This is a genomic window from Parcubacteria group bacterium (assembly GCA_016186325.1).
Classification (GTDB): Bacteria; Patescibacteriota; Minisyncoccia; order UBA10092; family UBA10092; genus JACPHB01.
Map to the genome: position 1 here is coordinate 1 of JACPLW010000004.1, position 56555 is coordinate 56555.

Sequence of the window (56555 nt, forward strand, 5' to 3'; positions counted from 1 at the left end):
GAAGTATTTAAAGTTTATGATAGCTACTTTTTATTAGATGTAGATTTTTTTGAGCTTGAGCTTACCGAAAAAGACAGACTTTCACACAGAGATGATGTTAAAAATCTCGCAGCCGTTATTAAGCATTATGCAGAGCAAACCATCGGGAAGAAATGCGACAATGTCGAATCTGCAGTTAAACTGTATAACCAGTATTTTAGTCCTCTCCCGGATAGCCGCTCTATGTGGCGTCTCCGATTATTTGTATTGAGTTTGTGCCCCGGCGCATTTAAAGAAGAGCTTAAAAAGGCATTCTTCCGATTGTTTGAGGTTGAGCGTTACTATAACGAGATTATTTCTGGCACAGAATATTTGAAGGCGCTCCGTATTGGATTTCCTGTTTTATCTGACGATGATAAGCGTAAGTATGTAAAACAGGTTATAGATTACTTTGTAAAAAAAGATCAAGAAAGAGAGAATGAAAAAGAAAATTGGCATATAGGGTATGGCTCGAGAATTCTTTCAGTAATAGCTGATCAGCTTACCGAAGAGGAAAAACAAGTAGCTGAAAAAGCTAAATTTACGATCCGCCCTGATTACGAACCGGAGCCGTCTATAAAAATGGGTGGATTTGCCGGCAGTATAAGGCCGAGAGGCCCGATTACCCAAGAAGCGTTTGGGAAACTTCCAATAGATGACATTGCGAAAAAATTAAGAACCGAATGGAAGCCAGAGAAGTTAAGAGAAGAAAACACAAGTGAAGATTTTCACAACCCTTTAAATGCCGAGGGTGCTGGTGAATTATTGCGTGTAGATATTTCTAAACGACTGCAGGAATATGTAAACAATGCCAACCTCTTTTTTGAACGAGATGTATTAGACCAGCACTATACTTATTCTTTTCTGCGAGGCGTACAGGAGGTTCTTCGTGGCAATAAAACGGAGGTCAGTGGTATAAATTGGGATAACTTGGTAGCTCTTTGCGTCACGATAAAGAAATCTGGCGAGACGAAATCTTTCGATAGCGGTAATCGCGAGCGAGATTCCTTTGACGCGTGGCTTTCTGGCTGGACAGGCGTTCATTCTGCTATGACAGATGTTGTCCAAGAGCTGTTGACCGAAGAAAGGGGTGTTAAAATCGACTTTCCTAAATATCGCGATGATCTGTTTGGGGTCATAGGATATCTCCTTTCTTATCCCGATCCAGTCCCCGCCGACGAAGAGCCGAAAACAGCAAAAATGACTACAACGCCTCCCGGCGCAAAAGAACAGATGGTAAGCGATCCCTATTCAATGGCAATCAATACGGTGCGTGGTAGAGCATTTCAGGCCTTCGCATTGTTTATGTATCAAGACGGCAAGAGATTTTCAAAGGAAGATAAAATAAAAATTTCATCCGATGTTAGGGAGCTATACGAGGCCGTTCTCAAAAAAGAAAATACCCGGGCTCTTATGTTTATGTTTGGGCATTACTTACCGTCGTTCTACTTCAGAGACAAAGAGTGGATGCAGAGCCTTTTCTCGCAGATTTTTTCTGCAGAGTCAACAAAGAAGAATCTCTATACTGCAGCATGGGAAGGATATGTTTCAGCCAATCTTTACGAAGAGATATTCTTCAATCTCGATATTCAGAAGTTATACGAACGGGGTCTTGCCCTGACAGATTCGGACTACCCACAACAAAAGCATTTCAAAGAGCCGGACGAAGGTGTTGCTGTTCATATTGCACTTGCTTTTATGCACTTCTCAAAATTTGGGTTCGATCATGATCTTTTCAAAAAATTCTGGAGTATGCCAAACCTGGAATACCATAAAGAATTCATTTCATTTATCGGTCGCCACTCTATTTCACGAGAATCGGCTGCGGAATGGATAAAATACAATAAAGTCGATATTGAAAAACTTAAGAAGTTCTGGGATTGGGCACTTGAAAATTGCAACGCGGGTGCTCTTACTGGGTTTGGGTTCTGGATCAATACAGAACGCAGTGCGCTGGATACAAAATGGCTCGCTCAGCACGCACGCCAAACGCTTGATAAAACAAAGGGATATGTTGAGTGGGAATATGGATTGATGCGCTCGCTCGCGGCATTTGCAAAAGAGGCGCCGGAAGATACACTTGCCATTTTGCGTGCCCATCTTCTTGAAGAGGTTGCTAAGCACGAGCCAGTGAGAACATGGCTTCACATGGATGCTGAAGTTTACGACACATTCAAAGAACTTTACAAAAACGAGGCGACAAAAGAGGGGGTGCGCGCACTTATTAACGATCTCTTGCCTTATCGCAACGGGATGTTTTGGGGTTTGAAATCGATATTAGACGAAACCAAATAATCTTTATGAACGAAGAAAAAGAGCAGCAAAAAGAAATAAAAGAAAAATTGGAAAGCGAAGGGCTCGACCCGAAAGAGTTTGACGAAGACGAACAGGAAGAACTCGCCGACCTTCTTTAGCCAAGGATGCTTGTTTTTGTAGCGAAATTGGTATAACAAGTTAATAATAAATACATGAACAATAAAGCCGAAAAACAAGAGTGGAGAGAAACAAGCTTAAAGGGCCGGATGGCCGAGTCGTTGGTTTATGATCTGTTAAAAGAATCGGGAAATGAAATATTCAAAATCGGATACGAAGCTATACTACCCGGCCTTGCTCGCATTGAAGAATCGTTTAAGCGCAATAGTGAGGTTGGCGAGAAGATTCGCTCTATCCCGGATTTCTTTGTGATTGATAAATCGGGGAATCCATATTTAGTCGAGGTCAAATTTAGGTGGAATCCCGCAGGCCACGAAAATGACGCAAAGAAGCTGGCGCGTATTAAAGATTCTTGGAAAGAGTGCTTTGTATTCTATGTAAACTGTTCCGAGAAGCCGTATTTCAGGGCAAGCAAATACCCGTTTACTAACGATTCAGGACACCTTATGGTCGAACCAGTACAAAATCTGAAGCTTTTCAATATCACGCAAGAGCTGTTAGATAAATTTGATGCGTTAGTAGAAAAGTATTTGACCCCAACTCTTCATAAAAAATAAATCAGTATGGTCAAAGTCATACAGAAAAACGACAAAGAACTATACCAATGCGAGGAGTGCGGTTTTCACTATATCGAGAAAGAATGGGCGGAGAAATGCGAAGCGTGGTGCCGGGAACACAAGAGTTGCAACATCGAGATCACGGCTCACGCAGAGGAAAATAAGAAGGCGTAATTCTTTGCGCGATTATTGCACATTTCACATCTGATACACTTTTGTCATATATCTGAAATGTGCCCAGCTCGTCAAATTCGTCTCAATTCGGCTTTATGGGTACAGCTGTGCCCCGGATGGCAAACTCTCGCCACGGGGGCAAACAGCTCGTAATTTGCGGCGTTTCTACCAGTGATTCACGATTTTGAATGGAGAAATGTTGCCGGGAATCTGCCAAATGGCGGTTCTAAATGCGTGAAGCGCGCGGAGCCAAGAAATACTACTTTGTAACTAACACAAGGGATTTGGCGTTTTATTAGTTAATTATGAACATTTCAAGAAAAAAATTTGTTATTTTCTTTATCATTTCTGGGTTTGTCTTTCTTTTTATCACCACATCACTTTTGGGATCAACAGGTCCCCGAGGATTCCCCAAATACCCAGACTCTTTCCTGGGAACGGCGTCACCAACAACCTGGAAGAATACCATATCAACAATTATACTACCTATAAAAATTGTTTTAATAGGACCTTTGTTGCTTTCTACCGATTTTTTGCGGGATGATCCACCACCCCCATTTATTGGTATCTATCTCATTTTCTACTGGGCGATTCTTGCCTCAATTATTCATTATTTTCTAGGTAAAATAAAACACTCCTATTTTTGATTTTTTATAAGTTTTATGCTAGTGTATTATTTGAATAAATGAAAAACTTTACGGATGAAAAATTAGTCCAGATATATTTAAGGGGCGATGAAAAAGCGCTAGAAGAGCTTGTCCGGCGTTATTTGCCGCTGATTTATAATTTTTCGCGCCGGTACAATGGCGATACCGATAATGTTTCTGATATCGCTCAAGAAGTTTTTGTTAAAGTTTGGAAAAATTTAAAGAAGTTTGATCAATCTAAAAATTTTAAATTATGGATATTTACTATCGCCAAAAATACCGCACTAGACTGGCTTAAAAAGAAAAACGCTGTGCCGTTTTCATTACTTCAAGAATACAATAATGATGAAAACTTTGAAGAAACTATTGCCGATTTGAACCAACTGCCGGTAATTGAAAAGATTTATAAAGAATCGCTTTCGCGCAACCTGACGTTGGCTGTAGGCAAACTCCAACCGAAGTACAGCCAAATTATAAATCTTTACCACAGAAAAGATCTCAATTTTCGGGAAATATCTGTCATTTTGAATGAATCTATAAATACAGTCAAAAGCCGCTACAGAAGGGGCCTGTCTCTTCTTAGAAAAATAGTGCCAAAAGACCTCCTATAAAATGGAGGTCTTTTGTTTAAAACGCACCAAAACGCATGGGCTAATCGTATTTATAGCGGAAGCCCATGTTTACGAACAAACATAATTCTCCTGAAAAGCCGCCCAAGCGGCTTTTTGGGATGATTATGGGGCGTTTAAAACTAGAAAAAAGCTTAAAAATATTTAAAGAAAAATTTTCGGTTTCTCTGACAGCGCTGATGATTTCTGCTGTGCTAATAATCGCTTCATTTATTTTATTTCACTCTGAACTCTCAGAATCAGAATCTGCCTCTTTTCTCTCACTGATATTTTCGGACACTTTTGCAGTTATCTTGTATTACCAATATTTTGCTCTCGCCGTTTTAGAATCTATGCCTATTGTGTCGATAAACGCTTCTCTTGCCGCGATTCTTTTACTCATGATCGCGCTTAGGTTGGCCATCCGATATTACAGCAAAATTTCAACGTTAAATAAATTAATTAACCCTCCTTCGCATAAAGCTACGGATGGCAAGTAAAAAAATGGATATAAAAAACATAATTCAATCAAGAACTTATAAAATCGCTGCTATATCGCTTGCAGCCGTTTTCGTGCTGTTTTTAACTTTTAGCGCGGGCATGCGCGTTGGTTTTCGCAAGGCGATATTTTCCTATAAGTGGGGTGAAAATTATCACAATAATTTTTCCGGTCCGCGCGGCGGAATGTTGCGCGGCGCGTTTAGGGATTTCGGTGGAAAAGATTTTATTGACTCGCACGGCGCGACTGGACAAATTTTAAAAATTGATCCTTCAATAGGCTCAGGACAGGCGGAAGTAGTCATCAAAGGACAGGATGGTGTGGAAAAGATAATTATCGTAAAAGAAGACACATCTATCGTGCGTTTGCGGGAAGCCATAAAGGCATCCGATCTCAAAGTTGACGAAGCCATTACCGTAATCGGCTCTCCGACCGACGATGGCAAGATTGAAGCGAAATTTATAAGAGTTTTGCCGGAACCCGGAGCGATTATGCCGTTTAAGGGAATAAAGAATAAAATAAAAATATGAATTTTATTTTTCGCGCTATAAACATGTTGAATTATTTTCCCCGGATCAATGGTTTTATTAGCCGCGTTAAGAATATGGCGATGAGGCATAAAGTTTGGGCGTTGTTTTTCGCCATGATTATTTTGGGCGGCGGCTATTACGGTTATAGAGCAATTTTTAATAGCGGCGAATCGGTCCGTTATGTAACTGCGGCGGCTGAAAAAGGCACACTTATCGTCTCCATTTCCGGAAGCGGCCAGGTTTCCGCCACCCAACAAGTAGATGTCAAAGCCAAAGTCTCAAGCGATGTGATTTACGTTAATGTCAAGGCCGGACAATACGTAGCCGCCGGAACACTTTTAGCCCAGCTTTACGCACGCGACGCGCAAAAAGCCGTAAGAGACGCGGAAACAAATCTTGAAACTGCTCAATTAAATTACGACCAGATTACCGGCTCTATAGCCGGCATAAGGGGCAACAAAGAAAAGGATTCAGAAAGTTTAGCTAAGGCATATGATGACGGATTTAACGCCGTATCCAATGCATTTGCCGATCTTCCAAATATAATGACCGGTCTCAACACCGTTTTGATAAATAAAGATTTTGACCAGGGCCAATGGAACATTGATTATTACGCCGATGCCGTCCGGCTATACGACGAAGATATTTCTATTATTCGCGATGAAACCTACGCGAAGTACAAAGCCGCCCGCGAAGCGTATGATAAAAATTTGATTGATTACAAAACGGCGTCGCGGTTTTCCAGCGTGGCAGAAATTGAAGCCCTTATAAATCAGACATATGAAACCAGCCGTTTAGTTTCCGAAGCAGTCAAAAGCGCTTCCAATTTTGTTCAGATATATAAAGATAAAATGACGGAAGCGAATCGCCAGCCGAAGGCGCTTGCCGATACTCATCTTTCAAATCTTAATAGTTTTGTTAGTAAAGCCAACAGTTCAATTCAAAGTTTATATTCTGTAAAAAACGCTATTTTAAACGGAAAAGAATCTCTCGTTAGCGTTGAGTTTGATGTTCGATCCGCAAAAATCCAGCTGGACAAAGCGAAGGACGCGCTTACAGATGCCAAGGAAAAACTTGCCGAGTATTATGTACGAGCGCCGTTTAGCGGCATAGTAGCCAAAGTGAATGTTAAGGCCGGCGATACATCCGTTTCTGCCATTGCTACTTTGATAACCAATCAGAAAGTCGCGGAAGTATCTCTTAACGAAATTGACGTCGCCAAAGTAAAAGCTGGACAAAAAGCCACACTTACTTTTGACGCAGTTCCCGACCTTACGATTACCGGACAAGTCGCGGAAGTGGACGCGGTTGGGGCTGTATCACAAGGCGTTGTCACTTACACCGTAAAAATCTCTTTTGATACTCAAGACGACCGTATTAAGCCAGGAATGAGCGTATCGGCGGCAATTATCACAGAGGCAAAACCAAATGTACTTCTTGTGCCGAATTCAGCGGTGAAATCTCAAGGCGGAGTGAGTTATGTGGAAATTATCAGTGGTGATGATAAAAATTTGGCACTCTTGGCAAGTGCGGGCGGAGCAATTATTAAAAATTCTCCAAGCCGTCAGCAGATTGAAATTGGAATGACAGGCGATGAATTTACTGAAATTTTAAGCGGCCTCAATGAAGGAGATGTGATCGTAACAAGAACGATTCAGCCAACCGCCGCTCAAACAACACAGACACAGCAAAACTCTTCTCTTAGAATCCCCGGTCTTGGTGGCGGAGGTGGCGGAGGTGGCAACATGCGAATACGTTAAAATTTTCTTAGCGTATGATTGAATGTAAAAACATTACCAAAACATACAAGAGCGGAGAAATAGAAACTCACGCCCTCAAAAACGCTTCGTTCAAAATAAACGACGGGGAGTTCGTGGCCATCATGGGGCCTTCTGGTTCCGGCAAATCAACGCTCATGCATATCATTGGATGTTTAGATACGCCAACAAGCGGCGAGTATTTGCTTGATAATAAAGATATTTCAAAGCTTACAGGTGACGAGCTTGCCGATATTCGCATTCAAAAGATTGGTTTTGTGTTTCAGGCATTCAATCTTCTGCCAAGAGCGACCGTATTAAGAAATGTGATGCTTCCGCTTGTCTATGCCGGCGTATCCAAAGAAGAAAGAGAAAGTAGGGCAAAGGAAGCTCTGCGCGGATCGGCATTTCCAGAGGATTTTTGGAATCACTATTCAAACCAGCTCTCTGGAGGAATGATGCAAAGGGTCGCCATTGCCAGAGCTCTTGTTAATAATCCGACGCTTGTACTTGCCGATGAGCCAACGGGAAATCTTGATACCAAAACTGGCGAAATGGTGCTTGAAACCTTTCAGCAGCTTCATAAAGAACAGGGCCGGACGATTGTGCTTATCACTCATGAGTCATACGTAGCCGAGCATGCCGAGCGCATCATTAATATTCGCGATGGTAATATTGTGGAAGATAATAAGGTGAAAAATCGTCGAGTAATAAATAACCTTATATGAAATTTCAAGACATTCTTCAAGAAACATATGCCGCTCTTTCGGCAAACAAAGTAAGATCCGGTCTTACGATGCTTGGTATTGTTATTGGCATTGGATCGGTTATTGCCATGGTTTCCATCGGACAGGGCGCGTCTGGACAGATTCAATCAAGCATCGAAGGGCTTGGCTCAAATCTTTTAACCGTAATGCCCGGATTTATCCAGCCTGGCAGAGGCATTGTATCCTCCGGCCGAGGATCGGCGCAGACGCTCAGCAATGACGATGTAGGAGTGCTTCGGCAAATTGCCAATGTCTCGTATGTTTCTCCAGAACTTCAAAGAAGATTTCAAATTGTCGCTTCTGGCAATAACACTAACTCTACCATAATTGGAATAGAACCAGATTACGCGCAAGTCCGTAATATCACATTATCCGATGGTTCGTTTATAAATGAAGCGCAGGTAAGAAGTTTAAGCCGAGTAGCAGTGCTTGGTCCCACTGTAGCGCTTGACCTTTTCGGAGAAGGCAACGACCCTATCGGTAAAACTATTCGTATCAACAAAATAAATTTCAAAGTTATCGGCGTCTCACAATCTAAAGGAAGCGCGGGGTTTTTTAATCCTGACGATACAGTTTTTGTGCCGCTTACCACCATGCAAAAAATACTTGCCGGTGCAGATTTTCTTTCAACTATTGCAATCAGCGTAGATAGCAAAGATTTAATGCCGCAGGTACAGGAAGAAGCTACTTTCGCGCTTGCCGAAAAACACCACATTGATCCGCAAAGTCCGGATTTCTCTATTATTTCGCAGGCGGATATTATTGGAACGCTCACGCAAGTCACGGATACTTTTACTATTTTTCTCGCCGCGGTTGCCGGCATTTCTCTTATTGTCGGCGGTATTGGAATTATGAATATGATGCTTACTACCGTTACGGAAAGAACGCGAGAGATTGGACTTCGCAAGGCAATCGGCGCGAAAAGCAGTCATATCACAATGCAGTTTCTCGCGGAAGCGGTTATGCTTACTTTCTTGGGCGGGATTATAGGTGTCGCGCTTGGCTGGGCTATTTCTTTTGCTGTTTCCAGTTTTGCCAGTATTGCAACCAGTGTTTCAATATCCTCAATTCTTCTTGCTTTTGGAGTATCTGCGGCGATTGGAATTATTTTCGGATATTATCCGGCGCGACGAGCGGCAAGTTTAAATCCTATTGAAGCGTTAAGATATGAATAATTAAAAATAATTGTAACCCTCCTTCGCATAAAGCTACGGAGGGCGAAGAAAAATATGAATAAACAAATTATTGCGATAATCGCGGTTGCGGCTATAGCTCTAGGAGGTTCTTTTTATGGCGGAATGAAGTATGTCCAAAGCAAGGGCTTATCTTCTGGTCGTGGAGCGGCGGCATTTGCCAATTTGTCACCCGAAGAACGCCAAGCCAGAATGCAGCAATTCGGAGTAGGCGCTGGCGGCGTGCGCAGCGGAACTCAAGGCGGGGGTTTTGTCAGCGGTGAGATAATTGCCAGCGATAGCAAAAGCGTCACAGTCAAACTTCGCGATGGCGGTTCAAAAATAATTTTCTTTTCCGACAGTGCCGAAATCGGTAAATTTGTCACCGGAGCCGTGAGCGATCTTGCGGTAGGCAAAACGGTAAATGTGATGGGTAAAACCAATTCCGACGGCAGTATTACCGCGCAATCAATTCAGATAAGACCGTAAAGTCTTTTTTGAGGATTTCTTTATTGGCACCATCAATGTATCATAACCTTACTACCGCTTTCATCGCCTCTCTCAACAAACAAAACTGATTCCATAAATTCATCATATATTCCTTATCGGAAAGGATGGTTATAATATTATGGTCGGGGAGCCAAATTGGATGATACTAGTTCACCGCCTCGGGGCTTTGCTCGGCGGAACACTTGGTCATGGCGGAGAGGAGAGAGAGAGGGGGGGGGGGAGGAATTCCGCCGCGTTCTTGCAAAAAAATGAAAATCTATCGAGGTTGAACCTCGATAGGCAGGATGTGGTATAATTGAATTATGAAAACGAAAACATATTTTATTACGGTCTTGACCGTGTTTGTTGTTGTGGCATCGGTGCATTTTTTGCGGATCGTTTTTGGCTGGTCCGCGCGTATCGGAGCTCGGGATGTGCCAATGTGGGTGAGCTGGTTGGCGGTGATTATCGCGGGCACTCTTGCGTATCACGGTTTCCGTTTACAAAAAAGAAGTTAGTTGCCCATGGCCTCAATTTTAATTTCAATAATAATTCTTCTTGCTTTCGCAATTTTTGCACTGGTTATTTTCGCGCGCAGGGAGGTGAAAAAGCACGAGACGAGCGCGAAAGATGAATTTGTCGGCATTTGCGCCTCGGCAATTGCAAACCAATCTATTAAAAACATTCTCTCTCTCTCTCTCTCTCTCTCTCTCTCAATGCTCTTACTGGGTAATGTTACGCTTGCCCAAAACAAAGTTCTTAATGCCCCAACGGTAAATACCGATAAAACCGAGGTAAAATACGGAAAAAATATAACAATCTTTGGCAAGAGCGTTCCTTCCGCCGAAATTCTGATTTATATAAGCACCTTGAACGAAGAAAGCGCATACGTTAAAGTTATCGCCGATAGTAATGGCAATTATTCATATGATATTGGGACAGCAATTCTTGTTTTAGGGGAAGCTACTGTCAGATCTAAGGCCTCATTAAGCGATCAACTTACGGAATTTAGTAGTCCGGTGCATTTTATAATTGGTAAAAATAATATAGCCAGAATTATAGAAGGCAAATGCCTTTTAAAAGAAGATTTCAATAACGACTGCAGAGTTAATCTTATTGATTTTTCTATTCTGGTTTATTGGTATAACAGACCTAATCCACCGGTGATTTTTGACCTAAATAAAGATGGAGTGGTTGATTTAAGAGATTTTGATATTTTACTGAACAATAGTGAGTAGAGGGGTGAATCAACTTAATAAAAAATCATGGTCAAGGTTATTCAACAAAATGACAAGGAGCTATACCAATGCCCGGAATGCGGTTTTCACTATGCCGAAATGGATTGGGCGGAGAAATGCGAGGCGTGGTGCCGGGAGCACAAAAGTTGCAATATCGAGATCACGGCTCACGCAGAGGAAAATAAAAGGCCGGCAGAGTATCCACCGGCTTCTTGAACTCTTCAAATTCGAGTCAATTCGGCTTTATGCGTACAAAGCTGTGCCCCCCGGTGGCGGCCTCTGTCGGGTTTTACTGGGCGTATTCGTTGATGCTTACGGCTGAAGTTCCGTCAACTTCTACGATCTTGTAGCGGATCGTTGCCGATAGATCGGACTTCTGAAGGTCTGGGTAATAGTCCTTTAGGCCGTTGAATGCGGCTTCCGCGTCTTCAAAGCCATCGGCTCGGGCTTCTTCATTGGTCAGTTCGCTGAAAGGTTTCTTTTCGGTATCAGCAGTGACCTGCAAAAGGATATTAAGGCCATCCTTGAACTCGCCTCGAATGACCTCACCTTTTACAAAATCGTGTGAACCGGTGCGATATTTGCGGAGCGTAATCTGCTTATCGCCCGTAAGCGTTGGTGACATAAGTCCTTCGCCGAAAATCAGTCGCTTCATTTCGGTCATTTCATGCCTCCTTTCTGGTTGAGGGTTTTGGATCGAGCCAGTTACCGACAACTTTGATGCCATTCGCTTCAAAGTAATGCCACCCTTGAAATACCTTCATTGGAATTGGCTTTATCCACTTCCAGCTATTGGCTTGCATAATAGCGTGGTAACCATCTCCCCAATCGTAACCGGTTGTTTCACACTGCATATTCCCTTCTACCACTTTAGAAATAACACCGAATCCTCTGATATATCCATATTCTACATAGAAGATGCGTGAGCCAACACCTAAATGGCGCGGTTTATTCCTGAAAGTTCGGAAATAGAAGCCGCTACCAGCTTCAATACACTGGCGGGCTTCCTCTGCGGCAATTTCCATTTTATTTTTAGGTGTCGTAACAACAATGTCTTTGGTTTGTCTTGCGAGTTCGGCCACTCTTTTTCCTCCGTTTTAATGAACAATTTTTATAAATGTAGTAATGTATCAATTTGGTGTCAAATTAAAGATATTAAGCCGCAAAATCAAACCGCTTTCATCGCTTCTTTCAACAAACAAAACCGATTCTTTTGACAGAGCTCCCTTCTAGGGCCTGAGGGCCCATCAGGGCCTCGAACGGCAGGATAAGTCCATAAATTTGTCATATATTTTTTAAGACAAATAGGGTATACTTAAGTGGTCGAACATCTTATTAAAATTTAATTAAATTTAAACATGTCAAAAAATATATTCATCGGCGCGGCGAGTATCGCGTTTCTGCTGGCCGTTTATCTCTGGTTTACGGGACAGAAAGACGCCGGTATTTTTGTCGGTCTTTGGGTTCCTTCAATTCTCGCCTTGGGAGCGATTTTGAAAAGATAAATGTCCGATTCGATTATTTTTCTTTTTGGATGCGCCATCAGTATCCTTGTTTTATTCGGAGTAGTTTTAAATTTTCGTGAAAACATGAAAATAAATAACTATCTTCAAAAATATTCAGGACAGGTTTTCAAATTAGTTATTGCTATCGGCGTTTCGCTATCGGCGGGAGTTATCGGCTCGTTCTTTACGATGCCCGCGATACAGTCGGGCTGGTACGCCGAACTTGCAAAGCCGGCGCCGAATCCTCCTGCTTGGGTTTTCGGGCCCGTGTGGACTGCGCTTTACGCGCTTATGGGCATCGCGGCATGGCTTGTATGGAAGCAATGGAGTCAAGGTAGCCCTTCGACACGGCTCAGGGTAAAAACAGCTTTGGCCGTTTTTGGCCTGCAGCTGTTTTTAAATGCCATCTGGTCAATCATATTCTTCGGTCTGCATGGTTCGACATGGCTCACCATAAACAATCTCGGCTGGGCTCTGGTTGATATCATTCTCCTCTGGCTCGCAATCGTCTGGACAATCGCAGTATTCTACAAAATCTCTAAGCCGGCGGCCTATCTCCTCGCACCGTATCTTCTTTGGGTCAGCTTCGCCTCGTATCTGAATTACTCAATCTGGATGCTGAACTAAGAACTACTAAAATGCGTGAACCCCCACACCAGATTTTGGTGTGGGGGGGTGAAGCGCGCGGAGCTTATTATAAAAATACCCCGCAACTCTGACGCCTTTAAGGGGTCGGAGCCCCGACTGTAACGTCGGGGCTGCGGGGAACACAAATGAGTTTTACTTTTTTTGTAAAGTTCTTAAAAACTTTACTAGCTCCATTGCTTCTGTTTCCGAAAATTTTCCTTTCCAAGCCGGCATTTTTTCCATTCCATTCAAAATTATTTCTTTTAATTCACCGTCAGACTTTTTAGCCGTTGTGATTTTAGTCAGGTCTAATTTGGAAAGATCCCCTCCAACAAGTACGCCTAACTTTTTATTTCCAGTTCCATCGCCAAAGTGACACGAGGCACATTTATCGGCGTAAAGCTTGTTGTCGACGGCCGAAACAGAAACGGCAGACAAAAGCAAAAAGAGCATAAAAGCAAGAAGAACGGTCGTCGTTTTCATGGCTGCCTCTTTCCGATTTTTGTTTTTTTATTAAAGATCCGCAGTAAATTACACATAATATAACACATCTTTAATTATGCCGTCAAGCGTAAAAAATACTGCACTTGAGTGCCAATATGTTATAATTTAGCTTATTATAATTAATTAAACAATATGCTATTTGAACTAAGTCAATACAGCGATATTGCATTTTTTATTTTGCGGCTGGTCATTGCGGCGATTTTCATCTATCATGCTTTGCCGAAATTAAAAAATAAAATGGGGAGCGCTTTTCTTGTTTTAGGTGCCGTGGAAGGAGCGGCAGGAGCGGCGCTTGTACTTGGATTTTTTGTCCAGCTTGCCGCGCTGCTTTTAGCTATTGTGATGGCGAGCGCTATCTGGATGAAAATAACAAAATGGCACTCGCCATTTTCGGCGATGGATAAAACCGGCTGGGAACTTGATCTGATTCTCTTAGCCGCAAACATTATCATTTTTGTAAGTGGTGGCGGCGCGATAGGAATTCAATAAACTGCAAAAATAAGCGATAATTCGGAACTTGTTATAAAAATACCCCCACAGCTGCGGGGGGGGTCTCCGGACTAGCGGCACTCTTCGCCGGGCGCGACTACTTTCAAGCAGATTGGGCAATGAATTCCCACTTTATGATATGCGCCAATCAGTTTACTTAGCGCTTCCGTGTCTCCAAATATTCGCAATACTTCGGCAAACAAACGCTGGTCCGACATTTGGCTATGATGGTACTTAACGTCTTTGGGTTTGCTGTCGCTGCGCAATATTGCGTAGAGTTTTACTCGGGGATCATTTGCGCTTTTCTCATTTTGCAACTCAATTCCGGTAAATTTCGCCATATTTTCTACCTGTTCTACCTGTTTCATTGCCGTGTCGCTTACCGTATCCGTTTCGGCTGATCTCTGAATAGCACTCTCGTAGTCCTCTCTATTTATAATACCCCCCAATTCTTGATATTGCTCATAAGGATCCTTTTTCTGTTCGGTGTCGCGCATGTCGCCACCCTCTTTATAAAAATCTTTTTCCATAATCTTAATAATATAACATTAATAATAAAAAGTTAAATACTGTGCTATACTTTAACTATTATACTTAATAAATATGAGACAAAAAGAATCGCTGACAGGGCAATCTCAAGAAATTTTTGATTTGCTTTCCGAGTACTCAAAAGCCCTTTCGCTTCTTGAGAAGTATGATTCCGGAACGCTGGCGGAACCTGAAGGTATCCCGGCCAAATTTGTTTTAAAATATGAAGATTGCCTTGAAATTATTAAAGTTATCAAAACCGAACTTACCGCAAAAAATGGGGCCGGTAGTTTATTTGGTTCCCAAAGGAGCGGAATGTTTGAAGGAGTTATAAAAAATATTTATCAAACATTCGATGGTCGGGAACTATACGACACTACTTCAAAAAAAGCGGCCCATCTTTTATATCTTGTGATTAAAGATCATCCCTTTTATGACGGCAACAAGCGCATCGGCGCGTTTTTGTTCGTTTATTTTCTTAGTAAAAACAACTATCTATATAACGAGAATGAAAAGAATAAGATAGATAACAGCGCCCTAGTCGCGTTAGCCCTGCTTGTCGCCGAAAGCAATCCCAAAGAAAAAGACGCTATTATAAAAATCATTTTAAATTTGCTATAATATAAGCCATGAAAGGTTATGTAACAAATATAGAAAAAGCTTCGCTTGAGAATGAAAATTTTCGCCAAGTTTTATATACCGCCAAAAACAGCCAATTAGTGCTTATGTCTTTAAAACCCGGTGAAGAAATCGGCGAGGAAATACACGCATTAGACCAGTTTATAAGGGTTGAAAAAGGCGCGGGTAAAGCGATTTTAGACGACATTGAATACATTATCGAAGATGGTTCGGCCATCGTTATTCCTGCCGGAACGAAACATAATATTATTAACACATCAGCAGACGCGGAACTTAAACTTTATACGATTTATTCTCCCCCCGAGCATCGCGACGGTGTTATACATAAAACCAAAACCGATGCCATGGCTGGTGAAGAACACTTTGACGGAATGACAACCGAATAAGGGCTGTTAATAAGTTTAGGAGCATTAAAACAGCAGATAGGTTATAATATATAGTAAGATGCCGCATTTAATTTGAATAATTAGATTAATTATAAGTGTGGCTCCGCAAAGGTCGAAAGTTAAATTTAAACATAAGTTTTTACGAATATGAAAATGTTACACATGGTTGCCTTTATTTTGGTAATCATTGGGGGTTTAAACTGGCTTTGGATCGGTCTTTTAGGAGGCGGCGGTGTAGGTGATTGGCTAGGCGCCGATTTAGCGCGCGCAGTTTATGTATTGGTTGGTTTGTCGGCGGTTTATTTGATAGCGTTTCACAAGAAGGATTGCAAAATGTGCGGCAGTTCAATGTAAAATATCCGTGTTAATAAAACAGCCCCGCCATGGCGGGGCTGTTTTTATGATAGAATGAGTATATATGAGGAGATCAAATATATTTTTGATTACCGCCGTAGCAGTGATTATTGCATTAATAGGCGCGTTTTTTTATTATAAAAACTTAAGAGGAGTTTGGCCGGCTATTAGTCCGCCGCCAGAAAATATAGCCGAAGTTATTGATCAAAATCAAACGCCATATCCCTTGAAACTGCCTAGTGGATTTTCCATTTCTGTTTTTGCTAAAGATTTGCCGGGAGCAAGAGTAATGGCAATTGATGGTTTTGGTAATCTATGGGTCAGCCAAACCGGTAAAGGAATAATTTCCCAGATAGAAGTAAAAGATGGTAAAGCTGTAGCTACCCATTCCATTTTTCGCGACCTTAATAATCCACATGGCTTGGTTTTTGATCCTCAAAATTCTTTTCTTTTATATTTTGCCGAAGAAGATAAAATTTCTAAAGTTAAGATTTATTCGGATGAACATTCTCAAAAAATCGCGGATCTGCCTTCGGGCGGCGGGCATTTCACCCGTACTCTTGGTTTTGGACCGGACAGTCGTCTTTATGTTTCAATCGGTTCGTCTTGCAATGTTTGCCACGAACAAGATAATCGGCGCGCCAAAATATTTTCAATGAATAAGAACGGCGGCGATTTTAAAGAATTTGCCAGAGGTCTAAGGAATGCAGTTTTTTTCACTTGGAGTTATGTTGACGGAAAGATGTGGGCAACCGAAATGGGACGCGATCTTTTGGGAGATAATATACCGCCGGATGAAATTAATATTGTTGAGGCAGGAAAAAATTACGGCTGGCCAATTTGTTATGGTAAAAACATCCACGACTCTATCTTCGACAAAAATACTTATATTAGAAACCCTTGTATGGAACCGTTTGAAATTTCAAGTCATATTGATATTCCGGCGCACTCGGCGCCGCTGGGTCTTGCCTTTGTTCCCGAGGAGGGCTGGCCGGAAGGGTATTGGTATAATCTTTTCGTTTCTTACCATGGCTCTTGGAATCGCAGCGAACCGACCGGTTATAAGGTGGTACGAATAAATCTTGATAGCAAGGGAAATTATCTTGGAACCGAAGATTTTATAACCGGCTGGCTAACTTCAAGCGGCGCGCTTGGCCGCCCCGTTGATATTCTGGTTCAGCCAGGCGGTACGATGTACATCTCCGACGATAAAGCCGGCGTTATATACAAAGTAGTGTATAAAAAATAATAGCGTACAACCCTTGATTTTTTTATTTGACAAATAATTTAAGGTATTGTACTCTTAATTCGCTGTTTAAAAACTAAAAATGAAGCAAGAGAGGAAGAAAAATGCGCCTGCTCTTCACGAAAAAAGCGGTATTTATTCTGACGTTAATTTTTTTGTTTGGTTTTTTGGCAGGCTGTTCCGTTTCGCTTTCGCCGGGGTTATACAGTTCTCTATACACCGCCCCGCATTACGTCGGTCCCGATTTTCCAATTAATGTTTATTCGGTACCTGTTATAACAAGGCCAATTATTGTTCCACATTACCATTCTTATTATCGCTATTATTCTTACTCTCATTATCACTATCATCCCCACCCTCGTTATCACCATCATCGCAGATAAATTAGGCGTACCACCGCCGGCCCAAAGCTGGCGGTTTTCATTTTTTTCAAAAATTGGTAAGGTTAGAGCAGGCCAATAAATATAGGCCTAAAGAAGGTTTTAAAAAATGTTCGATCTTAAACTTTTTTATTTATTCAATAATTTATCCGGTAAATCGGAGATTTTTGATTGGTTTGCAATTTTTTTTGCCGATTATTTTGGATATTTTTTGGCGGTATTTTTTCTCGCGATTCTTTTTTTGGCGCCGTTTTATAAAGATAAATTAAAAGTATTTTTAACAGTTGCGATTTCGGTTGTTTTGTCGCGGTTTGTGATCACCGAAATAATCCGTTTTCTATATTGCCGGCCGAGGCCGTTTGTGGCTTTTACCGCAAATCAGTTGGTGGGCGAAGCCAATTGCTCTTTTCCTTCCGGTCATGCGGCATTTTTCTTCGCATTAGCCATGGCTATTTATTTTTACAATAAAAAATGGGGTGTTTGGTTTTTTGTAGCGGCAACTTTAATCTCCGTAAGTCGCATCGTTGCCGGTGTTCACTACCCGACAGATATTCTAGTGGGAGCGGTAATTGGTATTTTCAATGCCTACATTGTTTTTCGTTATTCCAATCTTCTAGATAAATTTATAATAAAAAAATAAAGCGGCTCTAAGTACGGCCGCTTTTTGTTTTTATAGATATTTTAATAACTGTCTCTGTTAAATTTCGGAAGCATTAAGTACGGCGACCAGGTTTCAATCATCTTTTTTGTATCGTCGGTTGTCTGATATTGGCCTCCGCCCGAAGAGTAGCTTTCATCAAGCGGATCAACTTGATAGAAAGGAATTTGGGCAACCCTCATTCCCACTACTAAAACTATAGACGTATCTTTCAGGTGGTTGCTCATTTCCATGGTCCATCTATTGCAGAAGCCAACGTCGCCCCAGCCGGCGCACTTACATACGGTAATACCAATTCTCCCCATAGAGCTCCTGGCTCTCATTTCCGTTGTTACGCAATTTCTTCCGCCTATAAATTCTTGTGTATGAGCCAGAATACATTCGCCCGGGCCTAAAATGATAACCTTATCTTCCGGTTTGATATTTTTTAACGGTCCGTTTTCTGCTATCCAGTCGGCTGCCACTGTCGCTTTTTGCGGGTTACCACAGTATCTTTGAATATGTTCTTGGTCAAATGGATTTAAAACGCGCCGATGTAACGCTCGGAATGGTTGTTCCTGGAAATAATTTTCTCCCAGTCTAACGTCATAACTGGTGGTTCGCAAGTCATTAATGTTAAATGGGTCAATAAAAATATTTCCTTCCTTAATATGTTCCAGAATTATCGGTTTGCTTAATAAAGAACGCAGAGGGGCATTTCGGTTATCCAATTTTTTCTCCTTCTTTCGTTTTTTTCTCAAAAATGTTGAGAATTTCTTGCGCGATTGTCTCGATCATAACCTGTTCATCAATGTTGGTGGTGTCCATAAGGCGAAGCTGTTTGTATTCCGGAGATAGGATCTCGAAAGCTGAACGATAACGAGATACCAATGTTTCGATAGTTTTGGGATTAGTAGTGTCGCCCAATTTTTGGCTCAAGGCGATTCTTAATTCCCGCTTCATAGCCACTTCCGGATCGCATATCAAAAAGTAGGCGGCATCAATTTTATTTATCCAAAAACGTGATAAGAAAAACTTTTGAATTAAATCTCTCTCTTCTAAGCTTAGTTTTCCTTTTTCCAGCCAATACTGCATCCAGCAAATAGCATCAAAAGCACATCTTTCAAAAATGATAATATCGTATAGGTGCCCCATACTTTCATCTATGAGAATGTTCAAGGCATAAAGGCCTGTTCTTATATTATAAAGAGGCGTTGAGCGAGGAATGTGGCGAATTACTTCCGCACCTTCTTGAGGTTTTAAAACGCGAAAGCCGTGGTGTCGAAAGAAGCTATCAAGTTCTTTTATGATAGTTGTTTTACCGCTTGATGGCGGGCCGGTAAGTTCAACAAAAAATGGCCTTGGAAGAAAATTTTCATCGTAACGGACGCTGCTTTTAAGATATGCAAGAATTTGTCGTGCCTGTTGTTCAAAAACATTTTCGCGATTCATCCGGGTCTCCGCTTGTAATTTTTAAAGTGCTGAATTATTGTTATTATGAAAATAATCTATAACTCAATTTAAAGCAATGAAACCTGTGGATAACAAAAAAATCATCGGACTTGATTTGGACGGCGTTATCATTAACCACGCGCCTTTGAAAATGAAACTGGCTAAGAAGTTCGGATTCAAGCTCAAGCCGGAAGAAACTCCGTCCGAAATAATTAAATCTATTGTTGAAAGACCGGTTTTAGATAAATTGTTACAAATCTTATATCACGATCCTAGGTTTTTTAAAACTACGTCTCTGATGCCTGGCGTGAAATTGGGACTTTTGAAGTTACAAAAAAATAACTTGCCCTTTGTTTTGATATCAAGACGCCGTGAGCCGATATCAGCCATTGAAGCATTAAAACATCATGGCTTGTGGCCGAAATTTTTTAATGAAAAAAATGCTTTTTTTGTGGTGGAACCGGAAGATAAAAATATAAAAGCGCGCGAAATGGGGGTGACGCATTACGCGGACGATGATACGGGTATATTAGAAAAATTGGTTGATGTAAAAAACCGTTTTCTTTTTGACAATCTAGGCGCTTTTTCCGCCCAAGGCGAGACCTCGCCACTTCGGGGCGGGGAAAACACCATCGGCTATACCCGCGTAAAATCGTGGAAGGAATTAATTGAACATTTTCTTAAATAAAAAAATGCCACTGACATCAAGTAACTTTATTTGCTCATTATCCGCACAAAATACCTCGAGGACACTTGTGCGGATACGGATAATATAATTATGTATGAAAATATTTATAAAGGCTAAACCCAATTCAAAAAACGAGAGCATAAAGAAATTAAGTGAAACTAACTTCGAAATTTGCGTTAAAGAACCGCCGATAAAGGGCCAAGCCAACGCGGCGATTATTATGGCGCTCGCCAAACATTTTAAAGTGCCATTCTCGGCAGTAAGAATTATCTCCGGCCACACTTCAAGGCAAAAAATAGTTGAAATAAATTATTGATTTTTAGATGTTGCTTTGTTATGATGCTTTTATTATGAAATACGCGTTTGTTACATTTTTAATAATCAGCTTTGCCGGGGTGGCGGTTTTTGGCTTTCTTTCAATGATTTATGGCGATATTCACGATGGCGGCTGTATTGCTTCAAGTGGCATGAATGCGCTTTGTCCCTTAAACGACGCTTTCACCTTTGTAGTTTTTCACCTCGGTGCTTTTAAATACTTTTCAACAGCGGTTCTTGTCGCTGTTTTATTGACTCTTCTTTCCGGAATAGTTTTTTCATTATTGCCGCGGCCATTAGATAAAGATGAAGACGATAATTTTGTTTTTTCATATAATTTCGGGAAATTTCCAATACTTTCAAAAAACAAAGAAATTACCCGTTGGCTTTCGCTTCATATAAACAGTCCGGCTTTAGTTACGGTGGCGGTATAAGCCGATTTTTCGGTTTTTATCCGCGCGCCATTAATTCCTTCTTAAAAGAGGAATTTTTGTTTATTAATTTGTTTATAATATCTAAATATGGAAAATAAAAATAATATCATTATCTGGAGCGCCATCATTCTCGCCATTGTTGTCGGATTTATTTGGATTTCACGCCGCTCGTCTGAAAATCAGACTCCGAAAGCATCCTTAACCGGATCAAGCGCGCTTGCGGCTGCCGAAAGTTTCTTTGACTTTGGTAAAATCTCTATGGCCAAAGGCAATGTCAGCCATGATTTTAGCGTTAAAAATACCGGCTCAAAACCCGTAAATATCACCAAAATTTATACTTCCTGCATGTGTACCACAGCGATTTTACAAATGTCTTCCGGCAAGGAACTCGGCCCTTACGGCATGCCCGGGCACGGCGGTTTTGCGCCGGCAATCAATCAAATTGTAATGCCGGGCGAAGAAATAACAATTAAAACGATATTTGATCCGGCGGCTCACGGTCCGGCCGGCGTTGGGCCAATTGAACGAGCGGTTTATGTTGAAAATGATTCCGGCAAACCTTTTGAAATTCAATTTAAAGCAGTTGTGACCCCGTAGGTTATGAACCCCGTTAGATATCTATAAGATATTTTATAAGAAATATTTAACGAGGCTGGAAGTAAAAACAAAATTATGGAAAAAAATAATAATCAAATATCTAACGGGGTGAACAAAAAATTTATTACCCTTGTCGTTTTTGGTGTCGCTTTGGCTACTTTTGCGCTGGTATTGCAGTGGGGGAATTTCGGTACGGCAATGCTTTGGCGCTTAAGCAATGAGGGTTCTTGGCTTTTACCGCTTATTGGCACGGCCGCGGTTTTAGACAGCATCAATCCGTGTTCATTTTCGGTTTTGCTTTTAACCATCGCTTTTCTTTTCAGCATCGGTTCTTTCCGTTCAAAAATTATCAGGATAGGCGGTTTTTATATCTTCGGAATTTTTACGGTTTACATGCTTATTGGGCTCGGTATTTTACAGACACTGCATATCTTCGACACTCCTCATTTTATGGCCAAGCTCGGTGCAGTGCTTCTTATAGCACTTGGGTCAATCAATCTTATTAATGAATTTTTTCCTGCTTTTCCCATTAAACTTCGCATCCCTGCAGTCGCGCATCGTAAAATGGCCGGTCTTATGGAAAAAGCGTCGGTGCCGACCGCTTTTGCTTTGGGCGGACTTACCGGACTTTGCGAATTTCCCTGCACCGGCGGACCATACTTAATGGCTTTGGGACTTCTTCACGATAAAGCGACATACGTAAACGGCTTGGGTTACTTACTTATTTATAATCTGATTTTTATTTTGCCTCTTGTAATCATTCTTGCCATCGCAAGCGACAGCTCGCTTCTGTCAAAAGTTTCAAATTGGCAAAAACGGGAAAGCAAGCCGATGCGTTTTTGGGGCGGAATTGCTATGATAGTACTGGGAGTATTTATATTCTTATTTTAAATTGCAAAAATGCAAAAATTAAAAGTTAAAATATGTTCGGTCTGCGCTATAGTAAGTTTAACTTGGCTTTTAATTTCGGCCGGCATAGTTATGGGACTGCTGGAAGCCGATAGCTGGGAATTGATTATCGCGATAGCTATGGGCGGCACAGTAACAGGTATCGCATTTCAGGCGGAAAAGAGATTTGACTGGCATAGCCCAATGATGAAACTCATAATAATTATTATCGGCTTTATTCTTTCTTATTTTGCAATCGGCAATATCGGTTTATGGGTTTTGATATCCGAAGCGGCGATTATTCTGGTTTTAGGTTATTTGTTTTTTATTTTTAAAGTCGGCGGGGATATTAACGCCGCGGATCCAAAAAAATTAAAAGAGTTGGAAGAAAAAATGAAAGATTGTTGTTAATAAATTATGAATCCCGTTAGAGATCCAAACCTTATGTTTTACACTTATGTAATTGAAAGTCAAAAAAGCGGCTATTGGTATACTGGAAGCGCCGATAATTTACGGAAACGTTTTAATCAACATAACTCAGGAAAGTCAACTTGGACAAAATACAGAGGTCCATGAAAATTAATATATTATGAAGCATGTCTCAATGAAGAAGATTCAAGGTCGAGAGAAAAATATTTAAAAAGCGGTATGGGGAAATGTTATCTTAAAAACAGATTAAAACGTTTCCTATCTCTAACGGGATGAAATTCACTAAAATAGAACTTTTCAGTGTTGCGGCTGTTTTAGGCCTTTCGGTTTTGTTTTTCAGTCAAGCGCGGGTTTTTAATCAAAAAATATCAACGCCGTTTGCCACGCCTGCGCAAAATAATTTTGAGAATATTGTTTTGCCGCCAGGGGGCATAGAAATTCCGGTAAGGTGGAACGATTTGGGCTCTAAACTTGTTGATGTAGGAGTGATTGATAAGAATAAGTTTGAAGCGATTTATTCACAGCGGGGCGGTTTGATTGAAGAAGAAAAACAAATTCTTTACGGAAAAAATAATGGAAATATAAAAATCACGCCGGAAAACGCAGGATTTTGGCTGAACATGCTTTGGGCATTTGGGCTTTCAAACAAAAATAAAATTTTAGAAAACGGGCCGATGACCGATTTAAAATACGGCGGAGATGCAAGCAGATTTGCTTCTACCGGTGGCTGGACTTTAGCTAAAGGCGATCCTTCGACAGGCTCAAGACAAGGCGCGATGGAGCATTACTCAAAACACTCATTTATTATTCTGACATCGGAACAGCAAAAATTGGCGGAAGAAGTTTCCAAAAATATCTATCGCCCGTGTTGCGGCAATCCAACTTACTTTCCCGACTGTAATCACGGAATGGCGATGCTGGGGCTTTTAGAACTTATGGCTTCACAAGGCATTTCCGAAAAAGAAATGTATAAAATCGCGCTCCAAATAAATTCATATTGGTTCCCCGACACGTATTTGACAATTGAAAAATATTTAAAGGAAAAGAAAAATACTGATTGGGCCAACGCTGACCCGAAAGAAATTTTGGGTTATAATTATTCCAGCGCCTCCGGCTATCAAAATATTTTAAGCGAAGTCGCGCCCCCTGTTAATAACAGGGGCCAGGGTTGCGGCATATAATGAGTATAAAGGTCGATAATTAGTAATTAACATTAAATAAAATTATGGAACTTGATAAAAATAAATTTGCGTTAGCGGCCAGTGCGGTAATGGGAGTCTGGTATGTTATTTGCGCTGCCTTTGTTGCTTTGGTGCCGGATTTGGCGATGAAACTTTTTAGCTACATGGTTCACCTTGTGAACTTAGAGGCAGGCGTGGTGGGCTTCCCTCAAGCGGTATACGGATTTGTTGAAGTAGTTGTTTTTACCTACATAACCGCGTATGTTTTTGCCTGGCTGCACAATCGGTTTATGAAAGCCGCTTAAGTGTTTAAAAAGTTTTTTGTTTTAACTTTATATGCCGTTGCCATGGCGCTCGTTGAAGCCGCGGTGGTTATTTATCTTCGGGAACTTTATTATCCTTTGGAATTTTTTATTAATTCTGTTCAGGATTTGGCCGTTATGCCCGAGCGAATTCTGCGCGTGGAATTATGGCGCGAAGTCGCTACAATTATAATGCTTGCGGCCGTTGGTTTTTTATTTTCCAGTCGCTTAAAGAAGAAAATTTTGGGATTTATCTGGGCTTTTTCCATTTGGGACCTCTTTTATTATTTTTTTCTATACTTATTTCTTAAATGGCCGCCCTCGCTTTTAACAGCGGACGTATACTTTTTAATTCCTTGGCCGTGGATTGGCCCGGTATGGTTTCCTTTAATACTTTTTAGTACGCTCGCGGTTGTTTCATTTTGGCTTATCGTAAAATCAAAATATGAATCATAATCATCACAAAACAGTTTACACTTGTCCAATGCATCCAGAAGTAGTTAAAAACGAACCGGGACTTTGTCCGGGCTGCGGAATGGCGCTTATTCCCAAAGAAGTTGACGGCGGAATAACGGAATTTGATGTTTCGGAGTTGAGCCATAAAGATCACGAAATGGCGATGGCCAGCCCGCAGATGGCAAAAAAAATGGAAGCTGACATGCGCCGCCGGTTTTTAGTTTCTTTTCTGCTTTCCATCCCGATTTTTCTATATTCACCCGTCGGCATTAATTTTTTCAAACTAAATCTTCCGACTCCCATTCCCGTCAATTGGTTGCTCCTGATTCTTACCACCCCAATTGTATTCTGGACAGGTTCAATTTTTATTACGGGCACCTATTACTCGCTTAAGGCGCGTAAGCTCAATATGTCGGTTTTAATTGCCACCGGCGTTTTGGCGGCCTATCTTTTCAGCGTTCTCTTGACGGTGGCGCGGCCGGGATCGGAAACTTTCTATGAAGCGGCGGCGCTTCTTGTAACTTTCGTGCTTTTCGGTCACTGGATGGAAATGAAGTCCCGGCGCGGCACTTCCGACGCGCTCCGCGCGCTTTTTGATTTGGTGCCGCCGCAGGCAAAAGTGGTTCGCGATGGAAAAGAGATCACGATTCCAAGCGCCGAAATTATTCATAATGATATTGTGGTTCTGCGGCCCGGCGACAAGGTGCCGGTTGATGGCGTCATTGTTGATGGAGAGTCATCAATTGATGAGTCTCTTGTTACCGGCGAATCAATTCCGGTTTCGAAAACGGTCAGCGATAAGGTGGTGGGCGGTTCGGTAAACCAAACCGGCGCGGTTAAATTCAAGGCGACGCAAGTCGGTTCGGAAACTGTCCTAGCTCAAATCATAAAACTTGTTGAAACTGCCCAAAACTCTAAAGCTCCGGGCCAGCGCATTGCCGACAAGGCTGCCGGCTGGCTGGTGATAGTTGCTATTAGTTCGGGACTCGCCGCGTTTATGGGGTGGTATTTTGGCGCTGATGCCGGACTTCTTATTGCGCTTACTTTCGCGATTTCCGCGGTAGTAATTGCCTGCCCGGATGCTTTGGGTTTGGCAACGCCAACTGCAGTCGCGGTCGGAACGGGAATCGGCGCCAAGCACAACATTCTTATTAAAGACGCGGCGACTCTTGAAAACACCTCGCGAATCAGCGCGATTATTTTGGATAAAACCGGAACACTTACGGAAGGAAAACCAAAAGTTACTGATGTTATGGCATTTAATGATTTTACCGAAGATGATTTGCTCAAATACGAAGCCAGCTTGGAAGCCGGGTCTAATCATCCGCTGGCCAAGGCCATATTTGAAGAAACCGAAAGGCGCAATGCCTTACCGCTTAAGCCAATGGAAAATTTTGAGTCTATTGCCGGCTACGGACTTAAAGCGAAAATTGCCGGCAAGATTGTTTTGGCCGGAAAAGAAAAGTTGCTTAATGATAACGGCGTTGCGACCGAACCGATGAAAGACATTCTTGATCGGTTGGCAAAAGAGGGGAAAACGCTAAGCCTGCTTTCGATTGATGGAGTTTTTGCCGGCGTTATTGCCGCGGCGGACCCGCCTCGGGCAAATTCTAAAAAAACTATTATGGCGCTAAAGAATCTGGGGTTAGAGGTGGCGATGATCACCGGCGATCACCCAAAAGTGGCGGAAGGCATTGGGCATGAGCTTGGTATTGATAGGGTATTTGCCGAAGTGCTTCCTGGCGATAAAGCAAAATATGTTAAAAAATTGCAGGATGAAGGAAAGTTTGTGGCGATGGTTGGCGACGGCATCAATGACGCGCCGGCACTCGCGCAGTCGGATATCGGTATTGCTATCGGCGCCGGAACGGATGTTGCCATAGAAACCGGCAATATCGTTCTTATGAAATCGGACCCGTACGACATTGTCGCGGCTTTGCGCTTAAGCAAGGCCACGGTTACTAAAATGAAGCAGAATCTTTTCTGGGCGGCTATTTATAATATTTTAGCGATACCGGTTGCGGCCGGAATATTTTACAGCTCGCTTGGCTGGTCTTTGCGGCCGGAAATTTCTGCGCTTTTAATGTCGGCCTCATCAATCATCGTTGCTACTAATGCAGTATTATTAAAAAGAGTTGAACCAAAGCTAAAAATTTAAATAATTATTAAAAACATCCTCCTTCGCGTAAAGCTACGGAGGACAAGAAAAATATGAACACAAAATTTATTAACCCCGAAGAAAATTTGCTTCGCAAATTTAACGGGGCAAGCTGGGTTTTGCGCATCTCTGTTGCCGGTGAATTTATTGGACATGGAGTTTTCGCTATTCAAGGTAAAAAAGACTGGGTGAACTGGTTTTCCACTTTTGGCATTTCCGATATCGGATTAGCAACTCAACTTTTATTTCTTGTCGGCATAATGGATATCGCTTTGGCAATTTTAATTTTGATAAAACCCGTTCGCGTCGCTTTGCTATGGATGGTGTTTTGGGGATTTTGGACGGCGCTTTTGCGCCCGATTGTCGGAATGCCCGTCTGGGATTTTGTTGAAAGATGGGCGAACTGGGGCGCGCCACTTGCCTTACTTTTGGTTATCGGCTGGCCGAAAAACTGGCGCGAATGGCTTAAATAAAAAACCAAAATTAAAACGCGCTTGGCAACATTGCAAGTTTAGAACCGATCGGAAATTAACTTGCAAATTTAGTTGACAAAGGTTTTCAGGCGTATTATCATTATAACAATGATTAGACGTTGCTTTATTACTAAAGACATTACCCGAGCCCAATTTTTGGGCAAATTTTGCCGAGGCGGATTTGTAATTCCCATTAGCTAATTTTGGCTTAAGATTGGAATAAACCCGCCCCGAGCGTAGTCGAGGGGCGGGTTTAATTTTCAGAGAACATTAACAACTTAAGAAGAAGGGAGACGAGATGGAAAATTCTGAAGAAACAAGAGAAATCCCGCTTACTTGGCGCGATTATGTTAAAAGCGCTAAAGAAACCGCATCTCTATTCAAGTGGGTTGTTCGAGAGCTTTCAACCGATGCGTGCCGGTATTGGACCAAGCGGTTCATAGTAGCCTTGCTTTTCTCTACCGCTTTTACGGCGGCTTCCCCATGGTTTTTCGGTTATATTTTTAACGGTTTAACGGATCGCAAATGGCGCACCATTATAATCGGCTTTGCCGGTATTGCCTTATGTTTCATTTTTGATAGAATTGCCAGCTACTATAGAGATATCGCAAGAGAGTATATTGCCGGTATGAGCTGGGGAACTTTAGACGAGCGCATTACGGAGCTCTTCTTTGAAAAGTCAATGGGTCAGCACATACAGGAGAGCTCGTCTCTAAACGTTGCCAATATAGACAAGGGCCGCGGCAAAGTGATTCATCTTCACAATATGATGTTGTTTGACGGAATTCCCATGCTGCTGTCGCTGTTGTTTTCCTATATTATGATATGGGTTTTTAGCATAGTTGCCGGAGCGATTACAACTTTTGTCATTGCCGTTTATCTGATTTGGATGTTGTTTCTTAATCAGAAAGTGATTGAAGTTTGTTTCCCGATCGATAAAGAATTTAGAAAATTAAATCGCTATCGCCTTGAACGCTGGGAAAAAGTTGAACGAGTAAAAACATGCGGCAAGGAGTTAGAAGAACTTCCGTTTATGAGTGCATGGTTTAATAGAGCGATAAATCAAGATAGAGGTTTTTGGATTTGGGTAATAAAACAGTGCAGTTTTCGCGGTTCTTTTAACTTTCTGGGGTTCTTCATGATATTGAGTTATGGCGCTTGGCAGGTTTATAGCGGCAACTGGATAATTGGATCATTATACTCTCTTTACATTTGGAGCTTGAGAGTTCTTGAAAATATCTGGCGCGTAGGAGACATTGAGCACGAATTTAACTGGAATATGCCGGCAGTTCGCTCAATGATAAATGCCTTGTCAATAAAGCCGGATTTGGTTGAGAAAGATAATGCGCTCGGTACTTCTAATATTTCAGAGATTGGCATTGAATTTAAGGATGTTACCCACACTTATCCGTTTGGAAGCGAAGAAGATGAAGACAATAGTTCTAAAAAGAACGGAATGCCGGTTGTCAGTAAAATCAATTTTACTATTGATCCGGGCGATAAAGTTGCGTTAATTGGAGAAAGTGGCGCTGGAAAAACCACGATTATGAGGCTGCTTCTAAGATATATGGATCCTGACCACGGGAATATATTTGTTAACTCTGCAGATCTTCGCGATGTAAAATTAAAATCATGGATGAGTTGCATCGGCTACATTCCCCAGCAGTCGCAAATATACGACGGCACGGTTCGCTATAACTTAACTTACGGTCTAAGCCCGGAAAAACGGGAAAAAATTACCGATGATGAGCTGTGGAAGTTAATGAGGTCATTAAAAGTGGATTTCGGCAGCCGATTAGTCAATGGGTTGGAAACGATGGTCGGAAGAAACGGCATTAAACTGTCTGGCGGTGAAGCGCAGCGTCTTATGATAGCTGCGGCGACGATAAAGAACCCGCTTCTTTTGGTAATTGATGAAGCAACGAGCAATCTTGACTCGTCTACGGAAAAAGCGGTTCAGGCCGGTTTGGCTGCGATTCTCGAAAGCAAAATCAGCGCTTTGATTGTGGCGCACCGCTTGAGCACGATTCGCAAGCTTTGCAACAAATTTATTGTTCTTAAAAATTCCGATGAAGTTAAAAACGGCGGTTCTCAAATAGAGGCGATTGCCGGTTCTTTTGAAGAGTTGTATAAAATTTCGCCGACTTTCAAGCGATTGGCCGATGACCAGGATATAGTTATTTAGTTATTGAAAATTTTTACCCCCGCGAAGCGGGGGATTTCTTTTTTGTTGAATTATGTTAAACTAAAAAAGTTATGTTTGAGCTAAAAAACAAAATCGCGTTAATAACCGGCGCAAGAAGAGGGATGGGCAGAACCCACGCGCTCGCGTTGGCAGAGCAAGGGGCGAAAGTTGTGGTAACGGATGTTGACGCAAATGAGTGCCGGCCGGTTGCAGATGAAATAAAATCAAAAGGCGGCGAGGCAGTTTGTCTTAAAATGGATGTTTCAAATGCCGCCGAAGTTAATCAGGTTTTTGACGAAGTGATAAAACATTTTGGCCGGCTTGATATTTTGGTAAATAACGCGGGAATTTACGCGCCAAAGGCGGCCTTAGAGATGACTGAAGAAGAATGGGATAAAACTATTGATATAAATCTAAAAGGGGAATTTCTTTGCGCGCAAAGAGCCGCGAAAGAAATGGCCAAAAACAAATGGGGAAGAATCATCAACATTGCTTCTATTGCTTCAGGAGGATTAGGGATAGGTTTTGAGGGCGCGGCGCATTATGCGGCCTCTAAAGGAGGAATAATCGGCATGTCTGAAAGCATGGCCATAGAATGGGCGCCGCTGGGAATAAACGTTAATGTTATCGCTCCCGGCGCCATTGATACCCCGATGGTTCGAGAATCCGGCAAAGAATTAACCAAGGAAACGGCAGAAGAAATTATACAGAATGTTCCTCTAAAGCGGATCGGCCGGCCGGAAGAAGTGTCGGCGATGGTGGTTTTTCTGGCCTCCGAAGAATCAAGCTATGTCACCGGCGCCACATTTTATGTAGACGGCGGCTGGCTCGCTGCATAGTTTATGTTCTTGCTGTCGGCGTATTTTTTAACAACGAGATTTGACAGATAGTTAACTAAGCGTGGGGATTCCTTTTAATTATTATCTAAGTATGGTATCAAGGTAATATTGGGTTTTTATATAGAATCTTAACAAATTATCAACGAGGGGATTGACACATGAATTTTAAAAAGCTCTTATATGTCCTGCCGCTCTTTTTAGCTATCGCAGTTTCTCCAAATATTTCTTTTGCCAATCATGAAAGCCCCACAGTTTTTGTAAAGAACATGATTGACGAGTGTCTTGGTATTCTTAAATCGGATGAAAGCAAAGATATTCAAAAAGAAAAGATTTTAAATCTCATAAAAATCTCTTTTGATTTTTCAAGTATTACCGAAAACTTACTTACCGGGTTGAAAGTTAACGATAAAGATAAATCGGCGCTTGCCGATCTCTTCCCCCATCTTCTGGAGATGCGGTATGGCATTTTTATAAAATCGGCAAATAATTTGTCCGTAGAATATATTGGCCATAAACTTTTCTTTTTTAACTTTGAAGCGGTTGTTCATACTCGTATGAAGATTTCTTCTCATGATATAGCCTTAGATTATAAATTGCATCATGTTGACGGAAAGTGGAAGATACGTGATCTTGAGGCAGATAGCGTTAGCCTGGTAGGTAATTACAAAGCACAAATTAACAGAATTCTTACGCGAATGTCATTTCCGGATTTTATAAAATATCTTGAAGAAATAGTCGGCAAGAAAACAGATACTACAAACGGCCAACAATCTTAATGGCTGTTTGTATTCCGCCTTTACACTTTCACGACGGCCTATTAATCCCGCATTGCGGGATTTTATTTTTATGTTATTATTATAAAACTATGGCAAACAGGCACCTTTCACGATCAATTGCCCTTCAAACCCTTTACGAATGGGATTTTAATGGTTCTAAAGATTCTCATCTTGATGAAATTTTGGAGAGAAATATAGAAGAATTCGGGCCGGGCATTGAAGATGATAAATTTGTCAGGGATCTAATAAAGGGCGTTTTAGAAAATCGCGAAAAAATTGATGAAATTATCGTTAAAACCGCGCCGGAGTGGCCCCTTGGACAGATCGGCTTGGTTGATAGAAATGTTTTACGGCTCGGGATTTATGAGCTTTTATTCGGCAAGCGCGAAGAAGTGCCTCCCAAAGTTGCTATTAATGAAGCAATTGAATTGGCCAAAAGTTTTGGCGGCGAAACATCGGGAAAATTTATAAACGGCGTATTGGGAACTATATATAGAGCTATTGGCGAACCGGGCAAGGAAGAGGGCGGTCCGCGCCGCGGCAAAGAAAAATTAGATGAACAGAAAAATGATAAAGAATAAATTATTTTCCGGTTTTTATAAAATTTAATATTTTTGTTTTCAAAGCGGGTTATGAGCCCGAGCGGGCATGGTTGCCGCCACAGGCGGCAGAGCGAGGGCGAATCCCTGAAGCAAGCACGCTGGGCGAGCGAGGAAAGCATGAAAATAAAGATATTAAATTTTTAATAAATTATTTATTATCATTTAAATATAATGTAATCATGTCAGATGGATTTTAAAGATTTACAAAAAAATCTCGGAATAAAATTTAAAAATGAAAATCTGCTGAAGCAGGCTTTTATTCACCGTTCTTATTTAAACGAAAATCCCGCTTTTAGCTTGGGCCACAACGAAAGGCTTGAATTTTTAGGAGACGCTGTTTTAGAGCTCATTGTAACCGACTATCTTTACAAAAATTATCCGGACTTAGCGGAGGGCGAAATGACAAGTTTAAGAGCGGCTTTGGTAAATTCCCAAATGCTTTTGCAAATTTCGGATCGTTTAGGTTTTAACGATTACCTCTATCTTTCAAAGGGTGAAGCGAAAGAAATCAACCGGGGCCGGCAATATATATTAGCAAATACTTTCGAGGCTTTTATTGGCGCACTTTACTTGGATCAGGGTTACGAATCGGCAGAAAAATTCATTTTAAAAAATCTTATTCCGGAACTTAAAAACGTGATAGAAAAAAAGCTATGGCGTGACGCTAAAAGCTTGTTTCAGGAAGCGGCGCAAGAGCGAGTCGGCATTACCCCGACTTATGAAGTTTTAGAAACCACCGGCCCGGATCACGCTAAGAAATTTATAATCGGCGTATATCTTGAAAAAGAGTTGGTAGCTAGCGGTGAGGGCGCGTCTAAAAGTGAGGCCCAGCAACAAGCGGCGGAAAACGCTTTGAAAATAAAGAACTGGTAAAAGATCTTTTTGTTGAATTAAATGAAGCTCAAAAAAATAGAAATTTCTGGGTTTAAATCGTTCGCTCATAAAACTGCTCTGGAGTTTCCGTTTAACATCAGCGCTATTGTCGGGCCAAATGGGTCGGGTAAGTCCAATATTGTTGACGCGATGAGATGGGTTTTGGGTGAACAAAGTTTTAAAAATTTGCGTTCAAAATCCGGCGCCGACTTGATTTGGGCCGGGTCGGAAAAAAAATCTTCGCAAGGCAAGGCGAGTGTTAATTTATGTTTTGACAATAGCGATGGCTTTTTCCCGATTGATTTTGACGAGATAACAATCGGCCGCAAAGTATATCGGGATGGTTTAAGCGAGTATTATCTGAATGACAGTCAGGTTCGCCTCAAAGATATTGCCGAGCTTTTGGCGCGTTCAAAACTCGGACTGCGCGGCCATTCTATAGTTAATCAAGGTTCGGCGGACGAAGTTTTGAAAGCCAACTCGCAGGAACGCTGCAGTATTTTGGAAGAAGCGCTCGGGTTAAGAGAGTTTCAGCTTAAAAAATTGGAAGCAGAAACAAAACTAGGCGAAACGCATTTGAATCTTGAGCAGACCGCCAACTTGATAAATGAAATTTCGCCTCACTTAAAGTCGCTAAAGCGTCAGGTTGAAAAGTTTGAAAAACGCGAATCGCTTTTTAACGAATTGAATGGCTTAGAAGACCGCTATTTTTTGGCGAAAGTTTCTCAAATTTTTAGTGAAAGAGGAGAAAACGAAAAAGCAAAGGGAGAGTTGGCGCAAAAAATCATTTTAGCCCGGAAAAATTTTGAAGAAAAAGAAAAATTGTTTGAAGCGCAAATGGCGCAGATTTCTGGTATTGGAGACAAAACAAAGCATTTTGAGTCTGAATTAAACCGTTTAAACATTGATCGTCAGAACATTATGCGTGAATTTGGCAAGGTGGAGGGGTTTATTGAATCACACAAACGAGATAGCCAAAAAAATACAAAGACGCTAGAAGCAGTTTTGGCAATTAAGATTAAATATTGGGCGAAAAGGCTCAATGCCGTTACAAGCCTTGCCGATCTTGCGGCTGTAAAAGAAACCGTTAAAAATCTTGCCGATGAACTTCAAACATTAAGCAATTATTTTGAAAAGAACGAAATAAACCAAATTTTAGCAATGGCAGATTTGCCGGATTTTGCAGAAAAAAACGCTAGTCCTTATGAAAAGGAAAAAGAGGAGTTAAAACTTAAATTATCCCGCCTTGAAAGCGAAATGGAACAAGTAAAGACGTCAATTTCAAAAATCCGCCAAGGCGAAAACAACTTCAGGAGGACTTATCTTGATTTTCAGAAAGATCTTGAACTGGCGCGTCGAGAGTATATTGAAACAGAAGAGGCGATGAGGAAATTTGATCTTGAAGAAGAAAAAATCAAACTTAGGGAAGCGGATATCAAATCGGAAATGTGGGGTTCGGGAAAAAATTACGAAAAATTTACCGTCAATTTTGCTACAATCGAACCTGTTATGTTGGAAACCGAGCTTCCAACAGAATTGGAAAATAAAATCGTTAAATTGAGGCGGGAAATAGCCGACATCGGAAATGTTGACGGGGAAACAATAAGAGAATACGAAGAAACGAATGCGCGCCACGAATTTTTAACAACCGAAGTCGGCGATTTAAATATTGCCGTTGATTCCTTAAAATCATTGATTAAAGATTTAAGCGGCAGGATTAGTAATGATTTTAAAGTCGGCCTTGCCAAAATCAACGAAGAATTTAATCATTATTTTCGACTGATGTTTGGAGGCGGGTCGGCGCGCCTAACCGCTGATAATTTAGAAGGCGCTGAAACGGGTGTTTTTATAAATGTTAATGTTCCGCAAAAAAGAATTCGCGATTTAAATCTCCTTTCGGGAGGGGAGAGGGCGCTTGTCTCCATCGCCCTGCTTTTTGCTATTGTTGCCGCGAGCAAACCGCCGTTTTTAATTTTAGATGAAGTTGACGCGGCGTTAGATGAAAATAATGCCGTACGGTTCGCTAAAGTTCTTAAGGACTTGGCGCAAAAAACCCAATTTATTTTGATAACCCATAATCGCGCCACGATGGAAGCAGCCGAAGTACTTTATGGCATTACAATGGGCGATGACGGCGTTTCAAAAATGTTTTCGTTAAAACTCACCGACCCGATCCAGTCTTAAACTTGCTATTGACATTTTTATATTTTGAAATCTAAAATACCACTTTTTATGATATATCATAAAAAGTGGTATTTGTTAAATCAATTAAAATTTTTTTAAAAAATTAACTGGTTTAACATGATTGTTGTAAATTAAGTCTTTTTATGATAAAATGCATCAAAGGATAAATTAATAATTCCGACGTAAAGTCGGAACTCCGATCGAAGCGTCGGAGTTAAACAATACACTTATGTTTTGGAATATTATTTGGGGTTTTGTTATCATAGCGCTTATTTTAAGCGGCCTACTTAATGCGATTAATTGGCAGATAAATATCTGGCTGATTGTCGCTGTATTTATTATTTGGCTGATTACTTTGTATAACTCTCTGATTATGATGAGAAACCGGGTTCGCGAGGCATGGTCGGATATAGAGGTCCAATTAAAAAGACGATATGATTTAATCCCGAATTTAGTTGAGACGGTAAAAGGTTATATGGCTCATGAGAGCGGGGTTTTTGAAAAAGTAACCGAGGCGCGAACAAGAGCCATGGGGGCAGGTACGAAAGAAGAAAAACTTGGCGCCGAAAATATTTTATCGGGCACTTTGAAAACTCTTTTCGCGGTTTCGGAAAATTATCCCGATCTTAAAGCCAACGCTAATTTTTTGGATTTACAGCGTGAACTGGCTGATACAGAAAATAAAATCCAAGCGGCGCGCCGATTCTATAACGGTAACGTAATGGATTACAACACTAAAATTGAAGTTTTACCGACAAATTTAATTGCGAAGGCGTTCAACTTCAAAAAAGAAGAGTTTTTTGGCATCGAAAATGAATCGGAACGACAACCGGTCAATGTAAAATTTTAAATGGCGACTATTTATAATCATAGAGACTCCAATATCAGAAAGACCTGGTTGCTGGTAACACTATTTTTAGTTGTCGTTATTGGAATTGGATGGGGGTTTGCCCAAATTTACGGTAATCCCGGCATTCTTTATGTCGCGGTCATTTTCAGCATCTTGATGAATATCGCGGCTTATTGGTGGTCTGATAAAATTGTTCTTAAAATGGCCGGTGCCAAGCCGGTTACAAGAGAGAACGCGCGCGAGCTTTACAACATTGTTGAAAACTTGTCTATTACCGCGGGCTTGCCGGTTCCCAAAATCTACATCATTCCCGAAAGACAGCCAAATGCTTTTGCGACCGGAAGGAATCCGAAGCACGCAGTCGTGGCCGTAACCGAAGGATTATTGGAGCGGCTGGATAGGAGCGAGCTTGAGGGTGTATTGGCCCACGAGCTTTCGCATATCGGAAATTACGATATGCTTTTGTCTACGGCGGTCGTAGTTTTAGTCGGTTTTATTTCCATTCTTTCCGATATGTTTTTACGTTCAATGTTTTGGGGCGGAAGAGGCCGTGACGATAGAGGCAGCGGGCAGGCGCAAGCAATTATTATGATTGCCGGGGCCGCAGCTGCGGTCTTAGCGCCAATTGCCGCGACTTTGATGCATCTTGCAATTTCCCGAAAACGCGAGTTTTTAGCGGACGCTTCGGGCGCTCTTTTAACGCGATACCCCGAAGGACTAGCGAATGCGCTTCTAAAAATTTCTAAAGACCCATCGCCTTTACGGAAAGCTTCAAATACCACTGCCCATCTTTGGTTTGAAGATCCGTTTGATAAACCCGGCAAAAAAACATTATGGCTTCACAAATTGTTTATGAGCCACCCGCCGGTAGAGGATAGGTTAAGGGCATTAAGGAATTTAAAAGTATAGCTTGAAATTTTATGCAGAGAGTTTCTAAAAAAGCAGTCTGGATGTGGTTTGCCGAGTTTTTAGCAAAACCGATTGCTTTAGCGATTTTGGTTTTTTGGTTTATTTCCGGCGCCGCCTTTTTATATCTATCGCCCCAATCTCCGTTAGAGAATAAATTTCTATTGGGACAGGATTTAGATAAAATCTATAAAATCGGAGTGATTTTTGATAAATGGCTTTTTTTGGGCTTTTCTGTTGGTTTAGTATTCTTGATTCTTTCAGCCGTCAGCAATGCTTTTTATAAATATTGGTCTATAAGTTATGAACCGGAGGAGTTGGCCCTTAAAATTGTAAAAGGTGTTTATAAAAAAGAAGAGACGTTTATTCCATATAAGAATGTAGAAAGCATTGACATTAGAGTCGGTTCGGCCGAAAGATTTTTTGGGCTTTCAAGTTTATTGATTTTTACTTCCGGGGTCGGCGATAAAAATAACCCTGGATTGGCGGAAGGATATATAGAAGGATTAAATTACAACAACGCGGTAGTGCTTAAAAATAAACTTTTGGAAAAGATTAAATAAGGAATGGAGGGTTCGCATAGTGGTCTAGTGCGCCTGCTTGGAAAGCAGGTTTACCGCAAGGTATCACAGGTTCGAATCCTGTACCCTCCGCAGTGTTGAGCATCGGTTCAAGAGACTGATACTTTCAGAACTTAATGGAGATTTAAATAAAATTTATTAAAAATTATCATATTTTATGATATATCATAAAAAAGTGGTATTTTAGATTTCAAAATATAAAAATGTCAATCAGGATAATTTTAGACCCGTGCGGGTCTTTTTGTTTGGTATTATGAAGCATATGATATATAATAGTATTATATGCCGACACTTTTAGAATTTCGAAATTTTAATCGGATAAATACAAAAGATTATGAACAGTTCGATTCTAAACTGCGCGCTAAATTAATTAGCGCGGCAAAAAAAAGCAAAAATAAAAAAGTGTTACATATCAACGCCACGCCTTTTGGAGGGGGCGTAGCCGAAATGTTGCGATCCCAGATTCCTTTTGAAAGAATGCTGGGCATAAAGTCGCATTGGCTTACAATAAAGGCGCCGATTAAATTTTTCCGAATAACTAAAAAAATTCATAATTTTATTCAGGGCAAATCCGATACGCTAACAGAAAAAGAAAAATCTTTGTATATTTCGGTAAATCGGGAGCTCCAAAAATCACTGGCGTATTTTATAGAAAAATATAAGCCGACTTCAATAGTAATTCACGACCCCCAGCCGCTGCCTCTGGTAAATTTTATCCCAAAACAAATCCATAAAATTCTACGGTTACATATAGATCTCTCAACACCTAACCCCGCGATATTGGAATTTTTAAAGCAATTTATAGTTTCATACGATAAGATTGTTTTAAGCAATAAGATATACCGTTTGGCGATGCCATGGCTAAAACTATCCAAAATCGCTGTAATAATGCCCGCTATTGACCCACTATCAGTTAAAAACCGGTCAATGAACTCGGAAACTGCGCGACTTATTATAAACGAATTCGGCATAAACCACACCAAGCCATTAATTACCCAAGTCTCCAGATTTGACCCTTGGAAAGACCCGCTTGGTGTGATCAAAGCGTATTACTTGGCAAAAAACAAAATACCGGATATTCAGTTGGCAATGGCAGGATTTTTTTTCGCCCAAGATGATCCGGAAGCAAAAGAAATTTTTAAAATAGTTAAGAAAAATGATAGGGGCGATCGTGATATTTTCTTGTTTTCTAATCCCAAAAAGCTTCTGGGCATTTCAAATGACACTTTAATAAACGCACTTTACACAGCAAGCGATCTGGTGATTCAAAAAAGCATTCGTGAAGGTTTTGGCCTCACAATGACCGAAGCCATGTGGAAGGGCAGGGCGGTTGTTGCCGGTAAAACTACCGGAGCACTGGTTCAAATTAAAGACGGAAAAAATGGAATTTTGGTAAATTCGTCAGAAGAAGCGGCCGAGGCCATAGTCCGATTGATGAAAAACGAAAAATCGCGGGAAAAATTGGGGAAAGCGGCCCATCAATCGGTTAAACGCCGATTTCTATTGCCTCACTACGTATTGAACAACATAAAATTATATAATTAAAAATCTCTTGTTTAAAAACAAGAGATTTTTAATTATCTGTGATCATAAGGTTAGGCGGTAGCTTCCTCTTTTTCTTCAGTCATTTCAACATTACATGTAGGACAGTTCCCTGGCTGGTCTGAAGTATGACCACATTTGGGGCATTTATAAGCCATGGTTTTTTGCTGATTATATTTTTAAAATTGGCGTGACGACTTGCGACTATTGCCGTCCATAAAAGCATAAACGATAATGCAACCTTGGTCAAGCCGCAGTAATGTAGAGGTAGAGAATATAAATTGCATAAAGAAAAAACAAAGTAAGTCCCTGCCATCTTTTTAACACATATAACTTGCCGATAAACATAAAACTGTAAAGCAATATGGAGGCCAAAAATGTCATGGCGATATCTATTGAGAATCCTGGAGATATAAAAACAGGGCGTATTATTGCTGCTACGCCAAGAATCATAAGAAAATCAAAAATGTTTGAACCTATGATGTTGCCTATGGCAATACCCGGGCGGCCGCGATACGCCGCAGTAAAGGTAACTGCAAGTTCCGGTAGCGAGGTGCCGATTCCGATAATAGTGAGTCCGATGAGCGATTCGCCGACACCGAACGCCTGCGCCATTACCATTGCGCCATCAATAACCCACTTTCCGCCCAAAACCGTTCCCGCGATACCTGCGAGTATGAGACCTAGCGCCAACGGAAACGCAACAATTCTGGCCGGTTTTTCATCTTCGGCAGCATGATTCGTTTTTTTAATTATTACAAAAAGCCACCAAAGAAAAAGGCCGATTAGAGCGCCTCCTTCAAATCGCGAAATCTCGCCTTTACCGAGAAAAAACGCAAAAAAAGCCGCTGTCGCAATCGCGGTCATGTTCCACCTAAGGTCGCGCTTGACCCATTCCTGTTTGAAAGGGAGTGTAAAGGCAAGCGCGGTGATGCCAAGAATAAAAAGGATATTAAACGTATTGCTTCCAATAATGGTTCCAAGACCGATATTGCCCGCGCCGGTAATATGATCAACTAAGGTAATCGCGAACTCGGGAATTGAAGTCCCGATGCCGACTATAACAAGTCCAATAACAAAACTTGGAACACTGAAAAATTTCGCGATAGATGAAGCGCCGTTCACTAAAAAGTTTGCCCCTTTAATGAGGATATAAAATCCGATGAAAAAGAGAAAAATGGTAAAAGCCATGTTAAATGAGTTTCTTTACTTCAACTTAAATTTGCCCGCTTTACAAAAAATCGTTCCATAAGCTGGCTTACGACAATCGCTACGCTAAGAATAATAAGATATATTAAAAGCAGAGACGAAAATTCAATCGGCAATTTGCGAAGCACTCCCAAGATAAAAGCGGAATACCAAGAAACTATAGAAATCGCTCCAAGCGCAAAAGCAATTTTTCGCTCATGATGAAGTTCGCCGGGCTGGTGTTCGTGTTTTTCTCCAAAGGAAATTTTAACCAATTTTGGAGCAATCAGAAGATTTAAGAACGCCCCATTCACAATAATAACGGCGATCGCAATCATCTTCACTAAAAACTTGGCCGATTGATTTAATTCTTGGGCTTCCGGCAAATAAAGCCCAAGGCCGGTAAGAATTAGAAGCGCGAGCGCAAACCATATTACCTGTGAGAGTGTGCGCATCACATCGGCTTCCCACTCGGATATTCGAAAATCCTTTAAGAATTTAAAAAAGAAGATATCGGTAATCGTAGCGCCGCCAAGTCCAAGCGCAACCCCCAAGATATGCCCAACGACAATGAGTTCGTGATAGCGGCCAAGAAGAACAATAAACGAAAATTTGGAAACCGAAAGCGCGATCGCAAAAATAATAGCGCAGAGCCCGGCGGACATAAGGCACCAGGTGCACCATTGCTTGAGCGCGAATGCCTGGATAAAAGTAAGGTAGAGCGTAAATAAAAAAGCCGCGGTGGTGAGCGCAAGAATGCCAAATACTATAAGCGGCAAAGCAAGCGCCGGAATCACCAAAAACAACACATAACTCGTCATTACCAACCCGTAGTACAAAAGGCCTAAAATTTCAACGGGAATTCCAAAAAAACGAGAATACTCGCTGTAGATTACCGCGTCGCAGTCGGAATTAAGCGGACAAGTCATTTTTTCGTGCGAACCCTTTTTGTGGCGAATATAAAAAGCAAGAAGAAACCCTCCAAAAGCCGCGAAAATTAAAATAATGTACCAGATGTTGTTCATTTAAATAAACTTAATAATTTTTTTGCGAAAAAGCCATTTGCCGAATTCAACCGCTGAAATATTGAGAAGTCCTACGCCGGCAACTCCCAATAACCAAACGGGCGGAAGCGGACTTGTGTTGAAAATTTGCTGGAGCCATGGAATATATATTGCCGCGATAATTGAGAGAAGGCCAATACTAACGCCGATTGTTAGCGGCCTATTAGAAAGAGGATTATAACTCAAAATACTTTTTCCCAAACTGCGAAGCGAAAAAGCCAAAAGAAGCGCGTAGCTCGCGAAAGAAGCAAAAATAAAAGTCCGCGTTAATTCTTCGGCGAATCCTATTTTCAGCAAAACAAGATACAAAATAAAAAGGAAGGCGCTGCTTAAAACTCCGATAATCAAAATGAAAAATTTCATTTCTCTGTCAAATAAATTTTTATGTAATTTATGAGGACGATTTCCTGGGTCATCAACGCTGTCTTCAAAAGCAAACGCGATAGCGGGAAAACTATCGGAAAAAAGATTAACAAAAAGAATTTGTAAGGCATTAATCGGCAAGGCTATTCCCAAAATTATTGCGCCCCCAATTAAGAATAACTCATCAAAAGAATTTGAAAGAAGGTAAATGATAACCTTTCGGATATTGCGTAAAATTCTTCTTCCTTCTTTGATGGCGGCTACAATCGTTTCAAAATTATCGTCTAAAATAATAAGATCGGCCGCGCTTTTAGCCACATCGGTGCCCGAACCGACGGCAACGCCAATGTCGGCCGTGTGAAGCGCCGGCGCGTCGTTTATGCCATCGCCGGTTACGGCGACTACCTCTCCTCTTTCTTGGTAGAGTTTGGCAATCATTACTTTTTGTTCCGGAGTTACGCGAGCGTATAAAGTCGCTTCGCGAGAACGCGCCTCAAGCTCTTCTTTGGTAAGATGCATAAGGTCGTCGCCCGTAAGCACCGCTCCTTTACCGTCAACCAAACCAAGCTCTCGCGCGACTGCTTCAGCCGTTCCGCGATGGTCTCCGGTTACAATAATGGTTTTAACGCCCGCCGCGGCAATTTCGTTAACGGCTTGAGATACGTGAGGACGTAACGGATCGCGAAAAGTTATTAAGCCGTCAAAGTTGAGGCCATTAAAATTTTTTTGGCGTAAAACATTCTCATGACCTTCGCTGACGAGCCGAGACGCTACTCCCAACACGCGTTCCCCGGCAAAAGCTCTTTTTTCAATTTCTGTAATCATCTTTTCCTGTTCTTTTTGCGTGAGAACAGTAAGGCGTAAAATAATTTCCGGAGCTCCGAAAAGAGCAAGATGAGTCACAGAATCAGTTTTAAAAACCGCCGCGGAAAATTTATGCTTTGAGTCAAACGGCAAGCGGTCTAAAATTTTTGTTTGTTCTAAAACTTTAGTCAGTAACACGCCGTTTAAAGCGGCGCCCTTAACTAAGGAAACCTCAAGCGCCCGGCCCGACATTATCCATTTTTCGGAAACATCTTGGGGATTTTCTATAACCACGTCGGTATTAACCAACGCATAACTAAGAAGGTCTTTTTTATCTTCCGTATCGTTATCATTATTTTTATAAGGCATTATTCCGGTAAGCTCCATTTTGGCTTGGGTGAGCGTACCTGTTTTATCAGTAAGAATAATACTTGTTGACCCAAGCGTCTCAACAGCTAAAAGCTTTTTTACAATTCCATTGCGAGCCGCAAGGCGTTGTACCCCAATAGCCATAATTACGGTAAGCGCTATCGGCAATCCTTCCGGTATTGCCGAAACCGCCACGGCAACGGAAATTATAAACATGTCGTGGATACCTTTACCGAAATAAAGACCGAGGCCGAAAAGCAACAACGTGAAAATTAAAAGCGCGACTCCGACATATGCCGAAAAATATACAACAGAGCGTTGAAGGGGAGTTGATTTTCGGTCTTTTTCCGCGACTAATCCGGCGATCTTGCCAAATTCGGTTTCACTTCCCGTAGCGGTGACTACGGCATCGGCGAAACCAGACATTACCAAGGTGCCGCTGAATATCATTGATTTTCTTTCACCGAGCACCATCGCCGGAGGCAGTGGAGAAACGTTTTTTTCCACCGGCAAAGATTCTCCCGTAAGAATTGATTCGTCTATTTCCAGGTTATTTACAAATAAAAGACGCGCGTCGACAGGAATGCGATCGCCCTGCGTAACGCGAATAATATCGCCCGGCACTAGCTCGGAAGCATCAATCCCGCGCTCCTGGCCGCCGCGGCGCACGCGAGCGCGAACGCGGATATACGTTTTAAGAAGTTCCAGGATAGTTTCAGATTTATTTTCTTGCCAAAAGCCAAAAATTACGTTCACCATAACGGCGGCAAGAATCACGCCCGTCTCTATCCATTCGCCAAGAAAAACGGTAACGATGCCGGCTAAAAGCAAGATTGCAACCAACAAACTTCGAAATTGGCGTAAGGCAATTTCTATTTTTGACAGCCGGCGGCGTTCTTTTATAACATTCGGACCGAATATTTTTAAGCGCGCCGCGACTTCTTCACTACTCAAACCGGAAAGATTGGTTTTTAGCGCGCTAAAAATCTCGCTCTCATCCATAGACCAAAAAGGCTCTTTTATCGATTCTCGGTTAATTGCCATATATTTTTAGGATACTATATTTCTGTCTGCCATGCCACACAATTTATTTTTTTGACTCGCTGGTTTGAAAGTGGTAACCTCTTAGAAAGTTAGATAATAGTTCTTTACAAAAAATGGGGAAAAATGACAATCCGGGAACGTCTGGCTAAGATTAGGTTTTTTAAGGTAACTCCCGATCTATCCGGCCTAAAGTATACTGAACTGCAGGCGCTTTCACATTGCGTACAAGCGGCTCGGGTTACAACCGATATTTACTTAGAGCAAGTGGCTCATGGGAATCTTGAAATGTATAGGGCGCTTCAAGCGCGCAGTGACGAGGAAGGCATTGACTTGCTCCGGTATTTCAATCTCCAAGGTTCTCCGTGGGACGAATACGATCATAGTAAGCCTTTTGTTTCGGGAGTTGGAGAGAGGCCCAAGTTTGGTTCTTTTTATCCGATCGGTTTTACGAAAGAGGAATGGGACGCCTGGATTAGTGCGCATCCCGGAGATCGTGAACAATTTGAGAGCAACTATACTGTAATTCGTCGAGCCCCAGTTTATTCTATGCCTTCAATGACTCAAGTTGGATTGATTGCGGCGCCCTATTCAGAAGAATACACCATCTACTTAAATTTAATGGCAGAAGAGTTGCGAGTGGCGGCGGAATGGTTGCCAACAAATAGCGACCTTGGTTCGTTCTTACGAATGCGTGCTAAAGCTTTTAAATCAAACGACTATTTTGATAGCGATATGGCTTGGGTGGATACCGACGGAAATCCGTTTGAAGTAACCATTGGGCCATACGAGGTATATTTTGACGGTTTACTTGGCTTGAAAGCTTCTTTTGAGGCATTTGTCGCCATACCAGATAAGGAAGCTACTGCTGCGTTAAAGAAATTCACTCCGCTTGTTCCCGATTTCGACGCAATGTTAAGCAAAGAGTTTAATTTCAGCCCAAAGGGTTCTGCTATTCCGCTCGAAGTTGTTTCAGATGTTATACGCGGAGGCGAAGCTGCTTTTGGATATATGTTTGTTGCTTATAATTTGCCAAACGATCGCAGGGTCCATGACTTAAAGGGTTCTAAGAAGGTGTTCTCGCGAACCATGATGCAGGCGAAGTTTGACACGCTAGCGTTGCCGATTGCCGAAAGAATATTATCAAGCAAAGATTTTGAGCATTTCAAATTTGACAACCGATTGTTATTTGTCCTCGGACATGAACTGGCTCACGGCCTTGGTCCGAGCAAGGTGAAAGTCGGAGATCGAGAAATTCCGTTTGAAACCGCATTGCGGGATTTACATTCCTGCCTTGAGGAAGCAAAGGCGGATATGTTGGGCATCCGATTACTGGATTATTTCCGTGAACGCGGTCATTTAGATGATCAAACATTGTTTGGCGCCGTAGTAACGGAAGTAGTGGCATATATGCAAGGATGGGTACATGGATTTACCGAAGCACATTCGCGCGGCAGCCTCATAGAATACAACTGGTTACGCTATCACAATACGATGCGTTACGACTCGGTAAATAAAGTTTTTGACATTGATCCAGAACGCACGCTTGAAGCTATGAAACTCTTAAGCACCGAATTTTTGAGATTGCAGATAGCGGGCGACTATGATAAAGCAAAAGCATTTATGGAACACTGGGGTACGATTCCTTCCGAACTTCCTCCGATTATTGAAAGTTTATCCGATCTTCCTACCGCTGTTTCCCCGATTTACGAATTGCATCTGTAATAAATTAAATATAACAATTTGAGGACCCGAATACGGGTCTTTTTTTTGATGCGAACTTATTGACTAGCTTCATTTGCTTTGATAATATTATTTATAATATGACTAAATTAAATTTAAAAAATATCGTCTGGAAAGAAGGAAAACATTATGTGGCCCAATGTCTTAACGTTGATATTTCCAGTTTTGGCAAGACTAGAAAAGAGGCTCTAAAAAATTTAGACGAGGCGCTTGAACTTTATTTTGAAGATATTAAAACTCCGCGCATTACCAAGGTGGAAAGACCGGAGGTGGTCGAGCTTTCGCTCATCCATGCCTAAATTATATTCTTCCGATCACATCATAAAAGTTCTTCAGCATAAGAACTTTGTTTATATCTCACAAAAAGGCAGTCATACAAAGTTTCGTAAAATTGGCAAATCAACTCTCACCGTTATTGTTCCAGCCGGCAGAAAGGAAATTCCTGTCGGCACTTTTCGATCAATTTTGCGGCAAGCTCATATATCCGAAAAAGATTTTATATCTAAATAAGTTTTTAAAAATAAGGAGGGGTCGGATAGCGGTTTATTCCACCGCACTTGAAATGCGGCGTCCCGCAAGGGACACGTGGGTTCGAATCCCACCCCCTCCGCAGACGATTTTCGCTATCGAGAACCGACTCACTGATGACGTTAGTGAGACCAGGACGCTCGATGCGAAATAAAATAATACAGCAGATGTTCTCAGCTGTTTTATTTTTATCAGTAATTACTTTTTCTCTATCGCGAAAACCAAAATTCGTTCGAGCTATACTCAATTCAATATATCCCTAACTCTGGACTCTTGTTGAAGCAATTGATATATTAAAAGTAATGAGGTTTGTGCCTAAAAAAATTGCAATATTGATTGCGGGGCTGGTGTTTACTGCCGGACTTGCGGCGAGTTTTGTCGTTCCCGCCTTTGCCGGTGACCCGGTTGGCGGGCTTGATATAACCATTGAGCAGATTCCCGGAGGGCGGGTTTCCGGCAAAAATTATAATTCTTCATTGTCAAATAAATCAGCGGGGCTAATAAGGATGGAGATTGGCAATATTCTTTTGCGTTATGGCGTTGGCGGCGCGGACATCAACAAAGTAACAGACGCGCTTGAAGGCAAGGGTGTTTACGAAGCTGAACTCAAATCATTTCTAATCGCGATCGGAGTCAATGAAAAAGGCGTTCAGGAAGTCATTGCCAAACTTGAAGAACTTCATAGACCGCCCACATCGCTAAAAGAACTGGACACTAGCGAAAACGCGAAAGTGCTTCGTGATAATTTCCGAGAAAATGTAAGAACACTGTTTAAAGGCGATGGAACTCCGGTGCGCCGCATTGCCCTCGCTCACGGCAGAGGACTGCGCATGCTCAATCGTTTTCGCTCGGCAACGGCCCGGTTTGACCATATTTTAGGCCGGTTGGAATCGCGGATTGAAAAAATGAGAATTGAATTTGAAGTTGAAGGTGAAGATTGCGAGGTAAAGAGTATATTCCACACGTCGGATGATAATGGTGGCATTGAGATAGCCACCCTTAAGGCAAAAAATATGCAGGTCGAAAACGAGGCAAAGATAGAAGAACTTAAAGCAAAATACGAATCATTGCTTCTCGGTGAAAACGCGGGAGGAATCGCAAAAGAAGCCCGCGCCATAGCAGAAGAGCTTAAAGCAGATATAGAAAACCTCCGCGCCATAATTATTGAGATATATACGCAAGCTGATGATTATAATAGCTGCAGATCAAATACCAGCATATAATCATGACTACAGGCAAAAACAAACTTATCATTGCAATCATTGTTCTCGTTGTTATCGCGGGAGGAGTATTATTTTTCTTGAATCGCGGCCCATCGTATCAAAAAGAATTCGTTACGATTGAGCAGGATTTGACTCCGATTGAACTCACCCCGGAGGAAAAGCAGGCGCTTCAAGCCGAAGGACTCGTTATGCCGTCCGGAGAAGACGCGGCCGCGAAAAAATTGCAAACCGTGCGAACTTCCGACGAGCTCGGAGCCATTGAGGCCGACCTCAACGAAACAAATCTTTTAGGACTTGATGCAGAACTTAACGCAATCGATAACGACCTTCAAGGATTGTAGTTATTAGTAAACTAACCTGCGTTCTTGTATGGATATCCAAATCGAACATCTAAAACTAGATCTTTTGGATGAACAAACATTTGCGGCTACACAAAACAAAAGACCTCAAGATTGGGATGATACATTTGCGAGAGATTTATATACGAAGCTCGCCAACAAGAAAGTGTTTTTAACAAACCTTGCTCGATCCACTCAACCAGACGCTAGACCTCTTTCAAATTCTATATTTACGGCATGTGCTCCCCTGATGGAAGAAGAAATAGATTTCATCAAGCCCAAAGTGGTAATCACTTTTGGAAATCAAGTCAGTTCTGCTTTACTAAAAAGACCGATAAAGGTCTCGGAATCAAGGAGAAGGTCTTTTGAGCTTAAAACAAAAGATGGTAATTATACGGCGTATGCATCCTACTATCCTGTAGGTATGGGCATGATGAACATGGGTAAAGCTGTCGAAGATGTTAAATGGATTCTTTCAAAACACACTACCAATGATTTTTTAAATATTTTGTGCTATAATTCTAATTAGAAATATTAATAACTAAGAATAAAGGAGAATAATTTATGAACGGTAACATTAAAGTTAAAAAGGTCAGTCCGAAAGACGTTTTCCTTCATCTTTTGGCAATTTTAACCCTTTATGGCAGTGCTACGGCTTTTTTGGTGCTCATATTCCAATACGTTAACATATATTTTCCGGATCCGATCAGTTCTGATTATTACTATCTTAGTTCGGCGCGCAGCGCCATTCGCTGGTCAATAGCTTCTCTTGCGGTCATTTTTCCGGTTTACATTCTGACTTCCTGGTTTTTGAATAAAAATTATCTGATGGAACCGGAAAAAAGAAACTTGCGCATCAGGAAATGGCTCATATATTTCACTATTTTTGCCGCTTCTTTAATAATTATCGGCGATTTGGTAACTCTGATCTACAATTTATTGGGCGGCGAGCTGACGGTGCGATTTCTGCTTAAAGTACTGGCAGTTTTCTTTGTTTCCGGCGCGGTTTTTTTCTATTATTTTTGGGACTTGAAAAAATACAAAGTTGAATAAAATAAATATGAAATACTTTATATATACAATTATTGCGATAGTTGCCGTGGCGGTCGTCGCCGGTTTCTTTGTCGTTGGTTTTCCAAAAGAAGAGAGAATGAGAAAGTTTGACGATAGAAAGGTTTCTGATTTGCAGCTTATTCAGGGGCAGATAATATATTATTGGCAAAGCAAAGAAAAGCTTCCGGTTAAGCTGGAAGATATTAAAGACTCTATCAGCGGTTTTAATCCGCCGAACGATCCGGAGACTGGTTCAAGTTACGGTTATGAAGTCAAAGGCGAATTGGAATTTAAACTTTGTGCCAATTTCAATTTACCTACTTTAAAAAGTGAAACTTCGTATATTAAACGCCCAACTTATCCGGTGCCGGATTATTATATGCCTTCCGTCAGTTCTAATTGGGAGCATGACTCTGGTTACGTTTGTTTTGAAAGAAAGGTGGATAAAGACCTCTATAAAGCCCTGAAATTAAATTAGAATGAAATTTTTATTAAGACCTGAAAATCTTTTTTGAGGATTTCTTTGTTGGTGCCGTAAACGGCGACTGCGGGGTGGTAAAGGGGGATTATTTTAACCCACGCACCAGACCCGCTATCGCGTGACGGTGCGGGGCTTCGCCTTGCTTCGTTTTCCCATAGCGCCGAAACAGTAAATATTTTTCCGTGGATTTGGCTGATAGATTTTAATTCGGATTCCAGTCCGAATCTTTTCATTATATAGGCCATGGAAAAGCGGCCAAGCGTGGCGATTACTTCCGGTTTTATTATTTCAATTTGCCGGTCTAAAAACGGCGCGTAAAATTCTATCTCGTTTGGCAAAGGGTCGCGGTTCATTGGCGGCCTATCCTTGACGATGTTGGTTATATAAACTTCTTTTCTATCAATGCCAATTGAAGCTAAAAGCTCGTCTAAAACTCTTCCCGACGCACCGCAAAAAGGCCGGCCGGTTTCCGCTTCATTTTTTCCCGGTGCCTCGCCGATAAACATTATTTTTGCATTATGACTGCCTTCGCCGATAACCGGGAAATATTTATTTTTAATCCGGTATTCGTAAAGCGGCGAATTCTTAGCATCAACAACACTATCTTTTATTTTTTTCATTAGTTCCGTCCGGCTTTCCATATTTATATAGTAATTATACTCGTTAAAACCTATTTATAAAAAATGCCAAACAGTTTATGCTTGGCTGAAAACTTTCGGAAATTCTTCTTTAGCAGCTTCAATAACAGAATGGAGATATTGCTTAATTACTTTGTCTAATTTCTCAAATTGTTCCAGCCATAGCTTTTCCGTATCTTTTGGCAAGCAATATCTGTCATATTTAGGGCTATTTGTCTGCACTACTCCAATCCAGCACAATACGCTAAGACACTGCGAAAGTTCTGGCGATTTTGGATATGGGCCATCCCAGTCAAACCAAAGTGTTTCTAAGAAATCTGGTTTTCCCGGAACTTTCTGTGATCTTTTTAATCGATAAAACAGGTGATGCCACGCTTCTTGTTTGTGAAGCATCAAATCAATATTGTTTTTCTGCAGTAAAAGAACTAAATAATTTACAAAATCCCCAAATGATATTTCCATTTAGTCCTCCGTTTTTCTGTAATGTGCAATGCCCGATATCTTATCGGTAGATTACTATCTGGTAAAGAATAAGTCAATTGACACGATTTATAAATTTGTGTTAATTTACAGCCACTTAGATTTTTGTTCTTTTTATATGTAGTCGGAGGCTCAAAATGAGCGACGCTTTGTCTGATATTGCAAGAGATGAAGAGCGTAGCGCGCGTTTCGGTTTTTTCTTGGATAAAGTCATAGAATACGTTAAAAATCCCAGTCAAGATACCTTGAAAATTGCTGTCGGTGCAGTAGAAGCAGTTGATAATGTTGGGCGCGGATATTTTGGAGGACCAACCAATTTGGGTAATAATATGGAAAATCATTTGAATGGACTCGTTTCTGAAGATAAAACGATTAAAGAAACGGAATGGGCCAAACTTCTCGCTCTGTCAATTAAGAGTCAACAATTTCAAAAATTAAAAGCGTTGTCTCCTTTTGCAGACAAACTCGTTGTTTTTGTTGATTACGGAATGGGCTTCGTTTATATTATGGGTCTTGAATTTTTTAAAGATTTAATTGCTAAATCAATAAAAAGTCAAGGCATGAAAACTTATGATTGTGATGATTATTTGATTATCATGCCACCTATTGAAATTAAACCGGAAGAAATTAAAGCAATTTGGCTCCGATGCGGTATTTTTGGAATTAATGGGCCTAGAAAACCTTAAGAGAGGAGAAACGCTATGCCGCTTCTAAATGATGAACAGCAGAGAGATATGAGAAATAGGCCTCCGAGGAAATGCTATGAATGTGGAGAAAATTTATTTCAAAACTATTGCAAACAATGTGATGAATATTACGATGAAGGCCATAAATCGGATTGTTCGCGATTAACCGACTCGTCTTTTAGAAATAATCACTCTGGCCACAGAACATACTAAAATTTTTTAGTATGTTTTTTTATTGACCCCGTTAGAAGTAAGACGCCGACGGCGTCTGACGACTTGTCGACTTCTAACGGGGTTGACTTTTTTGTTAAATCAGATTAAAATACAAAGCAATTAAATAAATTACTTACCCCCAGTATTTCAAAACGGGGGCGTTTAGCTATTGAAGTCCGACTTCAAGAATTTCCCCGAAGTCGGACTTCAGATGCTGACTTTATGAAATTTAAACTCATCTCAAAATTTAAACCAACTGGCGATCAGCCCAAGGCGATTAAGACCTTAATTGAAGGCATAAAAAATGGAAACCGTTACCAGACGCTTTTAGGCGTTACCGGAAGCGGCAAGACTTTTATTATGGCTAACGTAATTGAAAAAATTGGGAAACCGGCTTTGGTTATCGCGCCTAATAAAACTTTAGCGGCCCAGCTTTACGTCGAATACAAAAATTTTTTTCCGAAAAACAAAGTTTGCTATTTTGTTTCTTATTATGATTACTACCAGCCGGAGGCCTATATTCCCGTGACCGATACATATATAGATAAGGAAGCGATGATAAATGATGAAATAGACCGACTGCGCCACTTTGCAACCAGCGCCCTTATGACGCGGCGCGATGTGGTTATAGTCGCTTCGGTTTCCTGTATTTATAATCTCGGCGTTCCCGAAACTTATTTTGGTTCAACTTTAAATCTTCAAATCGACCAGCCCATTACCAGAGGCGATTTAATAAGGCACTTGGTAAGGATGAATTTTGAAAGAAATAATTTGGCCCTAAAACGGGGAACATTCAGAGTGCGCGGCGATATTTTTGAAATTATGCCGGCCTCCGAAGAAATTATTTATCGTATTGAACTAAAAAACCAACTCGTTTCTTCCATAGCCATACAGGATATTTTTAATAAAGAAGGAAGAAATTTTTTGCCCCAAAGAGAAATTATTATTTTCCCACCCAAGCATTTTATTTCAACAGAGCCGGAAAGAGAGCGGGCGGCTAAAGATATAAAAACGGAATTAAGAGAACGTCTCGGTTATTTCAATAAAACCGGGCTTCTACTCGAAGCCGAAAGGCTTGAAAGGCGAACTAAATATGATTTGGAAATGATGAAAGAGCTCGGTTATTGCCACGGCATTGAAAACTATTCAAGGGCTTTATCGGGAAAATTGCCCGGTGAAGCGCCCTCAACGCTTCTTGAATATTTCGGCAAACCCAACAGCTTTTTAACTATTATCGATGAATCGCATATCGCCGTTCCCCAGATTAGGGGAATGTACGAAGGCGACCAGAGCCGGAAAAAAATTCTGGTTCAACACGGCTTTAGATTGCCGTCGGCTCTTGATAACCGCCCATTAAATTTTGATGAATTTGAAAAAAGAACCGGGCAAGTGGTGTTTACTTCGGCAACGCCCGGCCACTTTGAAATTAAAAATTCAAAAGAAGTGGTAGAAGCAATTATCAGGCCTACGGGGTTAGTTGATCCCGAAGTAGAAATCAGGCCGGTTTTTAATAAAGTAAAAAAATCCGGCCAAATTGATGATTTAATAAAAGAAATAGAAAAGAGAGTAATTTTGAAAGAAAGGGTTTTAGCTCTGACTTTAACGAAGAAAATGGCAGAAGAATTGACAGATTTTTTGGTCGCCAAAAAAGTTAAGGCCCAGTATCTTCACAGCGACGTTAAAATTCTTGAACGGGCTAAAATTCTGACAAGTTTCAGAAAAGGCGATTTTGATGTCTTAGTCGGCATTAACCTTTTACGCGAAGGCTTGGACTTGCCGGAAGTTTCTTTAGTTGCGATTTTAGATGCCGACAAGGAGGGATTTTTGCGTTCCGATGTTTCACTCATTCAAACAATGGGCCGGGCGGCTCGCAATATTAACGGCAAAGTAATTTTATATGCCGACCGTTTAACCGGTTCACTTAATGAAGCAATAAGGCAGACTAATTACCGTCGGAACATTCAGCTGGATTACAATAAAAAACACAACATAATCCCAAAGGGCATCATCAAAAGCGTCGAAGACATGTTGTTGTCAGAAGAACCACCAATTATTGATGTCCGACATCGATAGTTTTGGGGATAAAGTGTGGATAAGTTGAAGAAATAAAAATAAATAAAATGAATGATAAAATAATAATAAAGGGCGCCAAGGTTCATAATCTTAAAAATGTTGACCTTGAACTGCCAAAAAACAAATTAATAGTTTTTACGGGGGTTTCGGGAAGCGGCAAGTCGTCTTTAGCTTTTGACACGATTTTTGCCGAAGGCCAGAGGCGATATGTGGAATCGCTTTCTCCTTACGCCAGACAATTTTTGGGGCAGATGGATCCGCCCGATGTAGAAGAAATTTCCGGACTTTCGCCGGCAATTGCCATTGATCAAAAAGGGCATTCGCATAATCCGCGCTCAACGGTGGCAACACTTACTGAAATTTACGATTATATGCGGGTTTTGTTCGCTCGTCTCGGGAAGCCATTTTGCCCAAATTGCGGCGGAGAAATTAAAAAACTTTCTTCCCAGGAAATGATTGATACCATTATTGAATCGGCAGGCAAAAAACCCATTATCATACTGGCGCCTGTTGTTCGCGGTCGAAAGGGGGAATATTACCAGCTACTTTATGATTTTCTTTCAGACGGTTTTTCTGAAGTAAGGGTTGACGGCAAAATTCATTCGCTTCATGAACGGATAAATTTATCCCGCTATAAAATACACAATATTGATTTGGTTGTTGATAAGGTTTTACCAAATGATGTTTCCCGCGTTGCCGAAGCGGTTGATATGACTCTTGAATATGGAGAAGGGCTGGTTTGTGCTATTTTTGATGGAGGCAAACCCTTCGACAAAGTTCAGGGTAAAGAAATTCTTTTATCTTCAAAATGGTCTTGTCCTAAAGACGAATTTTCGTTTCAGGAAATAGAACCGAGACTTTTTTCTTTCAACAGTCCTTATGGCGCTTGCGAAAATTGCCACGGTCTCGGTCGTGAATTTATATACAGCGAAGAACCTTGTTCGGTTTGCAATGGTAAACGGCTTAAAAAAGAATCACTAGCGGTAAAAATCAGAAATAAAAATATAGCCGAAACGGCGGATTTAACTATTGATAAGGCCTATGAATTTTTCGTTGAGCTTGAGGATAAGTTGAAAGCAAGTGAAAAAGAAATTGCGAAATCGGTTTTAAAAGAAATTATTTCACGGCTCGGGTTTTTGCTTGAAGTGGGCCTTGATTACATTGCTTTAAGCCGCGAGGCCGGAAGTTTATCGGGTGGTGAATCTCAGAGAATCCGCCTCGCTTCGCAAATAGGTTCAAAACTTTCCGGGACATTATATGTTTTGGATGAGCCGACTATCGGACTTCATGAAAGAGACAACGAGCGGCTTTTAAAAACCCTAAAAGATTTAAGAGACATGGGCAATACCGTTATTGTTGTGGAACATGACGAAAGAACAATTCATGATTCAGATTATTTTGTTGATTTGGGGCCGGGGCCTGGCCGTCATGGCGGCGAAGTTGTTGTAGCCGGTGAAACCAATGCCTTGCTTAAGAAAAACTCCAAAGCTGATTCCCTGACTTTGAAATATCTTAAAGGTGAGGAAAAAATTGAAGTTCCGGAATTAAGGAGAACGAGCTCGCACGAAAAAATAAAAATCATCGGTGCAACGGCGAATAACTTGAAAAATATAAACGTTGATATTCCATTAAGACGTCTCATTTGCATTACTGGTGTGTCAGGAAGTGGAAAATCAACGTTGGTTTTTGACATATTAAAGAAAGGGACAAGAAGAGGGATTGATCACGTAAGCAAAGAAACGGAGGGCGTGGCTAAAGTTTTAGGGTTTGAATATCTTGATAGCGTGATTGAAGTTGACCAGTCGCCGATTGGCAGGACTCCGCGCTCAAATCCGGCGACTTACACCGGAGTTTTTTCTCCTATCCGCGATTTGTTCGCTTCACTTCCGGAAGCAAAAGAAAGGGGATATGGAATTTCACGGTTTTCATTTAATCGTCCGGGCGGCAGATGCGAGGCCTGTGAAGGCGCTGGCCACAAATTGATTGAAATGCATTTTTTGCCGCCGGTTTTAGTTACTTGCGATGTTTGCCGCGGTAAAAGATTCAACAACGAAACTCTTGAGGTAAAATACAAAAACAAAAGTATTTCCGGCGTTTTAGATATGACCGTTGAAGAAGCGTTAAAAATTTTTGAGGATATTTATATGATTGCCGATAAACTTAAAGTTTTAAACCAAGTGGGTTTGGGATATATTAAACTCGGGCAATCGGCGACAACGCTTTCTGGGGGCGAAGCGCAGAGAATTAAATTGGCTAAGCATTTAGCGAGACCTATGAATCGACGGTCGCTTTTCTTGCTTGACGAACCAACAACCGGACTTCACTTTGAAGACATTAAAATGCTTTTAAAAGTTTTGGATGAACTTATAAAAAGAGGCAACACTGTGGTAGTAATCGAACATAATTTGCATGTTATAAAATGCGCTGACTATGTTATTGATTTGGGGCCGGAAGGAGGTGATAAAGGCGGCAAACTTGTCGCTTGCGGCACGCCCGAAGAAGTTTCAAAAAACAAAAATTCTTACACCGGCCAGTATCTTAAAAAAGTTTTAAATGGGTAAAATCAAAGAAAAGTTGTTAAAAAAATCAAAAACTTTCCCTAATAATCCGGGTATTTATTGGTTTTCTAAAAAAGGAAAGAGAGTTTATGTAGGAAAAGCAGGGTCGCTAAAAAAGCGAATTTCTAGTTATTTCCGAAGCAAAGACCCGCGCATCAATATGATGGTAAACGAAGCCGATAATGTTTCTTTTAAAAAAACCAATTCTGTTCTTGAAGCGGTTATTTTGGAAGCCAACGCGATTAAAAAATACAGTCCAAAATATAACGTAAAAGATAAAGATAATCGTTCATTTGTCTACCTCATTATTTCTAAGGGCGATTATCCGAAAGTTTTTATTGCTCGCGGCAGAGAAGTTAAAAAATATATTTATCCGCACATGATTCCTCGAGGACAGATGTGCGGACAAAATAAAAAATCATTTCAAAACAAAAGTAGTTATATTTTCGGGCCGTATCAAAGTTATAAAATACTTAAAACCGCGCTAAACTTGGCAAGAAAAATATTTCCCTTCGGAACCTGCCGGCCAAATCAAGGCAAACCCTGTTTTGATTATCAAATCGGGTTGTGCCCGGGAATTTGCATCGATGCGATTTCCAAGAAAGATTATAAAAAAAACATTAAGAACCTGATTTTATTTTTCAGAGGCGAGCACAAACGTCTTTTAAAGAAATTAAAAAAAGAAAACCCTGAGAAAATTTTTGCTCTACAATACGTTAATGATGTTGCTCTAATTAGTAATTCTAATATTGAAAATTCCCGCCTGCGCCAAGGCTTTGGCGGGCAGGTAAAATTTAAAATTAAAAATTCCGCGCAG

65 protein-coding genes, 2 tRNA genes and 1 pseudogene (1 of these 68 running past the window's edge) are annotated in these 56555 nt (G+C 41.2%); 57 read left to right on the forward strand and 11 right to left on the reverse strand.

The window, feature by feature from the left end:
* The 13 genes from HYW79_01345 to HYW79_01405 form a co-directional block, all read left to right on the forward strand.
* The coding region (locus tag HYW79_01345; GenBank protein MBI2635170.1) for a hypothetical protein at positions 1–2313 on the forward strand (2313 nt) is incomplete at its 5' end.
* Positions 2314–2486: 173 nt separating this feature from the next.
* On the forward strand, positions 2487–3008 hold the full coding sequence (locus HYW79_01350; GenBank protein ID MBI2635171.1) for a hypothetical protein: 522 nt from the start codon (positions 2487–2489) through the stop codon (positions 3006–3008).
* A gap of 6 nt (positions 3009–3014) precedes the next feature.
* Positions 3015–3182: a hypothetical protein gene (locus tag HYW79_01355; protein MBI2635172.1), complete on the forward strand. Its 168-nt coding sequence runs from the start codon at positions 3015–3017 to the stop codon at positions 3180–3182.
* Positions 3183–3867: 685 nt separating this feature from the next.
* Positions 3868–4440, forward strand: coding sequence for an RNA polymerase sigma factor (locus HYW79_01360; protein ID MBI2635173.1), 573 nt, complete (start codon positions 3868–3870; stop codon positions 4438–4440).
* Between the two features lie 65 nt (positions 4441–4505).
* Positions 4506–4937 carry a hypothetical protein gene (locus HYW79_01365; GenBank protein MBI2635174.1) on the forward strand — a complete coding sequence of 144 codons (432 nt, stop codon included), beginning with the start codon at positions 4506–4508 and terminating at the stop codon, positions 4935–4937.
* The gene (locus HYW79_01370) at positions 4927–5466 is read left to right on the forward strand and encodes a hypothetical protein (GenBank protein MBI2635175.1); all 540 of its coding nucleotides are present in this window, start codon (positions 4927–4929) and stop codon (positions 5464–5466) included. The genes HYW79_01365 and HYW79_01370 overlap by 11 nt, the downstream gene beginning before the upstream one ends.
* Entirely contained in the window at positions 5463–7226 is a 1764-nt protein-coding gene (locus tag HYW79_01375; GenBank protein MBI2635176.1) for an efflux RND transporter periplasmic adaptor subunit, read from the forward strand. The genes HYW79_01370 and HYW79_01375 overlap by 4 nt, the downstream gene beginning before the upstream one ends.
* A gap of 14 nt (positions 7227–7240) precedes the next feature.
* Positions 7241–7951 (forward strand): ABC transporter ATP-binding protein, encoded by a 711-nt coding sequence (locus HYW79_01380; GenBank protein MBI2635177.1) that lies wholly within the window; start codon positions 7241–7243, stop codon positions 7949–7951.
* A complete protein-coding gene (locus tag HYW79_01385) occupies positions 7948–9165 on the forward strand; it encodes an ABC transporter permease (protein ID MBI2635178.1) in 1218 nt (405 codons plus the stop codon). The genes HYW79_01380 and HYW79_01385 overlap by 4 nt, the downstream gene beginning before the upstream one ends.
* A gap of 54 nt (positions 9166–9219) precedes the next feature.
* Complete coding sequence (locus HYW79_01390) at positions 9220–9651, forward strand: hypothetical protein (GenBank protein MBI2635179.1); 432 nt, start codon at positions 9220–9222, stop codon at positions 9649–9651.
* Between the two features lie 323 nt (positions 9652–9974).
* Positions 9975–10169, forward strand: coding sequence for a hypothetical protein (locus tag HYW79_01395; GenBank protein ID MBI2635180.1), 195 nt, complete (start codon positions 9975–9977; stop codon positions 10167–10169).
* Between the two features lie 6 nt (positions 10170–10175).
* Positions 10176–10889 (forward strand): hypothetical protein, encoded by a 714-nt coding sequence (locus HYW79_01400; GenBank protein MBI2635181.1) that lies wholly within the window; start codon positions 10176–10178, stop codon positions 10887–10889.
* A gap of 27 nt (positions 10890–10916) precedes the next feature.
* A complete protein-coding gene (locus HYW79_01405) occupies positions 10917–11105 on the forward strand; it encodes a hypothetical protein (GenBank protein ID MBI2635182.1) in 189 nt (62 codons plus the stop codon).
* 73 nt (positions 11106–11178) lie between these two features.
* Here HYW79_01405 and HYW79_01410 read toward each other — a convergent pair whose 3' ends face one another.
* Positions 11179–11553, reverse strand: coding sequence for an ASCH domain-containing protein (locus tag HYW79_01410; protein MBI2635183.1), 375 nt, complete (start codon positions 11551–11553; stop codon positions 11179–11181).
* Position 11554: 1 nt separating this feature from the next.
* Positions 11555–11971: a hypothetical protein gene (locus tag HYW79_01415; GenBank protein MBI2635184.1), complete on the reverse strand. Its 417-nt coding sequence runs from the start codon at positions 11969–11971 to the stop codon at positions 11555–11557.
* A 276-nt stretch (positions 11972–12247) separates the two neighbouring features.
* Here HYW79_01415 and HYW79_01420 point away from each other — a divergent pair, with 276 nt between their 5' ends.
* Together HYW79_01420 and HYW79_01425 are read left to right on the forward strand one after the other, a co-directional pair.
* The gene (locus tag HYW79_01420; protein MBI2635185.1) at positions 12248–12394 is read left to right on the forward strand and encodes a hypothetical protein; all 147 of its coding nucleotides are present in this window, start codon (positions 12248–12250) and stop codon (positions 12392–12394) included.
* A gap of 84 nt (positions 12395–12478) precedes the next feature.
* Positions 12479–13021, forward strand: a complete 543-nt coding sequence (locus HYW79_01425) for a tryptophan-rich sensory protein (GenBank protein MBI2635186.1) — start codon at positions 12479–12481, stop codon at positions 13019–13021.
* Positions 13022–13174: 153 nt separating this feature from the next.
* Here HYW79_01425 and HYW79_01430 read toward each other — a convergent pair whose 3' ends face one another.
* Positions 13175–13504, reverse strand: coding sequence for a cytochrome c (locus HYW79_01430; protein ID MBI2635187.1), 330 nt, complete (start codon positions 13502–13504; stop codon positions 13175–13177).
* A gap of 153 nt (positions 13505–13657) precedes the next feature.
* Here HYW79_01430 and HYW79_01435 point away from each other — a divergent pair, with 153 nt between their 5' ends.
* A complete protein-coding gene (locus tag HYW79_01435) occupies positions 13658–14014 on the forward strand; it encodes a DoxX family protein (GenBank protein ID MBI2635188.1) in 357 nt (118 codons plus the stop codon).
* Positions 14015–14085: 71 nt separating this feature from the next.
* Here the strand turns inward: HYW79_01435 and HYW79_01440 are convergent, their stop codons facing one another.
* Positions 14086–14544, reverse strand: a complete 459-nt coding sequence (locus HYW79_01440) for a hypothetical protein (protein MBI2635189.1) — start codon at positions 14542–14544, stop codon at positions 14086–14088.
* A gap of 73 nt (positions 14545–14617) precedes the next feature.
* Between HYW79_01440 and HYW79_01445 the strand changes: the two genes are divergently transcribed.
* The 5 genes from HYW79_01445 (at position 14618) to HYW79_01465 (ending at position 18187) form a co-directional block, all read left to right on the forward strand.
* Positions 14618–15163, forward strand: a complete 546-nt coding sequence (locus tag HYW79_01445; GenBank protein ID MBI2635190.1) for a Fic family protein — start codon at positions 14618–14620, stop codon at positions 15161–15163.
* 8 nt (positions 15164–15171) lie between these two features.
* Complete coding sequence (locus HYW79_01450) at positions 15172–15567, forward strand: cupin domain-containing protein (protein MBI2635191.1); 396 nt, start codon at positions 15172–15174, stop codon at positions 15565–15567.
* Between the two features lie 147 nt (positions 15568–15714).
* Complete coding sequence (locus tag HYW79_01455; protein ID MBI2635192.1) at positions 15715–15921, forward strand: DUF378 domain-containing protein; 207 nt, start codon at positions 15715–15717, stop codon at positions 15919–15921.
* Positions 15922–15985: 64 nt separating this feature from the next.
* The gene (locus tag HYW79_01460; protein ID MBI2635193.1) at positions 15986–17170 is read left to right on the forward strand and encodes a PQQ-dependent sugar dehydrogenase; all 1185 of its coding nucleotides are present in this window, start codon (positions 15986–15988) and stop codon (positions 17168–17170) included.
* 486 nt (positions 17171–17656) lie between these two features.
* Positions 17657–18187: a phosphatase PAP2 family protein gene (locus HYW79_01465; protein MBI2635194.1), complete on the forward strand. Its 531-nt coding sequence runs from the start codon at positions 17657–17659 to the stop codon at positions 18185–18187.
* A gap of 41 nt (positions 18188–18228) precedes the next feature.
* Here HYW79_01465 and HYW79_01470 read toward each other — a convergent pair whose 3' ends face one another.
* Together HYW79_01470 and HYW79_01475 are read right to left on the reverse strand one after the other, a co-directional pair.
* Positions 18229–18915 carry a hypothetical protein gene (locus HYW79_01470; protein MBI2635195.1) on the reverse strand — a complete coding sequence of 229 codons (687 nt, stop codon included), beginning with the start codon at positions 18913–18915 and terminating at the stop codon, positions 18229–18231.
* On the reverse strand, positions 18908–19636 hold the full coding sequence (locus tag HYW79_01475) for a hypothetical protein (GenBank protein MBI2635196.1): 729 nt from the start codon (positions 19634–19636) through the stop codon (positions 18908–18910). Before HYW79_01475 ends, HYW79_01470 begins: the two co-directional genes overlap by 8 nt.
* A 76-nt stretch (positions 19637–19712) precedes the next feature.
* On the opposite strand from HYW79_01475, the gene HYW79_01480 reads away from it, so the two are divergent.
* The 23 genes and pseudogenes from HYW79_01480 (at position 19713) to HYW79_01590 (ending at position 38898) form a co-directional block, all read left to right on the forward strand.
* Positions 19713–20324 (forward strand): hypothetical protein, encoded by a 612-nt coding sequence (locus HYW79_01480; GenBank protein MBI2635197.1) that lies wholly within the window; start codon positions 19713–19715, stop codon positions 20322–20324.
* Between the two features lie 94 nt (positions 20325–20418).
* Positions 20419–20640, forward strand: coding sequence for a DUF167 domain-containing protein (locus HYW79_01485; GenBank protein MBI2635198.1), 222 nt, complete (start codon positions 20419–20421; stop codon positions 20638–20640).
* A 34-nt stretch (positions 20641–20674) separates the two neighbouring features.
* Positions 20675–21073: a hypothetical protein gene (locus tag HYW79_01490; protein MBI2635199.1), complete on the forward strand. Its 399-nt coding sequence runs from the start codon at positions 20675–20677 to the stop codon at positions 21071–21073.
* A gap of 87 nt (positions 21074–21160) precedes the next feature.
* Positions 21161–21670 carry a DUF1573 domain-containing protein gene (locus tag HYW79_01495; protein MBI2635200.1) on the forward strand — a complete coding sequence of 170 codons (510 nt, stop codon included), beginning with the start codon at positions 21161–21163 and terminating at the stop codon, positions 21668–21670.
* Positions 21671–21745: 75 nt separating this feature from the next.
* The gene (locus tag HYW79_01500; GenBank protein ID MBI2635201.1) at positions 21746–22561 is read left to right on the forward strand and encodes a hypothetical protein; all 816 of its coding nucleotides are present in this window, start codon (positions 21746–21748) and stop codon (positions 22559–22561) included.
* Between the two features lie 9 nt (positions 22562–22570).
* On the forward strand, positions 22571–22969 hold the full coding sequence (locus HYW79_01505) for a hypothetical protein (protein ID MBI2635202.1): 399 nt from the start codon (positions 22571–22573) through the stop codon (positions 22967–22969).
* A gap of 33 nt (positions 22970–23002) precedes the next feature.
* Positions 23003–23263 (forward strand): annotated as a pseudogene (locus tag HYW79_01510) (GIY-YIG nuclease family protein).
* On the forward strand, positions 23260–24168 hold the full coding sequence (locus HYW79_01515) for a hypothetical protein (protein MBI2635203.1): 909 nt from the start codon (positions 23260–23262) through the stop codon (positions 24166–24168). Before HYW79_01510 ends, HYW79_01515 begins: the two are co-directional and overlap by 4 nt.
* Positions 24169–24212: 44 nt before the next feature.
* Positions 24213–24473 carry a hypothetical protein gene (locus HYW79_01520; GenBank protein MBI2635204.1) on the forward strand — a complete coding sequence of 87 codons (261 nt, stop codon included), beginning with the start codon at positions 24213–24215 and terminating at the stop codon, positions 24471–24473.
* Positions 24474–24926, forward strand: coding sequence for a hypothetical protein (locus tag HYW79_01525; protein ID MBI2635205.1), 453 nt, complete (start codon positions 24474–24476; stop codon positions 24924–24926).
* 79 nt (positions 24927–25005) lie between these two features.
* Entirely contained in the window at positions 25006–27084 is a 2079-nt protein-coding gene (locus HYW79_01530) for a copper-translocating P-type ATPase (protein ID MBI2635206.1), read from the forward strand.
* A gap of 53 nt (positions 27085–27137) precedes the next feature.
* Positions 27138–27557, forward strand: coding sequence for a hypothetical protein (locus tag HYW79_01535; protein MBI2635207.1), 420 nt, complete (start codon positions 27138–27140; stop codon positions 27555–27557).
* Positions 27558–27855: 298 nt separating this feature from the next.
* On the forward strand, positions 27856–29742 hold the full coding sequence (locus HYW79_01540) for an ABC transporter ATP-binding protein (GenBank protein MBI2635208.1): 1887 nt from the start codon (positions 27856–27858) through the stop codon (positions 29740–29742).
* A gap of 71 nt (positions 29743–29813) precedes the next feature.
* The gene (locus HYW79_01545; GenBank protein MBI2635209.1) at positions 29814–30581 is read left to right on the forward strand and encodes an SDR family oxidoreductase; all 768 of its coding nucleotides are present in this window, start codon (positions 29814–29816) and stop codon (positions 30579–30581) included.
* A gap of 158 nt (positions 30582–30739) precedes the next feature.
* Positions 30740–31357 carry an ABC transporter substrate-binding protein gene (locus HYW79_01550; GenBank protein ID MBI2635210.1) on the forward strand — a complete coding sequence of 206 codons (618 nt, stop codon included), beginning with the start codon at positions 30740–30742 and terminating at the stop codon, positions 31355–31357.
* Positions 31358–31446: 89 nt separating this feature from the next.
* Positions 31447–31938, forward strand: coding sequence for a transcription antitermination factor NusB (nusB, locus tag HYW79_01555; protein MBI2635211.1), 492 nt, complete (start codon positions 31447–31449; stop codon positions 31936–31938).
* A gap of 207 nt (positions 31939–32145) precedes the next feature.
* The gene (rnc, locus tag HYW79_01560) at positions 32146–32832 is read left to right on the forward strand and encodes a ribonuclease III (protein MBI2635212.1); all 687 of its coding nucleotides are present in this window, start codon (positions 32146–32148) and stop codon (positions 32830–32832) included.
* Between the two features lie 21 nt (positions 32833–32853).
* Positions 32854–35016: an AAA family ATPase gene (locus HYW79_01565; GenBank protein MBI2635213.1), complete on the forward strand. Its 2163-nt coding sequence runs from the start codon at positions 32854–32856 to the stop codon at positions 35014–35016.
* A gap of 229 nt (positions 35017–35245) precedes the next feature.
* Complete coding sequence (locus HYW79_01570) at positions 35246–35866, forward strand: LemA family protein (protein MBI2635214.1); 621 nt, start codon at positions 35246–35248, stop codon at positions 35864–35866.
* Positions 35867–36775 (forward strand): M48 family metallopeptidase, encoded by a 909-nt coding sequence (locus HYW79_01575; GenBank protein ID MBI2635215.1) that lies wholly within the window; start codon positions 35867–35869, stop codon positions 36773–36775.
* A gap of 11 nt (positions 36776–36786) precedes the next feature.
* Positions 36787–37335: a PH domain-containing protein gene (locus HYW79_01580; protein MBI2635216.1), complete on the forward strand. Its 549-nt coding sequence runs from the start codon at positions 36787–36789 to the stop codon at positions 37333–37335.
* 5 nt (positions 37336–37340) lie between these two features.
* A tRNA-Ser gene (locus HYW79_01585) sits at positions 37341–37425 on the forward strand.
* 210 nt (positions 37426–37635) lie between these two features.
* A complete protein-coding gene (locus HYW79_01590; GenBank protein ID MBI2635217.1) occupies positions 37636–38898 on the forward strand; it encodes a glycosyltransferase in 1263 nt (420 codons plus the stop codon).
* 243 nt (positions 38899–39141) lie between these two features.
* Here HYW79_01590 and HYW79_01595 read toward each other — a convergent pair whose 3' ends face one another.
* The 3 genes from HYW79_01595 to HYW79_01605 are packed head-to-tail and all read right to left on the reverse strand — an operon-like array spanning position 39142 to position 43727.
* Positions 39142–40086 (reverse strand): calcium/sodium antiporter, encoded by a 945-nt coding sequence (locus HYW79_01595; GenBank protein MBI2635218.1) that lies wholly within the window; start codon positions 40084–40086, stop codon positions 39142–39144.
* 20 nt (positions 40087–40106) lie between these two features.
* A complete protein-coding gene (locus HYW79_01600; protein ID MBI2635219.1) occupies positions 40107–41108 on the reverse strand; it encodes a hypothetical protein in 1002 nt (333 codons plus the stop codon).
* On the reverse strand, positions 41109–43727 hold the full coding sequence (locus HYW79_01605) for an HAD-IC family P-type ATPase (protein ID MBI2635220.1): 2619 nt from the start codon (positions 43725–43727) through the stop codon (positions 41109–41111).
* A 123-nt stretch (positions 43728–43850) separates the two neighbouring features.
* On the opposite strand from HYW79_01605, the gene HYW79_01610 reads away from it, so the two are divergent.
* From HYW79_01610 to HYW79_01650, 9 genes are all read left to right on the forward strand, one after another.
* Entirely contained in the window at positions 43851–45449 is a 1599-nt protein-coding gene (locus HYW79_01610; GenBank protein ID MBI2635221.1) for a hypothetical protein, read from the forward strand.
* Positions 45450–45547: 98 nt separating this feature from the next.
* On the forward strand, positions 45548–45766 hold the full coding sequence (locus HYW79_01615) for a type II toxin-antitoxin system HicB family antitoxin (GenBank protein ID MBI2635222.1): 219 nt from the start codon (positions 45548–45550) through the stop codon (positions 45764–45766).
* The gene (locus HYW79_01620; protein MBI2635223.1) at positions 45759–45977 is read left to right on the forward strand and encodes a type II toxin-antitoxin system HicA family toxin; all 219 of its coding nucleotides are present in this window, start codon (positions 45759–45761) and stop codon (positions 45975–45977) included. Before HYW79_01615 ends, HYW79_01620 begins: the two co-directional genes overlap by 8 nt.
* 14 nt (positions 45978–45991) lie before the next feature.
* A tRNA-Ser gene (locus HYW79_01625) sits at positions 45992–46077 on the forward strand.
* A gap of 229 nt (positions 46078–46306) precedes the next feature.
* Positions 46307–47218, forward strand: a complete 912-nt coding sequence (locus HYW79_01630) for a hypothetical protein (GenBank protein ID MBI2635224.1) — start codon at positions 46307–46309, stop codon at positions 47216–47218.
* A 2-nt stretch (positions 47219–47220) separates the two neighbouring features.
* Entirely contained in the window at positions 47221–47559 is a 339-nt protein-coding gene (locus HYW79_01635; protein ID MBI2635225.1) for a hypothetical protein, read from the forward strand.
* A gap of 28 nt (positions 47560–47587) precedes the next feature.
* A complete protein-coding gene (locus tag HYW79_01640; protein ID MBI2635226.1) occupies positions 47588–48085 on the forward strand; it encodes a hypothetical protein in 498 nt (165 codons plus the stop codon).
* 35 nt (positions 48086–48120) lie between these two features.
* Positions 48121–48609, forward strand: coding sequence for a hypothetical protein (locus tag HYW79_01645; protein MBI2635227.1), 489 nt, complete (start codon positions 48121–48123; stop codon positions 48607–48609).
* 7 nt (positions 48610–48616) lie between these two features.
* The gene (locus HYW79_01650; protein ID MBI2635228.1) at positions 48617–49087 is read left to right on the forward strand and encodes a hypothetical protein; all 471 of its coding nucleotides are present in this window, start codon (positions 48617–48619) and stop codon (positions 49085–49087) included.
* Here the strand turns inward: HYW79_01650 and HYW79_01655 are convergent.
* Both HYW79_01655 and HYW79_01660 read right to left on the reverse strand, forming a co-directional pair.
* A complete protein-coding gene (locus HYW79_01655; GenBank protein MBI2635229.1) occupies positions 49084–49731 on the reverse strand; it encodes a uracil-DNA glycosylase in 648 nt (215 codons plus the stop codon). The two genes, HYW79_01650 and HYW79_01655, sit on opposite strands and share 4 nt — an antisense overlap.
* A 54-nt stretch (positions 49732–49785) precedes the next feature.
* A complete protein-coding gene (locus HYW79_01660; GenBank protein ID MBI2635230.1) occupies positions 49786–50190 on the reverse strand; it encodes a hypothetical protein in 405 nt (134 codons plus the stop codon).
* A gap of 155 nt (positions 50191–50345) precedes the next feature.
* On the opposite strand from HYW79_01660, the gene HYW79_01665 reads away from it, so the two are divergent.
* From HYW79_01665 to HYW79_01680, 4 genes are all read left to right on the forward strand, one after another.
* Positions 50346–50894 carry a hypothetical protein gene (locus tag HYW79_01665; protein ID MBI2635231.1) on the forward strand — a complete coding sequence of 183 codons (549 nt, stop codon included), beginning with the start codon at positions 50346–50348 and terminating at the stop codon, positions 50892–50894.
* Positions 50895–51329: 435 nt separating this feature from the next.
* On the forward strand, positions 51330–53180 hold the full coding sequence (uvrB, locus tag HYW79_01670) for an excinuclease ABC subunit UvrB (GenBank protein MBI2635232.1): 1851 nt from the start codon (positions 51330–51332) through the stop codon (positions 53178–53180).
* Between the two features lie 47 nt (positions 53181–53227).
* On the forward strand, positions 53228–55741 hold the full coding sequence (gene uvrA, locus HYW79_01675) for an excinuclease ABC subunit UvrA (protein ID MBI2635233.1): 2514 nt from the start codon (positions 53228–53230) through the stop codon (positions 55739–55741).
* Positions 55734–56555 carry the 5' portion of a GIY-YIG nuclease family protein gene (locus tag HYW79_01680; GenBank protein MBI2635234.1) on the forward strand. 483 nt of this gene lie beyond the right edge of the window, so 822 of the gene's 1305 nt are visible here — the first part of the coding sequence; it begins with the start codon at positions 55734–55736; its stop codon lies off the right edge, out of view. The genes uvrA and HYW79_01680 overlap by 8 nt, the downstream gene beginning before the upstream one ends.

Bases quoted from the DNA above. Each gene is read 5' to 3' on its own strand.
- HYW79_01350 (MBI2635171.1), top strand. From the start codon at position 2,487: ATGAACAATAAAGCCGAAAAACAAGAGTGGAGAGAAACAAGCTTAAAG.
- HYW79_01355 (MBI2635172.1), top strand. From the start codon at position 3,015: ATGGTCAAAGTCATACAGAAAAACGACAAAGAACTATACCAATGCGAG.
- HYW79_01360 (MBI2635173.1), top strand. From the start codon at position 3,868: ATGAAAAACTTTACGGATGAAAAATTAGTCCAGATATATTTAAGGGGC.
- HYW79_01365 (MBI2635174.1), top strand. From the start codon at position 4,506: ATGTTTACGAACAAACATAATTCTCCTGAAAAGCCGCCCAAGCGGCTT.
- HYW79_01370 (MBI2635175.1), top strand. From the start codon at position 4,927: ATGGCAAGTAAAAAAATGGATATAAAAAACATAATTCAATCAAGAACT.
- HYW79_01375 (MBI2635176.1), top strand. From the start codon at position 5,463: ATGAATTTTATTTTTCGCGCTATAAACATGTTGAATTATTTTCCCCGG.
- HYW79_01380 (MBI2635177.1), top strand. From the start codon at position 7,241: ATGATTGAATGTAAAAACATTACCAAAACATACAAGAGCGGAGAAATA.
- HYW79_01385 (MBI2635178.1), top strand. From the start codon at position 7,948: ATGAAATTTCAAGACATTCTTCAAGAAACATATGCCGCTCTTTCGGCA.
- HYW79_01390 (MBI2635179.1), top strand. From the start codon at position 9,220: ATGAATAAACAAATTATTGCGATAATCGCGGTTGCGGCTATAGCTCTA.
- HYW79_01395 (MBI2635180.1), top strand. From the start codon at position 9,975: ATGAAAACGAAAACATATTTTATTACGGTCTTGACCGTGTTTGTTGTT.
- HYW79_01400 (MBI2635181.1), top strand. From the start codon at position 10,176: ATGGCCTCAATTTTAATTTCAATAATAATTCTTCTTGCTTTCGCAATT.
- HYW79_01405 (MBI2635182.1), top strand. From the start codon at position 10,917: ATGGTCAAGGTTATTCAACAAAATGACAAGGAGCTATACCAATGCCCG.
- HYW79_01410 (MBI2635183.1), bottom strand. From the start codon at position 11,553: ATGACCGAAATGAAGCGACTGATTTTCGGCGAAGGACTTATGTCACCA.
- HYW79_01420 (MBI2635185.1), top strand. From the start codon at position 12,248: ATGTCAAAAAATATATTCATCGGCGCGGCGAGTATCGCGTTTCTGCTG.
- HYW79_01425 (MBI2635186.1), top strand. From the start codon at position 12,479: ATGAAAATAAATAACTATCTTCAAAAATATTCAGGACAGGTTTTCAAA.
- HYW79_01430 (MBI2635187.1), bottom strand. From the start codon at position 13,504: ATGAAAACGACGACCGTTCTTCTTGCTTTTATGCTCTTTTTGCTTTTG.
- HYW79_01435 (MBI2635188.1), top strand. From the start codon at position 13,658: ATGCTATTTGAACTAAGTCAATACAGCGATATTGCATTTTTTATTTTG.
- HYW79_01440 (MBI2635189.1), bottom strand. From the start codon at position 14,544: ATGGAAAAAGATTTTTATAAAGAGGGTGGCGACATGCGCGACACCGAA.
- HYW79_01445 (MBI2635190.1), top strand. From the start codon at position 14,618: ATGAGACAAAAAGAATCGCTGACAGGGCAATCTCAAGAAATTTTTGAT.
- HYW79_01450 (MBI2635191.1), top strand. From the start codon at position 15,172: ATGAAAGGTTATGTAACAAATATAGAAAAAGCTTCGCTTGAGAATGAA.
- HYW79_01455 (MBI2635192.1), top strand. From the start codon at position 15,715: ATGAAAATGTTACACATGGTTGCCTTTATTTTGGTAATCATTGGGGGT.
- HYW79_01460 (MBI2635193.1), top strand. From the start codon at position 15,986: ATGAGGAGATCAAATATATTTTTGATTACCGCCGTAGCAGTGATTATT.
- HYW79_01465 (MBI2635194.1), top strand. From the start codon at position 17,657: ATGTTCGATCTTAAACTTTTTTATTTATTCAATAATTTATCCGGTAAA.
- HYW79_01475 (MBI2635196.1), bottom strand. From the start codon at position 19,636: ATGAATCGCGAAAATGTTTTTGAACAACAGGCACGACAAATTCTTGCA.
- HYW79_01480 (MBI2635197.1), top strand. From the start codon at position 19,713: ATGAAACCTGTGGATAACAAAAAAATCATCGGACTTGATTTGGACGGC.
- HYW79_01485 (MBI2635198.1), top strand. From the start codon at position 20,419: ATGAAAATATTTATAAAGGCTAAACCCAATTCAAAAAACGAGAGCATA.
- HYW79_01490 (MBI2635199.1), top strand. From the start codon at position 20,675: ATGAAATACGCGTTTGTTACATTTTTAATAATCAGCTTTGCCGGGGTG.
- HYW79_01495 (MBI2635200.1), top strand. From the start codon at position 21,161: ATGGAAAATAAAAATAATATCATTATCTGGAGCGCCATCATTCTCGCC.
- HYW79_01500 (MBI2635201.1), top strand. From the start codon at position 21,746: ATGGAAAAAAATAATAATCAAATATCTAACGGGGTGAACAAAAAATTT.
- HYW79_01505 (MBI2635202.1), top strand. From the start codon at position 22,571: ATGCAAAAATTAAAAGTTAAAATATGTTCGGTCTGCGCTATAGTAAGT.
- HYW79_01515 (MBI2635203.1), top strand. From the start codon at position 23,260: ATGAAATTCACTAAAATAGAACTTTTCAGTGTTGCGGCTGTTTTAGGC.
- HYW79_01520 (MBI2635204.1), top strand. From the start codon at position 24,213: ATGGAACTTGATAAAAATAAATTTGCGTTAGCGGCCAGTGCGGTAATG.
- HYW79_01530 (MBI2635206.1), top strand. From the start codon at position 25,006: ATGGCGCTTATTCCCAAAGAAGTTGACGGCGGAATAACGGAATTTGAT.
- HYW79_01535 (MBI2635207.1), top strand. From the start codon at position 27,138: ATGAACACAAAATTTATTAACCCCGAAGAAAATTTGCTTCGCAAATTT.
- HYW79_01540 (MBI2635208.1), top strand. From the start codon at position 27,856: ATGGAAAATTCTGAAGAAACAAGAGAAATCCCGCTTACTTGGCGCGAT.
- HYW79_01545 (MBI2635209.1), top strand. From the start codon at position 29,814: ATGTTTGAGCTAAAAAACAAAATCGCGTTAATAACCGGCGCAAGAAGA.
- HYW79_01550 (MBI2635210.1), top strand. From the start codon at position 30,740: ATGAATTTTAAAAAGCTCTTATATGTCCTGCCGCTCTTTTTAGCTATC.
- nusB (MBI2635211.1), top strand. From the start codon at position 31,447: ATGGCAAACAGGCACCTTTCACGATCAATTGCCCTTCAAACCCTTTAC.
- rnc (MBI2635212.1), top strand. From the start codon at position 32,146: ATGGATTTTAAAGATTTACAAAAAAATCTCGGAATAAAATTTAAAAAT.
- HYW79_01565 (MBI2635213.1), top strand. From the start codon at position 32,854: ATGAAGCTCAAAAAAATAGAAATTTCTGGGTTTAAATCGTTCGCTCAT.
- HYW79_01570 (MBI2635214.1), top strand. From the start codon at position 35,246: ATGTTTTGGAATATTATTTGGGGTTTTGTTATCATAGCGCTTATTTTA.
- HYW79_01575 (MBI2635215.1), top strand. From the start codon at position 35,867: ATGGCGACTATTTATAATCATAGAGACTCCAATATCAGAAAGACCTGG.
- HYW79_01580 (MBI2635216.1), top strand. From the start codon at position 36,787: ATGCAGAGAGTTTCTAAAAAAGCAGTCTGGATGTGGTTTGCCGAGTTT.
- HYW79_01590 (MBI2635217.1), top strand. From the start codon at position 37,636: ATGCCGACACTTTTAGAATTTCGAAATTTTAATCGGATAAATACAAAA.
- HYW79_01595 (MBI2635218.1), bottom strand. From the start codon at position 40,086: ATGGCTTTTACCATTTTTCTCTTTTTCATCGGATTTTATATCCTCATT.
- HYW79_01600 (MBI2635219.1), bottom strand. From the start codon at position 41,108: ATGAACAACATCTGGTACATTATTTTAATTTTCGCGGCTTTTGGAGGG.
- HYW79_01605 (MBI2635220.1), bottom strand. From the start codon at position 43,727: ATGGCAATTAACCGAGAATCGATAAAAGAGCCTTTTTGGTCTATGGAT.
- HYW79_01610 (MBI2635221.1), top strand. From the start codon at position 43,851: ATGACAATCCGGGAACGTCTGGCTAAGATTAGGTTTTTTAAGGTAACT.
- HYW79_01615 (MBI2635222.1), top strand. From the start codon at position 45,548: ATGACTAAATTAAATTTAAAAAATATCGTCTGGAAAGAAGGAAAACAT.
- HYW79_01620 (MBI2635223.1), top strand. From the start codon at position 45,759: ATGCCTAAATTATATTCTTCCGATCACATCATAAAAGTTCTTCAGCAT.
- HYW79_01635 (MBI2635225.1), top strand. From the start codon at position 47,221: ATGACTACAGGCAAAAACAAACTTATCATTGCAATCATTGTTCTCGTT.
- HYW79_01640 (MBI2635226.1), top strand. From the start codon at position 47,588: ATGGATATCCAAATCGAACATCTAAAACTAGATCTTTTGGATGAACAA.
- HYW79_01645 (MBI2635227.1), top strand. From the start codon at position 48,121: ATGAACGGTAACATTAAAGTTAAAAAGGTCAGTCCGAAAGACGTTTTC.
- HYW79_01650 (MBI2635228.1), top strand. From the start codon at position 48,617: ATGAAATACTTTATATATACAATTATTGCGATAGTTGCCGTGGCGGTC.
- HYW79_01655 (MBI2635229.1), bottom strand. From the start codon at position 49,731: ATGGAAAGCCGGACGGAACTAATGAAAAAAATAAAAGATAGTGTTGTT.
- HYW79_01660 (MBI2635230.1), bottom strand. From the start codon at position 50,190: ATGGAAATATCATTTGGGGATTTTGTAAATTATTTAGTTCTTTTACTG.
- HYW79_01665 (MBI2635231.1), top strand. From the start codon at position 50,346: ATGAGCGACGCTTTGTCTGATATTGCAAGAGATGAAGAGCGTAGCGCG.
- uvrB (MBI2635232.1), top strand. From the start codon at position 51,330: ATGAAATTTAAACTCATCTCAAAATTTAAACCAACTGGCGATCAGCCC.
- uvrA (MBI2635233.1), top strand. From the start codon at position 53,228: ATGAATGATAAAATAATAATAAAGGGCGCCAAGGTTCATAATCTTAAA.